General features: G+C 59.8%; 31 protein-coding genes (2 of these 31 running past the window's edge). 3 read left to right on the forward strand and 28 right to left on the reverse strand.

Going from position 1 to position 57,671, the window contains the following annotated elements:
- Positions 1–355, reverse strand: the 5' portion of a protein-coding gene (locus tag ACWUI2_RS21605) for a sodium:solute symporter family protein (RefSeq protein ID WP_486984921.1). 1,820 nt of this gene lie to the left of the window's left edge; only the first 355 of its 2,175 coding nucleotides appear in the window; it begins with the start codon at positions 353–355; its stop codon lies off the left edge, out of view.
- 271 nt (positions 356–626) lie between these two features.
- On the opposite strand from ACWUI2_RS21605, the gene ACWUI2_RS21610 reads away from it, so the two are divergent.
- Positions 627–1,412 (forward strand): prepilin-type N-terminal cleavage/methylation domain-containing protein, encoded by a 786-nt coding sequence (locus tag ACWUI2_RS21610; protein ID WP_486984922.1) that lies wholly within the window; start codon positions 627–629, stop codon positions 1,410–1,412.
- A gap of 1,796 nt (positions 1,413–3,208) precedes the next feature.
- Here the strand turns inward: ACWUI2_RS21610 and ACWUI2_RS21615 are convergent.
- The 14 genes from ACWUI2_RS21615 to ACWUI2_RS21680 form a co-directional block, all read right to left on the reverse strand.
- Positions 3,209–6,415, reverse strand: coding sequence for an exo-alpha-sialidase (locus ACWUI2_RS21615; RefSeq protein WP_486984923.1), 3,207 nt, complete (start codon positions 6,413–6,415; stop codon positions 3,209–3,211).
- Between the two features lie 121 nt (positions 6,416–6,536).
- Positions 6,537–7,886, reverse strand: a complete 1,350-nt coding sequence (locus ACWUI2_RS21620; RefSeq protein ID WP_486984924.1) for an InlB B-repeat-containing protein — start codon at positions 7,884–7,886, stop codon at positions 6,537–6,539.
- 854 nt (positions 7,887–8,740) lie between these two features.
- A complete protein-coding gene (locus ACWUI2_RS21625) occupies positions 8,741–9,784 on the reverse strand; it encodes a formylglycine-generating enzyme family protein (protein WP_486984925.1) in 1,044 nt (347 codons plus the stop codon).
- Positions 9,785–9,903: 119 nt separating this feature from the next.
- Positions 9,904–11,112 (reverse strand): efflux RND transporter periplasmic adaptor subunit, encoded by a 1,209-nt coding sequence (locus ACWUI2_RS21630; RefSeq protein WP_486984926.1) that lies wholly within the window; start codon positions 11,110–11,112, stop codon positions 9,904–9,906.
- Positions 11,113–11,114: 2 nt separating this feature from the next.
- Positions 11,115–13,478, reverse strand: a complete 2,364-nt coding sequence (locus ACWUI2_RS21635; RefSeq protein WP_486984927.1) for an ABC transporter permease — start codon at positions 13,476–13,478, stop codon at positions 11,115–11,117.
- A 3-nt stretch (positions 13,479–13,481) separates the two neighbouring features.
- Positions 13,482–14,228: an ABC transporter ATP-binding protein gene (locus ACWUI2_RS21640; RefSeq protein WP_486984928.1), complete on the reverse strand. Its 747-nt coding sequence runs from the start codon at positions 14,226–14,228 to the stop codon at positions 13,482–13,484.
- A gap of 210 nt (positions 14,229–14,438) precedes the next feature.
- Complete coding sequence (locus ACWUI2_RS21645) at positions 14,439–15,902, reverse strand: arylsulfatase (RefSeq protein ID WP_486984929.1); 1,464 nt, start codon at positions 15,900–15,902, stop codon at positions 14,439–14,441.
- Positions 15,903–15,935: 33 nt separating this feature from the next.
- The gene (locus ACWUI2_RS21650) at positions 15,936–17,858 is read right to left on the reverse strand and encodes a sulfatase-like hydrolase/transferase (protein WP_486984930.1); all 1,923 of its coding nucleotides are present in this window, start codon (positions 17,856–17,858) and stop codon (positions 15,936–15,938) included.
- Positions 17,848–19,347, reverse strand: coding sequence for an arylsulfatase (locus ACWUI2_RS21655; protein WP_486984931.1), 1,500 nt, complete (start codon positions 19,345–19,347; stop codon positions 17,848–17,850). Before ACWUI2_RS21655 ends, ACWUI2_RS21650 begins: the two co-directional genes overlap by 11 nt.
- 26 nt (positions 19,348–19,373) lie before the next feature.
- Positions 19,374–20,837 carry a sulfatase gene (locus ACWUI2_RS21660; RefSeq protein WP_486984932.1) on the reverse strand — a complete coding sequence of 488 codons (1,464 nt, stop codon included), beginning with the start codon at positions 20,835–20,837 and terminating at the stop codon, positions 19,374–19,376.
- Positions 20,838–20,863: 26 nt separating this feature from the next.
- Positions 20,864–23,548, reverse strand: a complete 2,685-nt coding sequence (locus ACWUI2_RS21665; protein WP_486984933.1) for a glycoside hydrolase family 2 protein — start codon at positions 23,546–23,548, stop codon at positions 20,864–20,866.
- Positions 23,549–23,690: 142 nt separating this feature from the next.
- Positions 23,691–26,840, reverse strand: coding sequence for a discoidin domain-containing protein (locus tag ACWUI2_RS21670; protein WP_486984934.1), 3,150 nt, complete (start codon positions 26,838–26,840; stop codon positions 23,691–23,693).
- Between the two features lie 238 nt (positions 26,841–27,078).
- Positions 27,079–30,423, reverse strand: coding sequence for a DUF5107 domain-containing protein (locus ACWUI2_RS21675; RefSeq protein WP_486984935.1), 3,345 nt, complete (start codon positions 30,421–30,423; stop codon positions 27,079–27,081).
- Positions 30,424–30,426: 3 nt separating this feature from the next.
- The gene (locus ACWUI2_RS21680; protein ID WP_486984936.1) at positions 30,427–32,001 is read right to left on the reverse strand and encodes a sodium:solute symporter family transporter; all 1,575 of its coding nucleotides are present in this window, start codon (positions 31,999–32,001) and stop codon (positions 30,427–30,429) included.
- Between the two features lie 215 nt (positions 32,002–32,216).
- On the opposite strand from ACWUI2_RS21680, the gene ACWUI2_RS21685 reads away from it, so the two are divergent.
- Positions 32,217–34,118 (forward strand): sulfatase-like hydrolase/transferase, encoded by a 1,902-nt coding sequence (locus ACWUI2_RS21685; protein WP_486984937.1) that lies wholly within the window; start codon positions 32,217–32,219, stop codon positions 34,116–34,118.
- A 346-nt stretch (positions 34,119–34,464) separates the two neighbouring features.
- On the opposite strand, the gene ACWUI2_RS21690 is transcribed toward ACWUI2_RS21685, so the two are convergent.
- Positions 34,465–35,541, reverse strand: coding sequence for a hypothetical protein (locus tag ACWUI2_RS21690; protein WP_486984938.1), 1,077 nt, complete (start codon positions 35,539–35,541; stop codon positions 34,465–34,467).
- A 3-nt stretch (positions 35,542–35,544) separates the two neighbouring features.
- Positions 35,545–35,889 (reverse strand): hypothetical protein, encoded by a 345-nt coding sequence (locus tag ACWUI2_RS21695; protein WP_486984939.1) that lies wholly within the window; start codon positions 35,887–35,889, stop codon positions 35,545–35,547.
- 622 nt (positions 35,890–36,511) lie between these two features.
- On the opposite strand from ACWUI2_RS21695, the gene ltrA (ACWUI2_RS21700) reads away from it, so the two are divergent.
- Positions 36,512–37,837 (forward strand): group II intron reverse transcriptase/maturase, encoded by a 1,326-nt coding sequence (gene ltrA / locus ACWUI2_RS21700; protein ID WP_486981817.1) that lies wholly within the window; start codon positions 36,512–36,514, stop codon positions 37,835–37,837.
- Between the two features lie 389 nt (positions 37,838–38,226).
- On the opposite strand, the gene ACWUI2_RS21705 is transcribed toward ltrA (ACWUI2_RS21700), so the two are convergent.
- The 11 genes from ACWUI2_RS21705 to ACWUI2_RS21755 form a co-directional block, all read right to left on the reverse strand.
- Positions 38,227–39,060 (reverse strand): hypothetical protein, encoded by an 834-nt coding sequence (locus tag ACWUI2_RS21705; RefSeq protein ID WP_486984940.1) that lies wholly within the window; start codon positions 39,058–39,060, stop codon positions 38,227–38,229.
- Positions 39,061–39,128: 68 nt separating this feature from the next.
- On the reverse strand, positions 39,129–39,347 hold the full coding sequence (locus ACWUI2_RS21710; protein WP_486984941.1) for a hypothetical protein: 219 nt from the start codon (positions 39,345–39,347) through the stop codon (positions 39,129–39,131).
- A gap of 159 nt (positions 39,348–39,506) precedes the next feature.
- Positions 39,507–40,832, reverse strand: a complete 1,326-nt coding sequence (gene ltrA / locus ACWUI2_RS21715) for a group II intron reverse transcriptase/maturase (protein ID WP_486984942.1) — start codon at positions 40,830–40,832, stop codon at positions 39,507–39,509.
- Positions 40,833–41,623: 791 nt separating this feature from the next.
- Entirely contained in the window at positions 41,624–42,529 is a 906-nt protein-coding gene (locus ACWUI2_RS21720) for a helix-turn-helix domain-containing protein (protein ID WP_486984943.1), read from the reverse strand.
- A gap of 481 nt (positions 42,530–43,010) precedes the next feature.
- A complete protein-coding gene (locus ACWUI2_RS21725; RefSeq protein WP_486984944.1) occupies positions 43,011–46,772 on the reverse strand; it encodes a sulfatase-like hydrolase/transferase in 3,762 nt (1,253 codons plus the stop codon).
- Complete coding sequence (locus ACWUI2_RS21730) at positions 46,750–48,123, reverse strand: arylsulfatase (protein WP_486984945.1); 1,374 nt, start codon at positions 48,121–48,123, stop codon at positions 46,750–46,752. Before ACWUI2_RS21730 ends, ACWUI2_RS21725 begins: the two co-directional genes overlap by 23 nt.
- A 223-nt stretch (positions 48,124–48,346) precedes the next feature.
- Positions 48,347–49,834 carry a sulfatase gene (locus ACWUI2_RS21735; protein ID WP_486984946.1) on the reverse strand — a complete coding sequence of 496 codons (1,488 nt, stop codon included), beginning with the start codon at positions 49,832–49,834 and terminating at the stop codon, positions 48,347–48,349.
- A 27-nt stretch (positions 49,835–49,861) separates the two neighbouring features.
- Entirely contained in the window at positions 49,862–51,457 is a 1,596-nt protein-coding gene (locus ACWUI2_RS21740) for a sulfatase family protein (protein ID WP_486984947.1), read from the reverse strand.
- Positions 51,458–51,484: 27 nt separating this feature from the next.
- Complete coding sequence (locus ACWUI2_RS21745; RefSeq protein ID WP_486984948.1) at positions 51,485–53,020, reverse strand: sulfatase; 1,536 nt, start codon at positions 53,018–53,020, stop codon at positions 51,485–51,487.
- Between the two features lie 141 nt (positions 53,021–53,161).
- The gene (locus tag ACWUI2_RS21750; protein ID WP_486984949.1) at positions 53,162–57,172 is read right to left on the reverse strand and encodes a hypothetical protein; all 4,011 of its coding nucleotides are present in this window, start codon (positions 57,170–57,172) and stop codon (positions 53,162–53,164) included.
- Between the two features lie 235 nt (positions 57,173–57,407).
- Positions 57,408–57,671, reverse strand: partial view of a DUF1559 family PulG-like putative transporter gene (locus ACWUI2_RS21755; RefSeq protein ID WP_486984950.1) — the end only. Its footprint extends 465 nt past the window's final position; 264 of the gene's 729 nt are visible here — the last part of the coding sequence; its start codon lies beyond the right edge, outside the window; its stop codon occupies positions 57,408–57,410.

Below are 57,671 nucleotides of genomic sequence, written 5' to 3' on the forward strand. Positions count from 1 at the left end.
CGAAGAAAAAGTCTTTCGTAGTTTTTTGACGCCGCCCAAACCAGGTGCCAATCGCCAGAATCGTCACAAAATATCCGACGACGATCGCATAATCGAGCGGCGTCCCCCGGATCTTACCAACATCCTCCAGAACCGCTTCCGCCCCACCCTCGTAATCCCGGGCGGGAGCCTCGTTCATCGGCGCGTATTGGAGATATCCTTGAAGCCCTGCGAAAAACAGCAGGACCCCGAGGCAAATCAGAAGGTTGCGACGCCCCCGGCCACTCCACCCGACATATCCCTGTTTGACGGCGAACCAAATGCCGATTCCGAAGATCAGACCACCGACTCCATACGAATAAATGAATGCGTCCATGATGGGTGAACAATCGACCGAAACAAAATTTCCGTTAACCTCCCGGCGACGCGGAAGCTCGGGTGATCATGTTCTTCCTTCCGTCAAACACAAGCCCAGAAATCCCGGCCGGACACAGGAACGAACCCGGGAAACCGGCGTGTCGCGCGGGGTCCAGAATTTTTCGAAAATCATCCTTGCATTCGCATGCATACAGAGCAATACTGAATTAGATTTCCGCAATTGAGAAGTCAAAGTCACTTATAAACCCGTTCCCGAATCGAAGGTGCCGATGAAAAGAAACAACTCAGCTTCCCACGAATCAACGACCAACCCGGAGACTGGAAACAGGCAGAAAGTCATCTGCCGGGCGGACCGGTCGACCGGTTTCACTTTGATCGAGCTTCTGACGGTCATCGCGATCATCGGAATTCTCGCGGCCATATTGATCCCGGTGGTCGGTTCCGTTCGCGATCAGGCCCGGCGCAGTTCCTGCCAATCGAACCTCCGCCAACTCGCCATGGGCGGCATCCTCTATGCCAACGACAACGACGGACACTTTCCGATCCGGGGGCAGATTTCAAACCCATGGACGACTGGCGGCAATCCTCGGACGGTGGATCCTCGGACCATGCCGTTCAATGACTATTTCGACCATGATTATTCGGTTTTCCGTTGTCCGTCGGATCGGGCTGAATACCGCCATCCGGGCGCCCCGGCCTGGGCGGAAATCCCCGTTTTCCAAAGTCTGGGCACCAGTTATTTTTACAACTCCTACGTCACTACCCGGGCGGCGGTAACGGCGGGGACCGACCGGTCCGGCCTCGCTCTTCTGACCATCGACCAGATCAGAAATCCAAGTCGGATGGTGTTCTTTGGTGACCAGGATTCCCGGGTCAAAGAGAGTGCCGGGGAGAATTGGGAGACCCTCGCCTTGTGGTGGCATTCCAGTCGCGGCGGCGAGCTCAGGGCCAATATGTCGTTCGTCGACGGCAGCGTAAGATTCGTTGCGATCATGCCGAAAGCCCAAGTTGGAAGCGATAACCCTGTCGGGGAGTATTCATTTTTCAACGACTGACCGCAAGAAACGTGAACAGGCATCTCTGCCTGTCCAACGCGGTTCCAGAGAGTCCATGGCGACCCTTCAGGCCGCGAAGAATGTTTTTCCGTTTACCCAGCCCTCGCGGACCGGGCTATAGAATCAGGCACCTACGGCGCCAAAGAACCTTCCAAACGACACGCCGAGGGCCAAAGATCCCCTGGCACGGATCCCCCAGCGCCGAAGGTGCGCCATCCAACAGCCAGTCCGCAGGGCTGGATCACGATACGGGTGCAACCGCGCCAGATTCCCAGCGCCGAAGGCGCGACATCCTACAGCCCAGTCCGCAGGGCTGGGTTGGCGATACGGGTGCAACCGCGCCAGATTCCCAGCGCCGAAGGCGTGGCATTCAACAACCCAGTCCGCAGGGCTGGGTTGGCGATACGGGTGCAATCGCGCCAGATTCCCAGCGCCGAAGGCGTGGCATTCAACAACCCAGTCCGCAGGGCTGGGTTGGGGATACGGATACAATCGCGGCCTGAAAGGCTGCCATCGAACGGCGACCTGTCCCCTCCGTACCGATGGCGACCCTTTCAGGCCGCGAAAATTGTTTTCCCGTTTACCCAGCCCTTCGGACTGGGCTGTAGAATCAGGCACCTACGGCGCCAAAGACCCCCGGAACAGTTCCCTCGCGCCGATTCCCAGCGCCGAAGGCGCGACATCATACAGCCCAGTCCGCAGGGCTGGGTTGGCGATACGGGTGCAACCGCGCCAGATTCCCAGCGCCGAAGGCGTGGCATTCAACAACCCAGTCCGCAGGGCTGGGTTGGCGATACGGATGCAACCGCGGCCTGAAAGGCTGCCATCGAACGGCGACCCGCCCCCGCCCATGCGGATGGCGACCCTTTCAGGCCGCGAAAATTGTTTTCCCGTTTACCCAGCCCTTCGGACTGGGCTGTAGAATCAGGCACCTACGGCGCCAAAGACCCCCGGAACAGTTCCCTCGCGCCGATTCCCAGCGCCGAAGGCGCGACATCATACAGCCCAGTCCGCAGGGCTGGGTTGGCGATACGGGTGCAACCGCGCCAGATTCCCAGCGCCGAAGGCGTGGCATTCAACAACCCAGTCCGCAGGGCTGGGTTGGCGATACGGATGCAACCGCGGCCTGAAAGGCTGCCATCGAACGGCGACCCGCCCCCGCCCATGCGGATGGCGACCCTTTCAGGCCGCGAAAATTGTTTTCCCGTTTACCCAGCCCTTCGGACTGGGCTGTAGAATCAGGCACCTACGGCGCCAAAGAACCCCGGAACAGTTCCCTCGCGCCGATTCCCAGCGCCGAACGCGAGACATCCAACAGCCAGTCCGCAGGGCTGGGTCGCGATACGGGGGCAACCGCGCCAGATTCCCAGCGCCGAAGGCGCGACAATCCTACAGCCCAGTCCGCAGGGCTGGGTTGGCGATACGGATGCAACCGCGGCCTGAAAGGCTGCCATCGAACGGCGACCCGCCCCCGCCCATGCGGATGGCGACCCTTTCAGGCCGCGAAAATTGTTTTCCCGTTTACCCAGCCCTTCGGACTGGGCTGTAGAATCAGGCACCTACGGCGCCAAAGAACCCCGGAACAGTTCCCTCGCGCCGATTACCAGCGCCGAACGCGCGGCATCCAACAGCCAGTCCGCAGGGCTGGGTCGCGATACGGGTGCAATCGCGCCAGATTCCCAACGCCGAAGGCGCGGCATCCAATAGCCCAGTCCGCAGGGCTGGGTTGGCGATACGGATACAATCGCGGCCTGAAGGGCTGCCATTCGAACGGCGCCCCCACCTACATCTTTCTCCTACGGGCGGCCCTTACCACCACTCCCGATCGGATGCACCCGGATGAATCGTTTTTCCGGTGGCGACGAAAACCAAAGATCGAAATATTCATGATCGCTCCACCCGATCAAATCCTCGGACTCCTCAATAAAAAAGCGAAGAATGGTTCCGCCCGGATTCGTTTTCTTAAACATAAATCCGTCCATCCAATGGTCCCCAAGATCGGTTTCAGAGGCTAACCCGAATCCTTCCGGTCGATTCCGCACGATACCTACGATCGATGAGTAGTCCCCCAATGGATTCAAACCGATTTCCACCGCCTCCCCATCCAGGATTCCATCGCCGGATGTATCCGGATTTTCAGGATCCGTTCCATAAATCCAAATTTCTTCATAATTGGTCAAACCGTCGCCGTCGTCATCGGCTTCGTCAGGACCGAATTGCGCGGCTAGGACGAGGCTCCCGTCCACCCAGAGAACCAAAGGATTCTCGGTCGAACTAACATCCCCGGTCCAACCTTCGAAAACATATCCCGGCCACGGTAACGCCACCACTTCCGCCGAGGTCGCTTCTGCGAAAACGACTGGCGCTGGCGGATGAACGGTCCCACCGTGTCCGGCCGATGCGGTCAGCACGAAACCGTCGGACGGAATCGCATGAACCACACCGTGAATCGATATCGGGCTCGCGCCTTCCGGTCCATAAACGATCGGGGAGCCTTCGGGGCCTTCCACCGAGGCGTTTGCCAGCGGATTGGACAGTGCCCAGATACCGTAGTCTCCGCTGGTCCCATTTCGTCCGTAACCGTAGAGGCGAAATGTTACCGGACCACCGAGGTTTCGAAAGCCCGTGCCAAGATCCAAACGGACCGATCGGGAGACCGTCGATCCTGGACCCGCCGCGGAGATACCGGCCACGATGTTATTCGCAAATCCATCCAAACTCGATCGCAATGCGAGGAAGTTCGGCCCCGTTGCTTGCGAAGCTCGGCGTGAGCCGAGCGTAATGCTCGTCAACGACAACAGGTTGCCTTCCTCGACATCGACGGTGAATTCATAATAGGCGTTTCCGTCCACCGCTGTTTCCACGGAATAAGGGGCGAGGAACCGCGAGTCGGCGGCAGGCGTTCCCGGGCGGCTTCCAAGGGAACCCGCGGTGAAGGTCGCTTGATACGGCCCCAGACCCGCTCCCCGAATGAGGGGCGAGGCGGAGACGGCGTCCGCGGTCGACCCGGGCCCCACCGAAGTCTGCCCGCCGGGAACACCGGATAGGTCGTAATCCACCACCACCACCGGATCACTCCCCGCGCGAAATGGAAACGTGTTCAAACCGCTTTGGAGGACGATATGGTTGATCGCCACCGCTTCGGCGAAACTCCCGGCGGCCGCTGGCACGACAAATAAGGTCGGCAATTGGGTGGCGGCGAAAGAATACGTCTGGTCAACCAGAATCGCCGTTCGGATGGATTCCCCGAGGGCCGAAGCGAAAGCGGAAAACGTCCCTTTCCCCGGGATCTCGCTCTGGGTGATTTCCACTTCGAAACGATACCAGGTGTTCAACTCCGGGGTGAACGAGCTCTGGATCGTTTGCAGTATCCCGCTTCCGTCGGTCACCTCCACCGATTTGGCAAATGCAACCGGAGAATGGTTGGAGTTAAACATGAGGCGGAAACCGGTTTGCGCCACGCTTCCGGAACTGGTGTCGCTCATGATGAAGGCGACTCTGCTGTTTGGCGACGCGGCGTATAAATCGACCGCCCAGTAAATCCTGTCCGCCTCTTCCAGCCGCAGGCTGTTATCATGCATCGCCGGCATTCCCGGGGAAATCGGGACATTGCCCCGCCCCGCCGGACCACTCATCGAGCTGTAAACCTTCAAGGCTTGGGTCCCTGCGACGGTGGCGACTTCTCCGTGCCACGCGTCCGCTCCGCTCCACGGTCCGGGAGCCCCACCGGATTGATCGATCACCTCACCCGGGTCATACGACGAAAAATCGATGTCGAGATGGGTTAACGGTTTATCCGGAGCCGGGGGAGGAGGATCGAGATGTTTGAACGTGATGACTGGCTCGTTCGAATCATGGATTTCCAGTTCCCAACGGGTCCCCAGGATACTCGGCCATTCGCCCTCCTGATCGACTTGATAATAGACGGTGAAGAGACTCCCATCGTCGAGGATAGCCGTGGCGGGATATCCGAGATCCCATTCGGGCGGATAACCAAGTTCTGCGGCGGTGCCGGCATGGGCGTCGGCGATCGACAAAGTGATTTCCCGGTCGGTCTCCCAACTCTCACCTCCGTCCCGGCTGATGGAGGCGAATTGGCCCATCGGATCGGTCCGCCTGCCATACACAGCCAACAACCAATGGTTGGGCAACTCGATCAGATGAGGCGGATAGCCTTGGATTGGCGTCGCGAAAGGAACGGACCAGGTCGCCCCGCCGTCACTGCTTCCGAACTGATTCAAGTAGTTCGCCCGGCTCAGGACGACGATCTCTCCGTCACTCCGCTCGACCGGCGAAACCTCGCTCAACCGCCCAAATCCGGAGCGGAATCGGGAAACCATTCTCCAACTTAATCCGTCGTCCAGGGATTCGGCCATGCCTCCGCCCGTGATCAGGACGATTCGGCCGTCCCTTAACTGAATCGGACCATGGGGGGTATTCAATGGGATCTTGATCGGCTCTCCCCAGGTGATTCCGCCATCCTCGCTGCGAATCGCCCACGGGCCAGCCCATTGTTGACGGACTTCCAGTGGAATTTGCGCCGCGTGATCGGCGTATTGGGCATATCGGCTTTCGTAAAACGCACTCCCGGTGTTCGCGAATTCGAGCGAAGTATCCCAAGTCACGATCACCGTCCCCGCATCAGTCACCAAAATCCCGGGGCCGCGGTCGTCCAACGGGGTGTTGGCGATGGTTACCGGTTCGCTCCAATTCTCACCCAGGTCATCGCTGTAGACCATTTGCACTTTCCCCCATGGACAAACATGCCAGTCTCTATCCCCGGAATAAACCACCAACAAACGGCCGCCCGGCAATTTCGCAATACTTGGCCATCCGAGATATCGTCCCGTTTCCTTCGATACAACCGTCTGCTCCGCCAAGACGGCTTCATAGGGCGGCGGATTCGCCAACAGTCGCTCGGAAATTCCGAAGAGCAGGCAAAGGAGGATCCACGAAACGAGACGAACACGGGCCGTTGCTGGATCAGTAGATAAGTTCGTCATGGACGTGAAAGGGCTTTGGTAACCGCGAAAATTAGAAAAAAAAAGGAGAGAGGATCTTGGAACCTCTCTCCTTGTAATCAAGCAATCGTCGAGATAAATCCGAATTCAGACATCGAGGCCGTCATTCCGAAGGTGACTCGGAAGCGGGGCCGGATGCTCGGACCCGCACGAATCGACGGTCCGTCGGCAGTTCGAAAAAGCTGCTGAAATTGTCATGCTCCACCCAGGACGAAAGGTCGAACGATTCCTCAACTGTAAAGTCAACCTTCAGTTGACCATTCCCCGTGGCTTCGAGAATGATCCCTCCGAACCGAACGTCATGGATCTCGGACTCCGCGAACAGGCCGAACCCAGCCGGCCGGTTTGTCACGACGCCCACGATATGCGAGTAGTCGTTCAATGGATTCAACCCGATTGCCACCGCTTCCCCGTCGAGGATGCCGTCACCCGATGTATCCGGATTGTTGGGATCGGTTCCATAAACCCAAATTTCATCGTAATTGCTCAACCCGTCGCCGTCGTCGTCGGCCAGATCCGGACCGAAATTGGCCACGACGTGGATATCGCCAATGATGGTGAAAACCAACGGATTCTCGGTCGATTCAATATCTCCACTCCAGGATTCGAATACGTAACCGGGCAGAGGAATGGCCAATACTTCCGTCTCCGTCACTTCCTCGAACGCCACCGGATCGACCGGATCCGTCGTGCCTCCCTGGGTGGCGCCAACCGTCAGCAGGAAACCATCCGGAATTTCGTAAACCGATCCTTTCACCAGCATCGGACTCGCCCCGGCCGGGCCGTAAGTCACCGGCTCTCCATCGACGGTGACGGTTGCGTTAGAATACGGATTGGAGACGGCCCAAATCCCCCAGGATGCGTTGGTCGCATTTCGGCCATATCCGTAAATCCGCAGGGTCAATGGCTGACCGAGATTCCGAAATGCGGTGCCAAAATCGAGGATTGCCGAATTCGACGCTGTTCCGCCGGGGCCGGCCGCCGAAATTCCGCTGACAACATCGCTGGCGAAATCATCCAAACTGGATCGGACGGCCATGAAGTTCGGTCCGGTGTTAGCGGAAGCCCGCCGTGAACCGATGTTGATCGAATCGACTGTCAGGAGATAACCCTCGGACGGCGTGAGTGTCAGTTCAAAATAGGCTCCGGCATCCACCGCGGTAGCGATCGGATAGGGTGCCCGAAACCGTCCGTCGTCCAAGTCGAATCCGGGCTGAGTGCCCAAGGCATCCAGCGTAAAGGGCGCCTGATGCCCCCCGAGCGCCGGTCCTCGGGTGAATGGGGAAGCGCTGACGCCGAGGGCTGTATTCGAAGGGGAAATACTGGCCTGGCCGCCGGCGGCCCATCTGAAATCATAAGCGGTCAAAACAGTCGGTTCAGCGGAGGCTTTGCCCAGGATGGCAAGCGAAAGGAGAAGAAGGGAAAGAAGGGTGCAGTGTTTGGAATAGGTCATAATGGAGATGTATACATGTGCGTTCGAGTGAGTCAATGCTTTTTTTTGCCAGGCACAAATTGGCGCCCTTCCCAGCCTATGCGGATGGCGACCCTTCAGGCCGCGAAAACCGTTTTCCCCGTTTACCCAGCCCTTCGGACTGGGCTGTAGAATCAGGCACCTACGGCGCCAAAGAACCCCGGCACAGTCGCCCCGACTCCAGCGCCGAAGGCGCGACATTCAACAGCCCAGTCCGCAGGGCTGAGTTGGGGTACGGGAATTACCGCCCCGATTCCAGCGCCGAAGGCGCGACATCCAATAGCCCAGTCCGCAGGGCTGGGGTCGGGACACGGGGAAAACCGCCCCGATTCCCAGCGCCGAAGGTGCGGTATCCAACAGCCCAGTCCGCAGGGCTGGACCGGGACACGGGGAAAATCGACCCGATTCCCAGCGCCGAAGGTGCGGTATCCAACAGCCCAGTCCGCAGGGCTGGGTTCACGACACGCATAGCAACCGCGGCCTGAAGGGCTGCCATTCGAACGGCAATCCCGTCGCCGCCCATCCAAATGGCGACCCTTCAGGCCGCGAAAACCGTTTACCCGTTTACCCAGCCCTTCGGACTGGGCTGTAGAATCAGGCACCTACGGCGCCAAAGAACCCCGGCACAGTCTCCCCGATTCCAGCGCCGAAGGCGCGACATCCAATAGCCCAGTCCGCAGGGCTGGGTTCGGGACACGGGGAAAACCGCCCCGATTTCAGCGCTGAAGGTGCGGTATCCAATAGCCCAGTCCGCAGGGCTGGGTTCACGACACGCATAGCAACCGCGGCCTGAAGGGCTGCCATTCCCGTCAACGATCCCCCCGGAGACCACTCCGTCAGGGGTCCTTCACCAGGCGGAAACCGATGTGAATCGCCGATGAATTCGGTTCCGATTTGCCGCGGGTCCCGACCATGTAACGGGTGCAATACTGGTCGGTGCACAGGAAGGAGCCGCCACGGGTCGACCGCTTCGCCACCCCGGGCTCCATCGGATCAAAACTGCTCGACGGACCGGTTGGGTTGCGGACGACCTTTTCCCCGGACCGAATTCGCGCGGCGTAAGTATCGTGTCGATACCAGTCAGCGCACCATTCCCAGACATTGCCGGCCATATCGTAAAGACCGTATTTATTTGACGGATACCGACCGACCGGCGCGAGAGCTTCGTAACCGTCGAGTTCGTCGTTCCTCACCGGAAAACGACCTTGCCAGATATTGGCCTTCCACTCATTCCCCGGCGTCAGGTCGTCGCCCCACGGATACGGGCTGCCCGCGACTCCGCCCCGGGCCGCGAACTCCCATTCCGCTTCGGTCGGAAGGCGTTTGTCCGCCCACTCCGCGAACGCTTTCGCATCTTCCCAGGCGACGTGGACCACCGGGTAATCTTCTTTCCCCTCGATCGATGATCCGGGACCGTAGGGTTTCCGCCATTGAGCGCCCGGGACCCACCGCCACCATTCCGTGAAATTGCGGATGTCGGGCACACGGGATGGAGTGACGAAAACCAGCGACCCCGACACCAGTTGCGTCTCGGGAACACCGGGAAATTCCGCCGGATCGAGTGGCCGCTCCGCCACCGTCACATATCCGGTCTCTTCCACGAACCGGGCAAACGCTCGATTCGTCACGGGCGTTTGATCCATCCAAAACCCATCGACCTTCACCCGGTGGATCGGGCGGGCGTCGACCATGGCTTCTCTCCCACCATGGGGCAATTCCCTGGGATCGGCCACCCCCATGCTGAATTCACCGCCCGGAATCCAAACCATCCCCTTCGGGCCCTCGCCTTCGGGCTCCCAGTCGTTTTCAACGGTTGGCTCAAACTGTCCTCGGAACGCCGCCAGCACGTCCGCCTTCTCAACCGCATGAAGACCAGTCATCAGCGAAACCAATCCTGTAGCGACAGCAATTCCTCCTAGCCAATCCTTCCGTATCATTTGTCCGCAATATAGATTCAACTCTCCCATTGTCCATTCAGTTGCGTGATCAGCGGTGGCAATCAACGATACCGTTGGACCTCCGCTTCCACCCGTTTTCCATCCACCACCCGGTCACCAGGATGGGTGATCACCATTGCCCCCGGTTCCAATCCCGCGAGAATCTGACTCCATAAACCACTGCGGCGGCCCGGTTGAACCCGGTTGAGTGTCGCCCTGCCCTGTTCCACTGTAAACACCGCCCACGCGTCATCCTCCCTGAACAAGGCGCTGGCGGGAATCTGCAACACATCTTCGTCCTCCCATAAAACGAATCGTGCCTCCACCCGGTAGCCTTCACCTAACGAAAGCCAATCCTCCCGGGGGGCATCGACCGTGATTCGAACCGGAACCCGCTGCTCCTCCACCCCCAGCGCCGAAACCCGCGTGAATCCTGCCGGTTCGACCAGTCTCACGCGGGCCGGAAGATCGCGGTCGCCTCCCCAGCGGGTCAGAAAGACCCTCATCGATTCTCGAATCCGAACCGCATCGATTGAAAGGAGGTCGACCTGGACTTCGAGATCCGAGAAGTCGCCGAGATCAAGGATCGGCTCGCCGGCCTGCACCGGGCCTTCGCTCCAGCGATGCCGTCGGAGAACAATTCCTCCCCGTGGGGCCCGGACTTCGAGGATCGACTCAGCCGTCCCGGACCGTTCCCCTTGCGTCACTTCCAGGATAGACCGGGCGTTCCTCAGCTCGAAACGGGCAACCTCGACGGCCTCTCTCGCGCTCTTCTCCAAAGCTCGCGCCCGGTCCCGTTCCGCCCGGGCAAAATCGAATTGCGCCTCCGCGACCGCGTCTTCCTCGGCAAGACGCTCGGCCCGGGCAAATTCCCGTTCCGTCCGATCCAATTCCGCTTCGCGCGCTTGCCGTTCCGCCTCCGCCGCCGCCAGCCGGGATTCGGCGGCTCCCACGGCTTCATTAGCCTGCCGTCGGGTCCGCGAATCGAGCGCGGGAACCGGATCCCCTTCCAGCCGGAAAAGAACCTCGCCCGCCGAGATCGTATCGCCCGACTCCACCTCCACTCGCTGCAAATATCCGCCGATCGGAGCGCTGACGTGGTACGGATTCCGCAAAACCGTCCTCCCTTCCTCTTCCACGATTTCCTGAAATGGACCCCGCTCGGCGACCACCGCGCTCACTGCCAGTGGAGCGGGCCATAATGCCCAAGTGAGCAGGACGAGGATAATGGCTACCGCCAACGCAAGGATGATTTTGCCGGTAAGTTTCATTGTTATTCAATGGATTTAAGTGCCGTGACCATATCCAATCCACGGATACGCCTTATCATCACCAGCATGGCGAGAACGGTAGCCACGATCACTCCGCAGGCAGAAAAGGCGTAAGTGGCCGGTGTGATCACCAACGGAATCCGGAACATGTCCATGGCCATGGCCTCCGTTAACAGAAACGCAAAAAAAGTTCCCGTGATCCAACCGACGGGAATAGCGAAAAGGGTCAGCAACGCCATTTCTCCAATCAGAATCCATGCCACTTCCATTCGCGTAAAACCAAGCACCCGGAGGGTCGCCAGTTCACGGGTGCGCTCCGCGAAGGTGATCCGCGCATTGTTGTAGACCACTGCGAAGGCGATCGACCCGGCGAGCAACAACAGAATTCCCATCATGACCAGGACGGTGTCGGCCATGTATTCCCGGATATTGCGTTCCGCCTCAGAGATCAAGCCAATCCCGGCCACCCGCGGCATTTCCCAGAGCCGGTCGAACAACTCCCGTTCCGTCGTCCGGTCGACCAGAAGCCAGGCCCCGCTGATCGCAGGTCCTTCCCGCATCAGGCGGTTCAAAGCATGACGGTCCATGTAGGCGCTCACTCCGATCGGCTCGGCCACGACTCCAGCCAAGGGAGTGGTGACCGTCCGCCGATGCCCTTCCAGAATTTCGACCGTCACCCGATCGCCGACCACCAACCCAAGATGCGCGGCCAAATAATCGGTCAACACCAATCCATCGGGCGGCAGCGCCACGTTCCCGGCCCGCTCATCGAGCAATCCGCGCAAACGCGGCTCCGATTCCGTCCCCAGAATTGCAGTACGGTATTCTTGACGGCCATTGGCCAACCGGACCGGGACCATGCGGTAACCTTCCACGAAATGGACTCCCGGCAATGCCCGCAATTCCCCCTCGGCCCTTTGTGACGTCGGTTCCGTGAACGTCAGATCGATATCCATCCGCATCACCTTCCGATATTGCACGTCGATCATGTGATCGACCGCATTGAACTGGTAACTGCCAAGGAGCAACAACGCGGCGGAAAGGCCGATGCCGATGATGGACAGAGAGGCCTTCAGCGGATGCCGGGAGAGATTCCGCAGGATAATCCGGGTCGGTTGCCCCAACCGGCGTCCGAGAGGCGTCCCTTCGATCCGTCCGCGGCGAAACCGCTCCGGCGGGGGGGGACGCATCGCCTCGGCGGGGGGCAGTGCGACCGCCCCGCGGACCGCGGCAAACGTCCCGGCGAACGCGGCCCCTCCCGAGACCAGGACGGCAATGGCGACCACTTGCGGACGGAGGCGAAAAACCAATTCGGGAAAATGATAATACTCGGTGTAGACCCCGACCAAGGCATCCGACGCCCACGCACCGAGAATCACCCCGAGGATGGAGCCGACCGCGACGATCAGCCCGGTCAGCAACGCATAATGCATGCCGATCCGGCCGTCGCCATAGCCGAAGGCTTTCAGAACCGCGATCTGCTCGCGTTGCGTCCGGATGATGCGCCCCATCAATACATGCAGCAAAAAGGCCGCCACTCCCAGGAAGACGCTGGGGAGCACGATCGCCGTCACCCGCAATTGGGCGATTTCCTCCGATAAGAAACGGTGCGACAACTGATCGTCGCGACCATAGGCGCCGAGGCCACCGTAAGGCGCCAAGATCTGATCGAGACCGTCGATCCCGGTTTCCGGCGCGGCCCCGGCTTGCAGGGTCAGGACGACGTTGTTAAATGCTCCGTCCATCGCGTAAGCACTGGCCAATGCCCGACGATTCATCCAGAGGATCGCGTATCGCTCGTAATCGGGGAGAATATCGGTCGGTGCCACCTGATAGGTGAACTCCGGCGATAGAGCCAATCCGGCAATGACCAATTCCTCGTAACCACCCCGAATGATCGCCCGCAACCGGTCGCCTGGGCGCAATCCGTGGGCTCGGGCGAAAGGTTCGCTGACCAGGATCTCATCCGGACGTTCCGCCGCCGGAAGCCGTCCTTCCCGCAAGTGAAGTCGATTGATCTCCGGTTGCCGTCCATCCGGGAGAGAAATAAGGTCGCCGCGCACCGGATCGTCGAAGCCCGAGACTTCCAATCTGACGGAGGCGCGAATCCGGGTTTCCACCTGGTTGACCCCTGGAATCTCCTGGAGACGCCCCGCCAAGTGGTCGGGCGCGCGCTTCAGGTCGGCGAAAAGATCCGCGAAATGATACTGTTCGTAGAACCGGGTCTGGCTGAACCGGATCGCGTCAAGGGTGGCGAGTGAAATGATCAGGGTCATTACTCCCGCGCCAATGACCACGGCGATCGCCGCAACCTGTCCCTTGAGGGTGAGCAAATCCCGGAACGATTTTCGATGGAGCGCGCGCATGACTCACCACCTCAATTCGCGCGGCGGCCGCCGGACGTCGTTTCGTTGCTCCTCGTGCACCCGACCGTCGCGCATTCGGATCACCCGGTCGGCCATTTCCCCGATCACTTCATTATGGGTGATCAACGCGGTGGTCGTACCCAGTTCGAGGTGGATGCTCTCGATCGCCTCCAGGACCCTTGCACTGGTTTTCGAATCGAGCGCCCCGGTCGGTTCGTCGCACAATAAAACCGACGGTCGCTTGGCGATGGCCCGCGCGATTGCCACCCGTTGCTGTTCGCCGCCGGATAACTGCGATGGGAAATGGTCCATCCGGTTTTCCAGTCCGACCAACTCCAGAGCCTCTTCGGGCGAAAGAGGGTCGCGGGCGATATCGGTGACGATCGCGACATTCTCCCGGGCGGTCAGGCTCGGAATCATGTTGTAAAATTGAAAAACAAAACCGACATGATGTCGCCGATAGGCGGTCAGTTCCTTCTCCGTCGCCCGCGTAAGATCCTTTTCCCGATAACGCACCTCCCCTTCGGTCGCCACATCGAGGCCGCCGAGGATATTGAGCAAAGTCGATTTCCCGCACCCGGAGGGTCCGAGCAGGACAGTCAACTCACCGGCATAAAGCCGGATGTCGATCCCCCGCAAAGCCTGGATCGTCACCTCCCCCATCCGATACACCTTGGTAAGCCCGCGAGCCTCGAACACGACCTCGCACCGGTCCCCCGCTTCCGGTCTGCCTGCGCTCCCCTTGCCCATAACAATCAAGCAATGTAAACCTCCCTCTCCAAAAGCCAAGAGGATCCCGACCCGCAGGGTGAACCTTCGAAACAACAGCTTGCAGGGTGAACAGGGTTTTTCGCGCGAAGCGCTTTGGAGTGCGGAGCGTCCCCGCACCACTTTTCGGAGTGGCCGGCGAATGCCGCGCGCCCGACAGTTATTCAGCAGCCGGAGCTCTTCCGCGCGAAATCACTCCTGAAACCGCCGGGGAGAATAATTCTGATCGGTCGCCAAAGGCCGGCTTTCCTGTTCGAAAATCCGGGCGAACCGTTTGACCAGATCCGGATGCTCGCCGGCGATGTTGTTTTGTTCGCCGATATCCCGGCTCAAGTCATACAGCTCGATCTCCGCTTCCGGGTTCTCCCGATAACCTTTCCAGTTGCCGATCCGGGCGGCCTGAGTGAGCGTCTGCGGCCACAGGTAACGTTGCCTCGGATAGGCGTTGCGGGCGTTCTCCCAGTACAGGAACTCGTGCCTCTCTTGCTCCCGGCCCGCCGCTTCCGCCCCGAGGAGGGCCGGCACAATTGAAATACCGTCGAGGTCCTCCGGCAAATACTCGGTCGCACCCCCCAGTTCGGCAAAGGTGGGCAACATGTCGGGAAAATAGGTCAACAATTCCGAAACCTGTCCGGCTTCGATCTTTCCTGGCCAATACGCGATGAAGGGCACCCGAATGCCCCCTTCGTAGAGGGCGATTTTTTCGGCGCGCAACGGACCGGAACTATCCAGGCTCCCCTCCCACCGGCGGGCGGCGCCGTTGTCGGAGGTAAAAATGACCAGGGTCCGATCGGCGATCCCCAGTTCCTCCAGCAGCGCGATGAGTTCCCCGGTCTGACGGTCGACCATGGAGTTCATCGCGGCGAACACCCGCGGCTGCATCGGCCAATCCTTGTCCTTGTAGATCGCCCAGGCCGGGTCGTGCTCCGGAATATGCCAGGCGCGGTGCGGCGGGGTCCAGGGGGCGTAACAGACGAACGGCCGATCGGCGTTTTCCCGGATGAATCCGAGCGTCCGCTCGAAGATTTCGTAATGGCTGTATTGCGGTTCCTTTCCGTTCCTCGGTTCATGCGAAATGGGACCGTCGGGGCCGGGCTCGAATCCGGCGTTGCCGGGTAACTTCACCGGCTCACTGTTCCGGTAAAGATAGGCCGGATAAAAGGTGTGAGCGTGGATCTGATGATAATACCCGAAAAATTCGTCGAACCCGTGCTTCTCCGGCACGCCGGTCGTTTCGATTTCCCCCAACCCCCACTTGCCGAAACCCCCGACGGTGTATCCAGCCTTTTGCATCACCTCGGCAAAAGTGACCGCGTCGGCCGGCAACGGAGTTCCGCCGAGGTTCCCCCGGACAGGGGTGCGCCCGGTGTGCAGGCCGGTGAGAAGCGTGCTGCGAGCCGGGGCGCAAAGCGAGGAACCGGAATAGGCTTCCGTGAACCGGATGCCATTGCGGGCCATCCGGTCGAGGTTCGGGGTTTGCGTCACTTCGGAGCCATAAACTCCGAGGTCGGCCCAACCCATGTCATCGACCATAATAAACACGATATTCGGCTTGTCGTCGGCCACCGCCGAAACCGCCATCATCGGAGCGATCGCCGCCGCCAACCAGTTCCGGAATAAACCGGTCGTCGTTCTTCCTGTTTTCCAAAGATGCATATTATGAAAGGGCTTGGATGTTTACAATTGGCGTCATTCGTTTGCCATCACCTGCAGGTATTCCAACCGCCGGTCGAGCTGGTTTCGCCGGATGCCGGGATTCGGCGTCAACTTGCCGCCGTCGATCTCATATCCCCGGTGATCGCGCAAATAAGTCATCGCGTTCAAAGCAAGCACCGCGTCGGCCTGGTTGTCGGCGGCTTGAAACACTTCGTAAAGGGACTCCATCACCTCCCCTTCTCCCAACACTCCTAGGAACTCCGCCGCCCGAATCCGGACCGGCGCCTCCCCCTCAGCGGCCAGCGCCCGAGCCCGGTCCCGGAATTCGGCCGCGTCTTCTCCGAAGGCACTGCAGACGATCAACGCCCAATGACGCTCCCACGGGTCGTCGCCCTGCAAAGCCGTCTTCAACCGCGGCCGCGCTTCCTCGAAAGGGAGCAAGGCCAGGTCCGCGACATTCAACAACCGGGTCACCTGGGTGACATGGGTCTGACCGAACGCCACCGGATTCTCCACGGCATGTTCAAGCAAATAGCTTTCGGGAAAGAGGCCGAGGTCGGGCATGGTCCGCATCCGCAACCGCAAGCGGGTCCGCAGTTCCTCCAGCACTTCGGCGTAGGCGGGATCACCGGCCAGGTTGCGGGTTTCATGGGGATCGGCTGCGAGGTCATACAAGGCCTCGGGTTCGCGTGGTTCAAAGAACTGGCGCTGCACCTCGTTCAGCTCGCCCGCTTTCCAGAGTTCGCGCCATTGCTGGTAGGCGAGTTGCCGATATCGGTATTCATTGACGCTGCCGTCCGGATAAAACGGCATGTAGTTCCGCATGTATTTGAAATCCCCTTTCCGCAGCGTCCGGACCATGTCGATCTTTTCGTCGAAGCGATCGGCGTAACTGAAGGTTTCATCCCGTTCGTTGACTTGCCCGGCGGTGACGTCCGGTCCCAGGAACGGCCTTCCGTCCAAATGCGACGGCAGACCGACCCCGGCCAGATTCAAGACGGTCGGGGCGATGTCGAGGAAATCAACAAACCCGCTCACCCGGCTCCCGGGTTCGAAGGGCGAGAGATGTTGGTATTTCTCCGGAATGTAAACCACCAGTGGAACATGCAATCCGCTTTCGTAAATATACCCTTTACTACGCGGCAACACCCCGCCGTGGTCGGCGTAGACCATGATGATGGTGTTTTCCCGCAGCCCGTCGGCCTCGAGTTGATCGAGGATTTCCCCCAACTCGCGGTCCATGTCGAGATGGCGGTCGAGGTAATAGGCGTGCGAGTAACGCGTCACTTCGGTGTCCGGCAGATACGGGAAAACCTCCACCGTATCCGGATCATGGATTGTCGGCTCGGTTCGTATCGCCTCCTCGCCGAAGTGGAGGTGGCCTTCATGGGTGATCTGAATGGCCTGCATGTAGAAGAACGGCGTGCTCTCGTCCGGACGACTTCGCCAAAGGACATTGCGTCCGTCACGGCTCCAAATCCGGCCCTCCTCGACGTTGAAATCCTTTTTCCCGTTTTTCACCGTATGGTAACCGTCCTCGCGAAGGTAATACGGAAACAGCTCCCAGCCGGCGGGAAGGATGCTGTTGGTCAACCGCCGGTGGTTATGGGTCGCGATCCGGGGGCCGTAGACCCCGGTGATCAGCGTGGTCCGGGCGACGGAACAAACGGGGGCGTTGGAAAACGCCCGGTCGAAGGTGATGCCGCCGGCGGCCAGTCTTTCCAGGTTCGGCAGTTTCGCGCCGCCGGAAACGAAGTGATCGAGGAAATGGACCGAGTTATCCTCGGTCGAAATCAAAACGAAATTCGGCCGCTCTTGCGGCGTCCCGAGCAAGCCGAGCGGGGCGGTGAGTAAACCGGCTGCCAGAGCCGTTCCCGCCAGCCCGAACCGACGGATGGCAGAGGGGCGCGGACCCGTCGCCTCCGCCGGAAGTCCAAAATCAGTTTCAGTCGTCATAGAGCGTGATCAGTTCGTGCGGATGATGAGCCTCCCGCATCAGGTGCAGGAGTCTTTCGACCAATTCCGGATGCTCGTCCGCGACATTTTTTTCTTCGCCTGGATCTTCGGCGAGATTGTAGAGTTCGAGCGGTCGGGGATTGCGGGAGACATTGAGCCGGACTCCTTTCCAATCACCGTAGCGAATCGCCTGCCGGCCGCCCCGTTCATAGAATTCCCAATACAGGTAATCGTGGGTCATCTGCTCATCCGGGCGTCCGAGGAGAGTCGGCAAATAGGAGATGCCATCCATTTCCTCCGGGACCGCGAGTCCGGCCAGTTCGAGGGCGGTTGGCGGGAAATCCCAGAAGGCCGAAGGATGGCTGGAGCGACTCCCTGGCTCGATGACGCCGGGCCACCAGGCGATCGTCGGGACCCGGATGCCTCCTTCATAGAGGTCGCGCTTGCCGCCGCGGAACGGCGCGTTGGAGTCGAACATTTCGTAATGGTAGCCGCCTTCGGAGTGGGAACCGTTGTCGGAACTGAAAATCACCAGGGTGTTCTCCGCCAGGCCGAGTTCGCGAAGCCTTTGAAGAATCTGTCCGACAGAGCCGTCCAGGTAGGTCATCATCCCGGCATAAGTCGCCTTCGGATGGGATTGCGCCGTGTATCCGGGATCCCGGCCCGGCCAGGGGGTTTCCTCGAACAGTCCGATAAATGGATCCCGGTATTCGTCCGGGACCGCGAGGTCGGAGTGCGGTTGCTGGAACGCGAGGTGAAGGAAAAACGGCTGACCGGTTCCCGCCCGCTGTTCGAGGTATTCGAGAGTGTCGGCGAGGAAAAGATCGCCGGAGTAGGTTTCACCATGACGGTCGTGATTCTCCGGATACGTGATGGTCTCCCCGTTCCGCACGAGTTCGCTGGGATAAAACCGGTGGGCATCGAGATGCGCGGTGAATCCGAAGAAGTGGTCGAATCCTTTTTCGTTCGGCAAGTGCGGATCGTAGCTGTTGCAGGCGATCCCGGATTTTCCGATCATCCCGGTGTGGTAGCCGGCCTCCTGCAAACGGCGGGCAATGGTGATGTCGAGCGGGTCGGCCCGGAACTCTATCTCCTGGCGAGGCGGGCCCGGGATATTGTTCACCCGCTGCCAGACCCGGCCGGTGTGATTGCCGGTCAACAACGCCGCTCGCGATGGCGCACATACGGTGGCGCCGGCATAATGATCGGTCAGAAACATCCCCTGCTCGACCATCCGGTCAAGGTTCGGAGTGGCGAAGTTTTTCTGACCCATGATACTTAGATCATTATACCCCATGTCGTCGGCCAGAATAAAAATGATATTCGGCCGGCTTCCCTTGACCTCCTCCACCGAAGCCGTAGCGGGTTTGACGTCTCCGGTCATGCATCCGGAGACGGCGCCGAGGAGCGCGACTCCGGCAACCGCCACCTTCAGATTGCGAACGGCGCGTTTCGCTGAGTCAGTCGTGACAGGCTTGTTTTTCGTCATGATTTGATTGGTCCGAAAAGTTCCGATTAGCGGGAATAAAACGCCCGGATCGCTTCCGCTTCCCGCTCGGCGTCGAAACGCGGATTGGTTCCGGTCGGCATCTGGGCGCCGATCTCTTCCCGCCATTCGGTCAAAATTCCATGCAACTCCGCCGTCTTTTCCGGCAAGTGCCCGGCAAGATTGAACCGTTCCCCCAGATCGGCTTCCAGATTGTAGAGTTCGAGGGCGCCGTCTTCGAAATACTCGTGCAATTTCCATTTGCCGAGCCGTACCACCGAACCCGGACGGGTGCGGAACAACGGATCGCGACTCTCGACGTTGCCCGGGGGATAGGCCTGCAGATAAAACGGGAAATGCCAGAAAAGCGGCCGTTCTTCGAGGTCCGCCTCCCCTTTGAAAAGCGAAATAAGACTGACTCCGTCCAGAATCTGATCCTCGGGGACTTCGATTCCGGCGGCTTCCATGAGGGTCGGGAAAAAATCGACGCCGCTCACCGGCGTCGAGGACCGGCTGCCCGGCTCCACGTGGCCCGGCCACCGGACCACCATAGGGACGCGGATTCCTCCTTCATAATAGGTTCCCTTCTCCCCGCGCAACGGCCAGTTCCGGCTGAAACGGTAAATGCCGCCGTTGTCGGAGGTGAACAGAATCAGGGTGTTGTCCGCAACCTCCAGTTCCTCGAGGGCGTCCAGCAGACGGCCGATGTTGACGTCCATATGATCGACCATCGCCGCATAGACGGGATGAAAATGCCCGGCGGTCGGCGCGCGGTTCCGGTATTTCTCGATCGTCTCCTCCTTGGCCTGGATCGGCGTATGTGGAACGTAAAATTGCATCGAAAGAAAAAACGGAATTTCCCGGTCATGATTCTTCAACCAATCGATCGCTTCGTCGGTCAGGCGGAAGGTCAAATGTTCGCCCTCCGGGCCGTCCTCCAGGTTGGGATTTTCGTAGGGACTGAAGTATCCACCGACTGGATGTCCGCTTTGAAAGCCGCCGATATTGGTTTGAAAACCATAATCGAGCGGATCGTGGCTGACGTGCCACTTGCCCACATGGCAGGTTGCGTAACCGTGATCCCGGAGATAGGAAACGAACATGACTTCGTCCTCCCCCAGGTAGACGTTGTTGTCCGGCGGAATCAGACGGCGAAAAACGGGGCGTCCCCGTTCCGGATCGCCGACCGTCAACACCCCATGTCGCGGTGAGTAGTGCCCGGTATAAACCGTGGCCCGGCTCGGCGCGCAATTGGTGGCCGGAGCGTAGGCGTCGGTGAAAACCATCCCCTCCGCCGCCAGCCGATCGAGATTCGGCGTCTCATAGAAGGTGCTTCCCATGAAACCGGCGTCGGTCCAGCCGAGGTCGTCGGCGTTGATGAACAGGATGTTCGGCCGCTGCCGGCCTTCGCCGTTGGCCGTCGCGGAATGCGGCAAAAGCCCCATCGCTCCGATGATGGCTCCGGCGACGCAGGTTGCTGTAATTGTCTTCATGATACTGTTTCGCTTTCTTCCCCGGATCAATGCGGTTCCCCGAACTCCTCCTGCAATCCTTCGATTTCGCGCAGCCGAAGCAGGTTCAATTCCTGGCGAAGCCGCTCGACTTCCTGGCGCAGCGTCGGATCGCCCGCGGCTTCCCCCCCCAAACGGCGCGGCTCCTGCCTCACCCCGAGCTGAGCCGCATCCGATTCGTCGAAATGGAGGCGGTTTGCGGAGGGTTGACTGACGAAGGTCAGCTCCGCGCTGACCGGCATATTGATCCCTTCGAACAAGACCCGGGCCCGGACGGTGATCTCCCCCGGCGTCAAGGTCGACCGCACCAGGACCGGCGCGGTCCCCCAATGGATCGGCCGGGGATTGGCGAAAATCCCGGGACCGCCGATGATGTGTCCTTCTCCCTCGATCTCGAACTCGATCCAGTAATGATTCAGCCGTTTGATCTCGCCGTCGCGGTCGGCGACCGCCGCGACGACCGTCACAAAGTCGGATCCATCGGCCCGCAGATCGACTCCCCGGTCGTCCAGCCATAAAAGGATTTGTTCCGGCCGCCGGGCCGGGACCCGCTTGTGGGTGGCGACCACCTCCCCGTCGATCAATCCCTCGGCGAGCATGTAAACCTCCGACTGCCGGCGCGCCCGGGCGCGGGCTTTGTTTTCCATGAAGTCATACGCGCCTTCGAAGGTGATGATCGGCGATGGCATCCCCTCCCGGTTAGAATCCTTTTGGTAAACGTATTGTTCCCCTCCTTCGTAAACGGTCAGACGGACCTCATCGCAATTGGAGAACACCTCCACGTCGGGCGAAGAAAAGGGCGTCATCTGGTGCGGGATATAGACCATCGGCCCGCTCTTCGCCAACGGATGGTTTTCCCTCGGATCCCGCTGCGCCATGAACATGTAATAGGAAAGTTTCGGCTGACGAAACGTATCCATGATTCCACCATAAAACGGATCCGGATGATATCCACGTTGATGGTCGAACGGATGCCAAAGAGCGCCGCCGAAGAACTGGGGCCAGGCACGGTAGAGGGCATCGTAGCTGGTCATCCGATACGGCGGGTTGGCGTAGTGCCGGGCCTGGATGAGCATCGGCTCCTCTCCCCAGTCACGACGGACGCGGCTGGTCGAGTTGTGGGCGTTCCAATCGTCGACATTGTCCCCCCACTCCCGTGTGAAATAAGTGACCTCCGGCCGGAGTTCCCGCAGCGCCCAGCGCCCTTCGTCCCCCATCGCCGGATGGGCGTAGTGAACGGGATATAGTTCGTTTGCCGGATGATGGTTGTCGCTGGCGGCGTAGGCTCCCGGATACGGGAATTCCTCCCGGACGATTTCCAACGCCCGCACCGCGAAACGGCGTGGATAACGGGTTTCGTTCAGCAGCGGTTCCCAGAGCAAGACCGAGGGGTGATTCCGGTCGCGCCGCATCATTTGCCGGATATCGCTGTAGACGCGTTGGGAGAAGATCGGATCGTCGTTCCAGAACTGCCATCCCGGAGTCGCCACGATCATGAAGAGCCCGAGTTCGTCGCAGGCATCCATGAAGGCCGGATCCTGCGGATAATGCGCGGCCCGGATCACCGTCATCCCCGCATCCCGCAACTTCGCGGCGTCACGCCAGTGAATCGAGTTCGGCACCGCGTTGCCGACCACCGCGAAATCCTGGTGCCGGTTCGCCCCGATCAATGGCCGGTGATACGGTTTCCCGTTGAGCCAGAAACCTTCCTCGCCCCGGAACTCGATGCTCCGAATCCCGATTCGCCGACGATAACCGTCGACGATTTCCCCGTCCTCGTCTTTGACCAGGACATGCAGTTGATACAAGGTCGGCGATTCCGGCGACCACAAGGAGGGATCCCCGACTTCGAAACTTCCTTCAACATGGGTGGCCTCCCCTCCGTCGATGCGCACCGGATTGGACCAATCGGTCACCCGGTTTCCTTCGGAGTCGAACAACTCGAAAGCGACCGTTCCGGCGAAGCGCCCGGTCGTATCATTGACCACGTGCAACTTCAACAACACTTCGGCGCTTGCTTCCGACACGTTGTCAAACGCGACGAACAAGCCGCCCCCCGCCGGTTTGTCGACGAAGTTCGGATCGCTGATGTGGACCGGTCCATGCGATACCAGCCAGCAATCCCGGTAAATCCCCCCGAAATAGGTGAAGTCCATGATCCGCTGTTCGCGGCCGGGCGGAGTCAGCGGGTCGTCGCTGTTGTCGGCCAACACCGCCACCACGTTTTCGCCGTTCGGATCGAACCGGCCGGTCACGTCGACCACCACCGGGAGAAATCCGCCGAAGTGTTCCGTCAACAACTCGCCGTTCACCCAGACCTTGGAGTTCCCCATGATCGCCTCGAAATGGAGAAAAAGTTTCTTCCCCTCCCAGGCGGGGTCGCCGGAAAACCGCTTCCGGTACCAGACTTCACCCTGATAATTGATGCTGCCGCTCGCCGCGGTCGGAATGTATTCGACTCCATGCGGCAAGGAAACCACCTCCCAATCGGAATCGTCGAAACCGGGCTGGTGCGCGCCCTCCACCGACCCTTTGAAAAACCGCCAGGCCGGATTCATCGAAAGCACTTCGCGCCCGGTCTCTTCCAGCGCGAAAAAGCCGGCGGTGCTGAACTCCGGTTGATGCGACTTCTCTGCCATGATCGTGAGAGAAAGCAATGGAACGAGGATAACGGAGACAATAAAACTTCGCATCGGTGAGAGGTTCAGGAGGATGTGCATGCTTCCGGTCACGTGACAATGGAACCCGCGGCCGGCCTTCGTTGGTTATATAGCGAAAGTCGGCCAGTGGTGAGGGGAAAACCGGGCCAGAACGGCAAAATCGTCCCCGGCTGACCTATTGATTGAACCCGGGAATCAGACCGAGATCGCGAACGTCTTCTTCCGGGGCCGAGGTGATTGGCTCCAGTTCGGCGATGGCGGCGTGCCCCCGATGGCCAGCGAGAACGACCAACCGGAAAAAACGGGCGACCGCCGGTTCTTCAAACATGACCGTCTGCTGATCGGCGTTGGTTTGGAACGACCCGGGGCGGTGCCACCGCTCCCAGCTTTCGCCGTCAATGCTGACCTCAATCCGGTATCGGCTGATTCGGCCCCGCGGCCCATCCTGACGGGGCAGATAATGGAACCCGTGAATTCGCCGGTTTTCGAGCAAATCCAGGTCGAAGCTGGCCGGCACGCTCTCCCCCGCGGTCCAGTCGGTATGCCAGTGCGTATCCGGATCGCCGTCGACGCCGAAATGCGCCGGATGCGCGCTGTGGGAATTTGAAGCGCGGGCCATCAACGACGTTTCACCGATCAATTCCTTCAATTGCTCGACCGAAAGCCTGCCGGATGGGTCGAAATCGCCCGATCGTAGATACTGTTCGATGCTCCGTCGAAGTTGCCGGGCGGCGATGCGCGCTTCGAGATCGGTTTCCACATCCAAGGTGCAAACAAGCAACTTTCCCGGACCGACCCGGGCTTCGAAGATCGCGGCGGGAAGCGCGTTGCGGTTGTATTTGTCGACGAACCGGACCGGCATTGCCAATTCCGCCTCCAGGTCGCCGAGGTCCACGGCGGTCGAAACGGAAAGGAGTTCCCACCATTGCCAGTCGGTATGGGTGGAGGTCGGAAAATCGCGAAAGATCGCATGTCCGGCGTCGATCATCGCTCCGAGAGTTCCCGGCTGATTCGGGAAATGCAGCGGACTCCAGAAAACGGGAATAAACCGGCCGGAGATCGGACGATGAATCGCGCCGTGCGGAGGAAGCAAAAGGACGGTTTCCCCATTTTCCAAGGCTTCCAACACCTCGGCGTTCACCCCGCGTGCCGCGTGAATTCCCTTTTCGTTCGCCGCCTCCGGAGCCTCGTTCGGATAAACCCAGATCGACCAGGAGTTCTCGGCATTGGCGGCGGGCAGAGAGACCGTCAGCGTCAGTCGCGCGGCATCATTCACCGCCGAAAGCGGCTGACGGATTTCCCCGAGTTCGATGCCGTTGCCCAAGGGTAATGAACGGGAGCCGAAACTCCCCTTCCCGATCGTCCGGCCATCGACGTCGGCGAGTCTCCATTTTGTCATGACATTGTCCAGCGGAGCCTCGCCGAAATGAGCAACTTCGACGCGGGCCTCGAAGGCTTCGTTGTTTTCCCAGGTCTTTTTCACCATCCGGGCCAATGGAACCGTCGGAGCATTGAAGCGGCGGAACTCCTCCGGAGTTACCAGCCCTTTCGATTCCCAGAATGAATCGAGCACCCCGACCGTCGCCGTCGACTGGCCGGGGAAATCCTGCAATTGGAGGAGCTGGATTCCCGATTGGTCACGGGTCCGCAGGGCGCGTTCGATATCTTCCTTGTAGAGAAGAACCGCCAGCTTGCCGGAGTTATACGTGTAGTCTGGAGCTTCGTGCAGCCGGTCTTTGGCGATCAAGTCGTTCCGGATCGCCTCCCAGGCGGTGGGACGGAACGGGCTGTCGTATTGCTCGTATTTCGGGATCTCCTCCAGGTTCGGATAAACATTGTATTGTCCGACTTCGTGGGTAACGAGCGGGATCGACAGGGAAGACAAACCTTCGCTGTAATCGCTCATGGTGTTCGGCGCGGTCTGATTCAGAAACCCTTGCCCTCTGACCCATCCGGCGACCGTTTGCTGGGTCACGAAAAAGTCGTCCTGGGGCCCCGGGGTCCGCCCGCGGGGAGAGAAGGCGAACGAGGTGGAGGTGAAGAGAAGATCCGGCTCGAGAGAGCGGAAATTAGCCACCATCTCATCCATCGCATCGAGATCGCCCTTAAGCTCGTTGCCGAGCGCGAACATCACGAACGACGGATGGTTGCCGTATTCCCGAAATATCCGCTCCCCTTCAGCGATGAAGAAAGCGTCGACTTCAGGACGTTCGCCCATGTGGAACGACCAGTTGGGAAGTTCCACTTGCAGGTAGAAACCGAGGCGGTCGGCCGCCTCGAAAGCGGCCTTCGGCGGTGAAAACGAGTGGAAACGGAAATGATTTAATCCAAAGTTCCGGGCGGTTTCGAAGATCCGGGTCCACTCTTCCCCGGTCATATCCGGGTGGCCGGTCTTCGGAAAAATCAGGCACTCGAGATTTCCACGCAGAAAGGTGCGGTTGTTGTTGACCAAAAGGTGAAGGCCATCGGCGGTGAAGGATCGCAATCCGAAGGAATCGGTTACCGCGGATTCCCCGAGCGGCGAGGTCAAGGTGGCGGTGACCGAGTGAAGGACTGGATTGAACTCCGACCAACGCCCGGCCTCCTTCGGCAACGGAAGGAAAACGGTCCGGGTCGAGACTCCGGGCGCCGCCCGGAAGCGCTCCGAAACGGGTTCGCTTTCGCCCTCCGGATGGGCCAGGTCGAGCCGGACCCGCCGGGCCGCGCCGCTGTTGTTCCGGATCTCGACGGTCGCCTCGACCCCGTTGCGATCGAGGTCCGGTCGGAGACGGAGGTGAGAAATACGGAGGCGGGGCCGGGCTTCCAGTTGAAGCGTTCCCACCAGGCCGTTCCAGATCGACTGGGTTTCCTGCGTGTAGGCGTGCCCCTGGCCGATCGGAAGGAGTTCGCGATTGTCGACCCGAATGGTCAATGTATTCACTTCTCCGTGACGGAGCAATTTCCCGATCTCGTAGCGATGGGGTGCGGAGAGACTATTCTGCGCGCCGGCCGGCTCGCCGTTGACCCAAACCCGGGTCTCCCAGATCACCCGTTCCAGGAGGAGCTCGACGTCAAGATCCTGCCAATCGGCGGGAATATCGACGGTCCGCTGGTACCAGGCCGGTCCAATGTAGGAAAACCTCTGATGCAACCGCTGCATCGCGGGCCGTTCCAGGTTGATCTCGATATCGAGCGGTTCGCCCTTGCCCGCCCGGGCGGTGGTGGTTGGCAACGGGATCGAATCCTCGAAATCCCAGACGCCGGGACCGTCCTCCAGCCATCGATCCTCGGAATCGAACGCGAACTGCCATGGCCCGGAAAGATCGATGATCTTCGCCGATGACACCGATGGAATGCCCAGGAGCGCAAGGAAACAGGCGATCCATCCCGTGAGGTTCCTTAGGGTCCCCCCCGGAATCTCCGTAGTCGGGTTGGCTTTGCCGCCCGACAGCACCATTTGGGGTGACCGGTCGCGGGAGGACGGACAGGTGTCCCGGCACTGCGAACGCTTCGAAAGACGGGGCGGCGGAGCCAACCCCGCTACATCGGACGATGCCGTGGGAGTCGTTTGCCCCGGCCATTTATTACTCACTATGTGCATGGATGGATCGGTTGGCGGTTTTTGTCCGGTCGTTCAAAGCCGTCATCAAGTCGGAGGCGTGCTGGGATTCATTACTGAAAGCGAGCGATCGGTCAAGATGCTCACGCGCTTTCGCTTCATTATCGAGTCCATACCAGGCCAGGGCGAGCAAGAGATGGTTCTCCGCCTCTTTTCTTTCCTGAAGAGACTCATTAAAAACCAGGATGTTCGGCAGCGATGTGGCGAAATATGGAATGACGGCCTTCTCCCCGAGGCGCGCCGTCGCGAAGTCGCGCAGTTCTTCGAACAGAGCAAGCGCCTCGCCTTCGCGCCCAAGCGCACGGAGCGCCAGACCGCGATAGTAGGAGAGCGGGCTGTGGGTGGTGACATCCATTTCGGCGAAGTCGCCGGTCTCCGAAGCGGCCGCCTCAAAGTATGAAACCGCTTCCTCGTCACGATCCAACGCCTGGAGGCTCCTTCCGATCCAGTAATTCACGTCCGCCTTTGCCTGAAACAGGTGGTACGCTTCGCCGAGCGTTTCCGGAGTATTCATGGCTTGCGCGAAGTGCCGATGGGCCGTCTCCGGATCACCCTGGGCGAGAAAATGTTGTCCTAGCAGGAGGCGGGCCGTGGTGTATTGGGCCAGGACCGCCCCCTCCCCTCCTTCCCACGGATGGAACCGGCGGGAGGTCAGGAGGGTCAAGGCTTCCGCTGGATGACGGACAAGATTATAAAGCTTGGCGAGGGCGACCGTGGCGTCATCTCGTTTGAACGTCTTCGAGCGATTCTTTTCCAGGAAATCGAGCCGATCGTCGACCGGTTTGTTCAGCTTGGCGCACAGCTGATCAAATTCCGCGACCAGGCGGGGATCATCCGGGTCGAGACGCATCGCTTTTTCGTAGGCCTCGACCGCCGCGCCCCCATCCCGGCGAACGTTCCAGTAAGCGATGCCGAGGTTACGGTGGACGGCTCCGAAGCCGGCCCCTTCGCGAACGGCCCGTTCCCACGCCTCGATCGCTTCCTCACGCCGTCTCAGATTGAACAGGTAGTTACCGTATCCATACGCAGCCACAGGTGCCTCTACTCCGGATTCCAGTACCCATTCGAGGACAATTTGTTCGTACAGACGGGACGGAAAAAAATGGTCGGGGCTCGAATTTTCCGGCAACGTCGCCGGATCTCTCCGAAGCCAGGCGAGAACGTATTGAGTCATCGGTGACCGACCCGCCGGGTTCGGTGTTGCGGTAAGGACCTCTGCCGATGCGTGATGGTGTTCCAGGACCGCGACGGCAGTCGAAATCAACCCGGCATCGGCGTAGTCGAAAACAATATCCAAGATCGTTTGAGCATCGTTCCGTGAACGGGCCAGAAAATCCGAAAAATCCCCATCGAGCAGGGCGAGTTCGCATCGCGCCCAATGGTCGAGCGGATCCCGCGCGAGAAGATCCTCGAGGATCTCACGGGCTCCGGTTTCGTCTCCGGTTTCGCGCCGGATCGCCGCGATGAGAATCTTGGCCTTGTTGTGATCCCGGTTGGTGGCGAGCGACAGATCAAGATGTCGCACCGCCGGACGGTAGTCGCGCCGGATGCAATCGATGCAGGCCAACTGGTAATAGGCCGCGCTTCGCCACTCGTAATTCCAGGTAGCTTTGTAGAAACGTTCGTAGGCCAAGTCGAGCTTCCCCTCGGCGACCGACGCGAGACCGGCATGGTAATGCGCCTCTCCGGTGACCGGGTTGGGATGCCGGACGGTCAGGCGCCGGATGGCCTGGTCGAAATGCCCCGCGGCGACCGCGAATTCACCGCGGCGCAAAGCCCGGCGACCGAGCGCGGTATGACACCGGGAGTCGCCCGGATCCCGCTGGAGGCACTCTTCCCAATACGGTTCGGGCGCCCGGGTGGCGTGACGGTATTGTTCGAGATGTTCGCCGGTGAGGTAAAGTTCGTCCGCACTCTGGATCGCGGCGGGAGCGGGTGGTTCGGTCGCCACGGCCCGGTCCCGCGTCAGTTTTGAGCGATCGACCGGACGGTAGGACAGCAACCGGTGTCCATCCCCGTCAAGAAGGATCAACTCAAGCTCGCTGGCGGATCCGCCGGCAAAACGGATCGAACGATCGCGCCAGGATCGCCCGGGCGCGAGATCGATCGTTTCTTTCAAGAGCTCCCGTCCGTCGTGGAAAAGAAGAATATTGGCTCGCTCGATACGGCGGGAAGCGCACGCGCCGAGATCGATCATCCGGTCGTCGCGGACGACCAGGCGAATCGCGGCTTCTTCGTTCGCCTGCTGCACCGGACCGATCTCCTGGATCGGCCACCAGAATTGCGAGAAAGGTTTAGTCTCGCCCGGCAGCAGATAAGTGAAATCGGGTTGGTTGTCGGTGTAGACCCCCGCCATCAGTTCGATATAGGGACCATTGGCGTCGGTCAGTTCCCGGTCCCAGGCCCATCCGAAACCGTGGTTTCCCCAGGTCCACTGCTTCTTGCCGGGAGCGATGTGGCGATTCGCGACATGGACGAATCCTCCTTCCTTTTCAAAATCGTAGCCGCCGAAGAAATCGAAGCGGGTTTGACAAACCATATAGGAAGTCGGCACCGGGATGTTTTTGTACCAGGAAAGATCGTTTTCTTCCGGCCGCTTAGCGTATTCGACTCCGTAATACGAAGCGTCGGCTTCGGGAAACGCGGTCATCGCCCGGACGGCATGGTCCGCCACGTAGGTCACATCGGCCGGAAAAAACGCCTGGTAGCGGTCATGAACCCGCGCCGCGATATTTGCCCACCAGTGAAAGGTTTGGGTCAACGCGGTCCGGTTGTAGAGCCGGACCCGGACTTCGATGAGAGATGAGTCGGGCCGCAACCGGATTCCGTGCATCCCTTTCAAGCGATTCAATGGATCATGCTCCGACATCCAGACGGTCCGTGCCCCGTCCGGCTCCTCTTCGATATGAACATCGGTCGGCATGAAGGTGCCGGGACGATGATGTTGCGGCCAATTGAATTCGACTCCGCCCGAAAGCCACGGTCCGGCGAGGCCGACCAGGGCCGGTTTAATGACGTCATTGCGATAGAAAAAATCGTAATCGCGGTTGGTCTTGTCCTGGGCCAAATAGATCCGTCCCCCGATCTCGGGCAACAGGACCAGCCGGACGAAATCGTTTTCCAGCAATACCGATCGGTATGTGACATCGACCGGATCGTCGTAGACCTTGTCGATGAACGGCACCGGATACACCCGTCCCGACGACCCCTGGTAAACCCGGTGCTCGAAGAAGACCGGATGTTTCTCCGGTTTGCCGACCGGATATGTCGGGATCACGCGGGACTCGAAGCGGGCGATTACCTGGGACATGCTCTACCAGAAAATGATGAAAAAGAGCGCCACGCCGGCGATCACGGCGCCTCCCGCGACTTTGACCACCGGTTCGGTTCGAACGTCCATCGCTTCGCGAACCGGCAGGGTTTTCGGTTCATTCAACGGCCGCCAAACGGTGATCGCACCCATCACCGCGAAGATGATGATAAGACACCAGAGAACCTGCATCAGGAAATGCATCTGGAAAAGCGGTTTGGCCAACACTCCGCTGAACAGTCCTTGTTTGGTCAGCGTCTGGAAAATGCTGTAGAGCACCGGTCCGAGCAAGAGCGCGACGACCCCCGCCGATCCAGGGGCGCGGGGAAGCAGAAAGGCCGCGAGGAAGGCAGCCACGACCCCCGGCCAGATGAATCCCTGGAATTGCTGGATGAACATGAAGACCCCGTCGGTCAGCAGCGGCGCGGTGAAGCAGGCGATCACGACGAAGGTCACCGTTAAAATCCGCCCGAGACGGACCAATTGAACCTGGCTCGCTCCCGGGGAGATCAACCGCTGATAAACATCGATGGTGGCAATAGTGGAAGCCGAGTTCAGCATCGACGCCAAGGTGCTGACGATCGCCCCGGCGATCGCGGCGAATATGAATCCGCGGATCCCGGGTCCGACGAGTTCCCGGATCAACATCGGATAAGCCCGGTCGGACTGACCAGCCAGCGCCTCGGGATAAAGACCGCCCGCCATGATCCCCGGCATGACGATGGCAAACGGCACCAGCAGCCAGAGCGCCCCGGCGAATATCATTCCGAGTTGACCATCCTTCAAGGTTTTCGCCGCAAGATTCCGTTGAACGATGAACTGGTTCAGGCCGCAGTAATAGATCATGACGATCCACATTCCGAATACGATCGTGTGCCAGGGAAGATCCGGGTGATCCATCGGCAAAACCATGTGGAGTTTGTCGGCGTGCTCGGTGGTGAACGCCGTCCAACCGCCGACCGCGTTCAGGCCGACGAAGAAGATCAGCAAACCTCCCGCCAGCAGGGCCAGCCCCTGGATCAGGTCCGCGTAAGCGATCGCCTTGAGTCCGCCCGAAGCGGCGTAAATCGTTCCGATCACCCCGATGATCCAAACCGCCCGGGTGGTCGGGATGTCGAAGATCACGTTTAACGCCGTCGCCCCGGTATAGAGAACGGCGGTCAGCAATACGCCAACATAGATGACCACCGTCAAGACGGCCATGATCGCCCGCGCTGTGGAGTTGTAACGGAACTCCAGAAACTGGGGCATGGTGTAAATGCCGGCCCGCAGGAAGCGCGGCAACAGCGTGAATGAAACCAGGACGATGAAGACGGCCCCCATCAATTGCCAGGCGCTGACGGCGAGCCCGACCTCCCCCGCCCCCGCCCCCGACATGCCGACCATCTGCTCGGATGATATATTGGCCGCGACAATGGAGATTCCGATCAAAGGCCAGGTGAGGCGTCGCCCGGCCAGGAAGAAGTCGGAGGTGTCGGCGCGATGACCGGCGATTCCCCGGCTTTTCCACAGGCTGAAGGAAACGACCAGGACGAAGAACCCGACGAACAAGGCGATATCGAATGGAGTGATCTGCATATTTTGATGGTTCCCGAGGACGATTATACCTTGAGCAACGCGGCTTTTGGAATGGAGCATTTGCTCGAAAATCTGGAGAATATTATCGGGCGCACTTGGGCAGGTGCGTCCGCGTCCGGCGACCGGATCCCCCGCCGGGACGGCATAAGATTCTCCAGTTTTACCAACGAAATTTCCATTCCCACCCGAAGCCCGGCGGTGTTACAATCGGCTCCATGCATTACGGCGAACGGCGTTGGAGGCGGTATATCCTGGGCGGCTCGGCCATGGCCGCGGCCTGGCTGGGCGGACCGTTGACCGGAGACGCGGCTCCGGTTTCCGAGCGGCCGAATATCGTCATCGTCGTTTCCGAGGACAACTCGGTTCATTTCATGGAGCACTTCCATCCGGGCGGCGCCCGTCTCCCCCACATCGAAGGACTCGCCGCGAACGGAGTCACCTTCGACCGCGCTTTCTCGAACGCTCCCGTTTGCTCCGTGGCGCGCACGACTTTGATCACCGCGATGCATGCCCCCCGTATCGCCACCGCTTATCACCGGCGGTTCCAAAATGTCACCCTTCCCTCGGGCTGGGAGATGTATCCGTATTACCTCCGCCAGGACGGTTACCATACGGTCAAGCGGGGAAAGAAAGATTTCAACGCCCACGAGGGCGATATCTGGGACCAGGATGGCAACGAAGCCCACTGGAGCAGCCGCCCCGACGACCAAACCCCTTTCTTCTACGTCGTCCAGACCGGTCCGGAAACCCATGAAGGAAACCTGCACTTCGACGAAGAAACGTTTCGCGCCGAACCGACCACCCACGACCCGGACGCCATCGAAGTCTTTCCCTACCTGCCGGACACCGAGTTGATGCGTTACACCCATGCCCGCTTCCTCGACCGTCATCTCCTGGTCGATGCCAACGTCGGGGAGGTGTTGGCCGAACTGGACGAACACGGTCTCCGGGACAACACGATCGTGATGTATTACGGCGACCACGGAGGCGTCCTTCCCCGGAGCAAGGGGCACCTGTATGAAGGAGGATTGCATGTCCCCCTGGTGGTCTACATCCCCGAAAAGTTTCAACATCTTTCCCCGTTCGAACCCGGAAGCCGCGTCGGCGGTTTCGTGGAATTCGTCGACATCGGGCCGACTGTTTTAAACCTTGCCGGAGTCGGACTGCCGGGACACCTGGACGGGAAACCGTTTCTCGGACCGGATATAACCGCCCGGCAGGTGGAGGACCGCGATGAAACCTTCAGCTACGCCGACCGATTCGACGAAAAATACGATAAGGTCCGCGCCTTAAGGAAAGGGAATTTCAAATACATCCGCCATTTTCTGCCCCATTATCCCGACGCGCTCACCTACGTCTACCGCGACCGGCAACTCGCCTTCGGGGAATGGAAGGAACTTTACGAAGCGGGCGAACTGAACGACGTGCAGAGTCAATTTTATCAACCGCGTCAGGCCGAAGCCCTCTACGATCTCGCGGCCGATCCGCACGAGACGGTCAATCTCGCCGGGGACCCGGAATACGCCGAGATCCTGCTCGACCTCCGCGGACGGCTTCGTCAGCGGATGCGAAGCCTGCCGGATCTCGGTCTGTTTTTCGAAAGCTATCTCCTCGAACACGCGGTTCAGGATCCCCGGGCGTTCGCGCAAACGAACACCACCCGGATCACCCGCCTCCTCGGGGTGGCGGACCTGATGTTGATCGGGTTCGCGGAAGCCCGCGCCCGGCTCGAGTCGGCCCTTCATTCGGACGATCCATGGATGCGTTATTGGGGATTGACGGTGTGCGCGGTATTCGGCGCCGAGGCGGCGGAGTTCCAGGAACGGGCGCAAGAGCTGACCACGGATGATCTCCCGGCGGTCCGGGTGCGCGCGGCGGAATTTCTCGGAGTCCTCGGAACAGCCGATCCCCTGCCGATCCTTTACGATGTGGTCCGGAAAGCGACCAACACCCCCGACGCGTTGCTGGCATTGAACACGATCGTTTACCTCCGCGACTTCCGCGGTTACCAGATCGATCCGGACCAGATCGAACCAAGACGCCAGATCCGCAGGATCCAATTGAACAATCGCCTGGATTATCTCCGGACCGCCCCCGGTCCATCCTCGGAGAATTGAATCAAGATCCCCCGTAGCGAAGAAGCCTCGACTTCATTGAGCCGCCCTGGAGAACGCCTCCCCCGGCGCCATTAAACGGCAACCTCCACCTGTAGGGTTTCCACCGTCAGCGGCAATCCGCGCTCAGAACGCTCCGCCGACCCCTTTTTTATCCCCCTACCCCTCATTCCGTTGTTCCTACCGACCGCTTCAGTCATTCCTACCCCTCGTTCAAGCATTCCTACCCCTCGTTCCATCATTCCTACCGGTCATTCCATCGTTCCTACCGGTCATTCGATCGTTCCTGCCAACCGTTCTGCCGTTCCTACCCGTCATTCCATCGTTCCTACCCCTCGTTCAGTTATTCCTACCGGTCGTTGCGCCATTCCTTTCCGTCAACCACCGTAGCCATGCGAAGGATCTCCCTCCAAGGTGCCAGGTTCTCTTTCCCCGCTTCCCTTGTCTTCGCGGTATAGGATAACGCCAACACGCCTGCGGAGGTTTGCATGAGACGATGCATGGAATACTGGGGAGCCATCCCCTGGCAACCGTCATGGCTCCATTCGATGAAGATACCCTCGTCAACCGGATCGCCTATCGACGCCTTGAATCCGGAACATTCTCGCTCTGAATACTCACGCAACAGGTCGAAGTAGCGGAGGTGTTGCTCCAAGGTTCCTTCCATTCGCGAACTGGTGACCATTTCCCGCCAGATCTCGCTCGTCTGTCCGTAAGGAACATAGATCCGTTCTGCATGGTTGTCTGGTCGCACGTGCTGAGCGGCCACGATCCATTGGCGTCCGTCGAACTGAAACTGCCACCTTTCCGGGACTTCATGGGTGAATGCCTGTGGATTCATCCATTCTTGCGGGACCATCCTCCTCGCCTCCATATTCCAGCGCCTTTCATCGAATTCCCTGGCTTCGACGCCGATGAAGCGAACGGAGCATCCCTCAACCGCCTTCTCGTATTCGAAATACGGATTCGGACGAACCGCCTCCCCCCTTCGCAGGTCCGGATAATAGCCAGCCCGGTAGAAGATGCCCAAAGTGGTCTCGTCAATCCAGTCCAGGGCCATGTCCGCGCCGACCGGCGAAAGATGGACGTTGCCGGGATAGACCGGCTTTCCACCCTTGCGAATCAAGGCGACATGGAGATCCCAGCCGGTGGTGTTCTCGTAACTTTCCCCGAAGGTCACCAAAAGCCACTCGGGATTCGGACAAGAATACAAGCGGGGGTCGACGATTTTGCCCCGGACACCATCCACGCGATAGGGCCGTGTCGGTTTCCTGGCGTCGGCGAAATATTCCTCCCGTGCCTCTATCCAAAGCTCGATGTTCTCAAGCTTGCCCCTGTTTGCATGGAGGTTCGTGAGAACACCGCTCGTTAAGCAGAAGACGAAGAGGAGGAAAACACCCCCCCGAAGGAATCCGATATTCGTCATGGTTCAGGCTTCCTTTTGGGTTTTTCGCAGTGGAGCGAGGGCCATGAAAGCCCCGGTGGAGATGGTGGTGGAGACGACAATGTAGAACAGCAGATACTTCGAATCCACTCTCAGATACCACGCCGGTTCGGTGATTCCCCGGTCGTAAACGAGCCAGCTCCATGGGTATCCGTAGTTCGTCCTCTTCCATCTGATCAACTCGACCTTAGAGGATGGATTGGCCCATTGCCCGGACGCGGTCCATAAATTCTCCGGAAAGGCCATGGTTTGGCTGGTCCGATGCGGAATCATGAATCCCCCCAACAGGAGGATCCAAAGAAGCAAGGCAATGCAGGCCGGTTTGATCATGGGCTCGTTGGAATTGCAGGATTGTCACCTTTGTCGAGGCCGGATGGCAAACCGATCTTTTTTGTTGGAGTTCCGCATTTATGCGGTCCGGGCATCCGAAAAAACCGGCTGAAGCCGGAACTCGTGCGTCATCAAGTCGCAAACGTCTGACAGGTGCGAGACCTGTTCCGGGCAAACCGTGCGCTGCCCGCGAATCGAACCGAAACTGCGTCGCCGCGAGGCGGGGTGGAGAGCAACGGAAAGAGAGAATGCAGACCATAACGAAAGTGAACCTGATACGGCCGTCATGCGGGCCGAGCCTGCGGGTTGTTGAGCGAAGGCACGCGCGACGAATGAGTCGCGACTCATGGAGGGCGGATCCCACGGCAAAGCCCTGCCATGGCTGCATGGAGGTGGTTGGGGATAGTATGCATTCAAGGACGTCTGCGATGAAGATGAGAGATCTGATGGGAAAGGCCGACCTGTGTCCGACACCGTCCCGGAACGAGCGCGACCGGGTTACCAACGCTCAGCCAAATCGGACGTCCCGTCGCCCATCAGAAGTCAGAGTCCTCGTAGGAGCGATGAATCCGGGTAACTCCGGAGGAGCAAAGGAGGGCAGGAAGATGAAAGGAAGTCGCTCATGACCGAAGGACCAACCCCGTCGCAAGTGCCGGAAACGGCTATCCAGGACGGACAGGCCCGCGAGTTGCGCAAACGACTCGGAGCCGACCCTTTGGTCTGGACCGATCCCATGCTGGCAGCCCTCAAATCGGGGGTGAAGGGAGGCAAGTGGTTCAGCCTCAAAGACAAACTCTACAGCCGTCGCACGCTGCAACATGCCTGGCATATTGTGGCAAGCCGCAAGGGCGGTGGAGGAGTCGACAAGATCAGCCTGCATCAGTATGGCGAGCAACTCGACCTTCGGTTGGGCAAGCTGGAAGCCAAACTCAGAAGCGGGCGATATGAACCGAACCCGGTGAAACGAGTGTATATCTCGAAACCGGGAAGCAAAGAGAAACGCCCCTTGGGCATCCCGACCGTGGAAGACCGCATCGTCCAAACGGCGATGCTGCTGGTGATCGGACCGATCTTCGAGATCGGGTTCTCGACCCACAGTTACGGTTTCCGTCCCGGACGCGGCTGCAAAGACGCGCTTCGGGAAGTGGACGGTCTGCTCAAGGAAGGATACGAATGGATAGTCGACGCCGACCTCAAAAGCTACTTCGACACGATCGACCATGACATGCTCATGGCGCTCGTGCGCGAAAAGGTGGCCGACGGGATGGTGCTCGACTTGCTGGAATCCTACCTGAAACAAGGAGTGGTCAACGAACTCAAGGACTGGGAACCGACGGAGAAAGGCACGCCCCAGGGAGCGGTGATCTCACCGCTGCTGGCGAACCTGTATCTGAACGGACTCGACCACCTGCTCGCTGCCCGGGGCCACAAGATGATCCGCTACGCGGACGACTTCGTGGTTCTCGCGCGAAGCAGGGAGGAAGCCGAAATGGCCCTCGCCGCGACCTCGGAATGGACTCGCGGGCGCAAGCTTACGTTGCATCCCGAAAAGACGCGGTTGGTGACCCATCGGGAAGGCTTTGAGTTCCTCGGTTACCGTTTTGAAAACGGAAACCGCTATGTCCGGCAGAAAAGCCTGACGAAGTTGCGCGCAACCCTGCGACCGAAAACCAAACGAACCAATGGCGTTTCGCTGAAGGCGATCATCAAGGAGATAAATCCGGTGCTGGTCGGGTGGTTCGGGTACTTCAAAGACGCCCACAAGAACACCTTCGTCTGGATGGACGGTTGGGTGCGGATGCGTTTGCGCAGCATCCTGCGCAAGCGTGCCGGGCGCAAAGGCCGCGGCCGCGGACTCGACCACCAGCGCTATCCGAACAAGTACTTCGCCGAGATGGGATTGTTCAGCCTTGAACGGGCCCATCGGGAAGCGTGCCAGTCTCGATAAAGAGCAATCATCAACCGGAGAGCCGGATGCGGGAGATCTGCACGTCCGGTTCGGAGGGAGGGGCGGGGCCTCGGCCCCGTTCCTACCCCTATCAACAGGGCAGACGCATCTCACGTTTTCCGGTTTTGAACCTTCCGCGCCCTTCTGCGGCCAATTTCACGAAACAACCGAACCGTTGCTTCTGCTTCCTTCGCTCCCTTCTGTTAAACCCGTTTCCAGGGGAACTGATTCTATCGAACATCGGTTCTTCGCGGCCCGAAAGGTCGCAATCCAGGCGGAGAACTCCAAAATATTGAAATTTTGCGTCCGCCCTCTTTTTGCCCTCCATCACGCCTATCCCGCAAACGACGTCAGCGATCTGCCACCCGCCGTATCGGAATCCCCGCAATTCAACGGCGACCGATTCCACCAGGCACCGTTTGTTCCCGTATCCTTTCACGCAAAACCGCCAGCGACATATCTTCCAAACCCTGGATCCGCTCGGCTTTGTAATTCAAGGAAAGCATCATGATAGGCTCCTCTCCTTCAAATACATCAACGAAAAAAGCGACCTCGCCATCCCCGTAGGAGGCCTCGGGATCAGGCAGAAACGAGGAAATCTCCTCGCCCACAGTATATTGAAAACCAGGATCGTCAGATTGTTTTAATACCTCTTTGACGATCCTCGCAACTCGCCCATCCGGCCGTGTTTGATATTCGATATCAAGAATGACGCTCGCCTCATTGATTTGCTCTGCTATAGGCATGCTTGGAAAATCCTGACGCCTATTCCATCGGTTTACATTTTCCCTCGGTTTATCCATATTGACAGAAGGCATCTCAGGATCTCGCATATTTAAGATCAACGTAAATTGAAAGCCATCACCAGTTTCGTCGGATTCAAATAGAAAAGCATGAATTTCCCTCATTGTCTTCCGACCATCAACGTATCTCACCAGCCCAATCAAATGATCCGTCATGCCGACGTCGAAAGCTTTTACCTCACGGTCGAATTCATCCGGAAAAGATTTCACTACCCACCGATCTCCCAACGTGCTATCGAGGGTATTCCTAACTTCGACGAAATCAATGTTTGTTCTATACCAATAAGAATGAACTCCATGACCCTTCGATGTATCAATAAGAACCGAACTTGGAAATAATGTTTCTGGATCATCCAAAACTCCCTCCTGCATTGTGCAGGAGAGAGAACCAAGCATAAATATAAGAATAATCACCCGCATATTTATTAAACTCAAAAAATGCCGTAAGCGATGTTAGAAAGCTGAAACCACTTCGAAATAGTATATTTTCATTGAATGATATTTTTATATACTCTATTTTGTTGTAATTCCAGGGCAATGTCCGCGCCCACCGGCGAAAGATGGACGTTGCCGGGATAGACCGGCTTTCCACCCTTGCGAATCAAGGCGACATGGAGATCCCAGGTTTGGCTGGTCCGATGCGGAATCATGAATCCCCCCAACAGGAGGATCCAAAGAAGCAAGGCGATGCAGGCCGGTTTGATCATGGGCTCGTTGGAATTGCAGGATTGTCACCTTTGTCGAGGCCGGATGGCAAACCTATCTTTCTTGTTGATAGGGGTAGGAACGGGGCCGAGGCCCCGCCCCTCCCTCCGAACCGGACGTGCAGATCTCCCGCATCCGGCTCTCCGGTTGATGATTGCTCTTTATCGAGACTGGCACGCTTCCCGATGGGCTCGTTCAAGGCTGAACAATCCCATCTCGGCGAAGTACTTGTTCGGATAGCGCTGGTGGTCGAGTCCGCGACCGCGGCCTTTGCGCCCGGCACGCTTGCGCAGGATGCTGCGCAGACGCATCCGCACCCAACCGTCCATCCAGACGAAGGTGTTCTTGTGGGCGTCTTTGAAGTACCCGAACCACCCGACCAGCACCGGATTTATCTCCTTGATGATCGCCTTCAGCGATACGCCTTTGGTTCGTTTGGTTTTCGGTCGCAGGGTTGCGCGCAACTTCGTCAGGCTTTTCTGCCGGACATAGCGGTTTCCGTTTTCAAAACGGTAACCGAGGAACTCAAAGCCTTCCCGATGGGTCACCAACCGCGTCTTTTCGGGATGCAACGTAAGCTTGCGCCCGCGAGTCCATTCCGAGGTCGCGGCGAGGGCCATTTCGGCTTCCTCCCTGCTTCGCGCGAGAACCACGAAGTCGTCCGCGTAGCGGATCATCTTGTGGCCCCGGGCAGCGAGCAGGTGGTCGAGTCCGTTCAGATACAGGTTCGCCAGCAGCGGTGAGATCACCGCTCCCTGGGGCGTGCCTTTCTCCGTCGGTTCCCAGTCCTTGAGTTCGTTGACCACTCCTTGTTTCAGGTAGGATTCCAGCAAATCGAGCACCATCCCGTCGGCCACCTTTTCGCGCACAAGCGCCATGAGCATGTCGTGGTCGATCGTGTCGAAGTAGCTTTTGAGGTCGGCGTCGACTATCCATTCGTAGCCCTCTTTGAGCAGTCCGTCCACTTCCCGAAGCGCGTCTTTGCAGCCGCGTCCGGGACGAAAACCGTAGCTGTGGGTCGAGAACCCGATCTCGAAGATCGGTCCGATCACCAGCAACATCGCCGTTTGGACGATGCGGTCCTCCACGGTCGGGATGCCCAAGGGGCGTTTCTCTTTGCTTCCCGGTTTCGAGATATACACTCGTTTCACCGGGTTCGGTTCGTATCGCCCGCTTCTGAGTTTGGCTTCCAGCTTGCCCAACCGAAGGTCGAGTTGCTCGCCATACTGATGCAGGCTGATCTTGTCGACTCCTCCACCGCCCTTGCGGCTTTGCACAATATGCCAGGCATGTTGCAGCGTGCGACGGCTGTAGAGTTTGTCTTTGAGGCTGAACCACTTGCCTCCCTTCACCCCCGATTTGAGGGCTGCCAGCATGGGATCGGTCCAGACCAAAGGGTCGGCTCCGAGCCGCTTGCGCAACTCGCGGGCCTGTCCGTCCTGAATAGCCGTTTCCGGCACTTGCGACGGGGTTGGTCCTTCGGTCATGGGCGACTTCCTTTCATCTTCCTGCCCTCCTTTGCTACTCCGGCGTTACCCGGGATCATCGCTCCTATGAGGACTCTGACTTCTGATGGGCGACGGGACGTCCGATTTGGCTGAGCGTTGGTAACCCGGTCGCGCTCGTTCCGGGACGGTGTCGGACACAGGTCGGCCTTTCCCATCAGATCTCTCATCTTCATCGCAGACGTCCTTGAATGCATACTATCCCCAACCACCTCCATGCAGCCATGGCAGGGCTTTGCCGTGGGATCCGCCCTCCATGAGTCGCGACTCATTCGTCGCGCGTGCCTTCGCTCAACAACCCGCAGGCTCGGCCCGCATGACGGCCGTATCAGGTTCACTTTCGTTATGGTCTGCATTCTCTCTTTCCGTTGCTCTCCACCCCGCCTCGCGGCGACGCAGTTTCGGTTCGATTCGCGGGCAGCGCACGGTTTGCCCGGAACAGGTCTCGCACCTGTCAGACGTTTGCGACTTGATGACGCACGAGTTCCGCATTTATGCGGTCCGGGCATCCGGAAAATCGGCTGAAGCCGGAACTTGAGTCGAGGTGGGGACCGCCTAAAGGCGGGCCTCCAGCAAATCGACCAGATGAAATAGCCCTGGCTTCGCCTTGATTTGTCACTGCTTCACATTGATCGAGCACTGCTTCGTGTTGATCCCTCATTGCTTCGCGTTGATTTACGATTGCTTCGCGTTTTAATTGAGCTGTGACGCTCTATCCGGTAACGGTGGCGCATCGAACGTTCAATGTGACGCGTTGGATGCAGCCAAATCCTTCAGCTTACGTGTTGCCTATATTGGCGGGGGGAGAGGCCGACGTGTTGGCGGAAGACGCGGCAAAAATAGAAGGAGTCTTCGTAGCCCATCGATTCGGCGATGGCGCGGATCGAGGCGTCGGTCCGGATCAACCGCTGGGCGGCGCGTTGCATGCGCCAACGGGTGAAGAACCGCAAAGGGGACGATCCGGCGTGGGACCGGAACAGACTCGAAAACTGGGGCGCCGAAAGGCCGGCCGCCCGGGCGATTTCCTCCAGGGTGCAAGGGCGCTCCAGGTTGGCTCGCATGAAACTCAAGGCCGCCTCGACCCGGGCGTCGATCCGCGGGACGGGACGATCTTTCTCCCGGATACTTCCCCGCAAAGCGTTCGCGATGCGGAGCAGATGTTCGGTGAGCAGTGAGGCGTTCTCGGGAGCAGGGCTTTGCGCCGCGGCTTCCAAGGTGGCTTCGAACAACGGCAGTAACCCTTCAATCCGGCGAACGGAGAGGAGCGGACGTTCCCGGGAGATTTGCAGCAACTCAAGGATTTGATCCGACTGATTTCCGGCGAAATGAAACCAATAAATCGACCAGGGAGCGGATCCGTCGGCGCCATAACTATGGGCCACCCCTCTCGGAATGATCAGGATGTGCTCCGGAGGCACCGTCCAGGAACTGTTTCCAATGAACGCCCGGCCGGACCCGGTCCGGTTGTAGATCAGAATGTGCTCGGGAATGCCCTCCTTCCGGTCAACCCAATGAAAACGTGTTTCGGGAAAGTGGCCGATGTCGGTGATGCAGAATTCACGCGATACCGGACCACTCATGGCCGCCCGCCTCCACTCCGTCGACCGCCGGATCAACCGCTGAGAAGCGAATCCTTCCCGGATTTGCGGACCGCCTGGGTCTGGAAGGAGTGTATTCATTTTTTAGAACTGCGATATCCAGCCGCGAAAAAGTACAAAACACGCAAAAACATGAGTTTCATTAGGAGAGCTCAATCCATTCAATGGATGAAAGTAATCTCGCCCCTTCCGAGTCTTTTGTGCTTTTTCGTGGCTGGATCAACTGCGGGGATCAGGTTCATTTTTCCAGGTTTGGAGAGAATCACGGTAGCCAACATCCGGGCTGCGCCGGGGAACAACATGGAATGAAACTTGGTTTCCGAGGCGGAGCCTCTTTGGAGTGCTCCGCGTCCCCGCGGAGCTTTTCGAGCGTACAGAAGAGCTTCGACCGTCGGATGGCTGCCGGGCGTGCGACTGTCGCCGACCATTCCGAAAGCGGTGCGGGGACGCACCGCACTCCAAAGCGCTTCGCGCGAAAACTTGATCGCCCTGCAACCCGCATGAACAGTAACGTTTCATAAGAGAGAACAGGGATTGAAGAGCACAGGCAGGAATGCCTGTGTCACGGATAATCTGGTTCGATGGTCAATCGGAGGAAGCGTCTGGTGTGTGCATCAATGGGCCAGGGGTCGCGGTAAGTGAGGGTTGTGAAATCATTTTCTCCGGAGACTTCCGCGGCCAGGATGGCCGGTTCGGTCCAGTCGACGAGGTCGTCCGAGGCATCGACCCGGTAGACGATTCCGGTCACGTCGTCGGGCCGGGCAAAGGTCAGCGTCAGATAATCGAAGCCGTCGATGCGTTCGAGGCGCGGCTCCGGCAACGCACCGCGCGATGGTTCCTTCGCCGGGAGTCCGAGAGCGAACTTCAACAGGTTTTCGATTCCATCGCCCGCCGGCGTCGCCCGCGGCCCGCTGATCGTTTCATCCTCCCGTTCCCATGGTTCGAATTGCTGCTTCAACCAATCGTCGTAAGTTCGTCCGGCGATTTCCGGTACAACCGTCAAGACCGCCCACTGCTTTCCCCCTCCGGTTTCGATCCGGACCTTGGGAGCCAGCCCTTCGCCGATCACCGAAACATGCCCTTCGGCGATCCATTGATTGAACTGCGTGACTCCGGCCCACCCGGTGCCTTGCCGAAGCATCGTTCCTTCTCCCAGGAAAAACTCGAAGTCGTCGGTCGGCCCCCACGGGGTGAACCCTTCGCGGGTCACCATCACGCCTCCGTTCAACAAGGTGATCTCCGCCCGGGAGGTTTGGGTCGACAAACGGATATGCCGGTCGCTGAGAAACGTGCCTCCATCAACGACCACGATCGCGATGTCGCCCGCCGCCGCATCTCCCCGGCCAAGCTGGGCGGTCTCGGCATGCGCGGTGCCATAGACCGTCAACCGGGCAACGCCCCCTTCGCGCAGGTTGAGATTATTGGGGGTTCCGTCCTCGCCGGTCGTCGTCAATCGCGCCCCGGACTCGACGATCAGGTGACTGCCGTTTCGAACATCGACGGTGCCGACGGTCTCGTCGCCGGAAACGCGCGCCGTAGCGCCATTCCAAATACGGGCTTGATCGAACCGGCGGGGACGGAACGGCGCGTTCCAATTCCCGGACGATTCCCATCCTCCTTCGCCGGAACGGGTCCAGTTGATCGTCCGGGGCGGCTCGGTCTGACCTTCCGGCATAACTCGCAGGACCGCCCAGTCGCTTCCGCCGCTGGTCTCCTGGTGGATCGCCGCTCCAAGGTTCTCCCCGAGAAAGACGATTTTTCCGGAAGCAATCCATTCATTGAAGAGGGTCAGGCCGTTCGACACGTTTCCCTGACGCAGCATGGTCCCTTCTTCCATGTGAAATACGAAATCTTCGGTCGCACCGAGAGGTTCGAACCTTCGGCCGGCCTGGATGATTCCGCCGTTGCGGACCCAGATGTTGGCTTCGGATCGTTGGGCGGCCAACCGGATGTCCCGGTCCGCCAACAGGATTCCTCCATCGACCGTCAACGTCGCGCTGTCGCCGTTCGCAATGTCGCCTCGGCCGATTTGAGCCATCTCCGCATGGGCTCGTCTGTACACAGTGAGAAACGGCGTTCCTTCCCGCATCGCCAGATTGTTTTGGGTTCCATCCTCCCCGGTGGTGGTCAGGCTCGCGCCGGCTTCGACGATGACGTGACTTCCGTAGCGAATATCGACGGTCCCGGTTACCGAGTCGGCGGTCACGCGGGAAACTCCGCCGTTCCAGACCCGGGCCTGGTCGATCCGCGTCGGCACATCAGCCGGGTTCCAATTAGCTTCGACTCCCCAGGAACCGACCGACGGGTTCACCCAGTCGATCTCCCGCGGGACGACCGGGTTCGGAGTTTGCGTCCGCCAGTCGCGACGCTCCCGGTTGACTTCGAGTCCCTCCCCGTAGTTGCCACCGTAGAGTTCGTCGACCGTCATCTCGCCCATGTTGATCAACACCGTCTGCCAGCGGAAACGATCGCTGTATGGCCGAAGAAGATCGGCGAGCGGAAGCGCGAGCGGTCCGAGCGTCTCGAGCGAGGAAGTGGCGGCTCCGGCGATCATCGAGCGATTGTCGGTCATGAACCCCTGAAGGATCGGAAGACCGCGTTCGGTGTCGCCGAGATAACAGAGAGCTTCGGCGGCGGTTATCGCGATGTGGGCATGGTCGTTCTCCGCGGCCCAGATCAACTCGGGCGGGATCGCGGTCATCTCGCCCCGTTGCGCGAGCGTCGCCAGGCCGGAAGCTCCCCAGAATCGGATCTCGGCATGCTCGCTCGAAAGAAACCCGATCAATTGATCCAAATATTCCCCCTTCCCCCGGCTGGCGATCGCCGCCGCTGCGTGCAGTTGCGCCAAAGGATAATCGTTTTCCCGGACCCACTCGTACAACGACTTTCCGTCGCCGGCTGGCGTCCGCATCTCAAAAGGAAAGAAACTCAGGGCCCCGGTTTCGGCGAGATGTCCGTCCAACGCACCGCGCATCCGGTCCAGAGTTTCCTGATACGCGGGATTCCCGGAGAGATTGTTAAGTTCCCACGGGTCGGCCTCGAGGTCGAAGAGGTATTCCGAGGGGGTCGGCTGGAACCAGCGGCGATGGACCGGCGAAAGCGAACCCGGATTCTCCCGGTAGGCCCGGTCCCAGGCGATGAACCCCGGGACCCCCCATTGGTACGATTGCCGCAGGCTGAGCGGCTTGTGCGGACGGTAAAAACGCATGTAGTGAAAACGTCCGTCATTGGCTGAATGGACCGGGTCGTAATGCCACCCGTGATTGGTCCGGAAGAGAAACTGATATTCCTTGGGAATCGCTTCCGGGGAGAGAACGTCGCGGCCGTGCATGTGCCCGGGTGGATCGATGCCGGCGAGGCGAAGGACGGTCGGGCCGAGGTCTTCAAACCCGACCAGTCTGTCGGTCCGCTCGCCCGGTTCGAAGTCGACCAGATGGCGCCAGCGCTCGGGGGTCCACACGACCAGGGGAACGCGGTGCCCGGTGTCGAAGGGGTATCCCTTGGAGTGTGGCATGCTGCCGCCGTGATCGGAATAGACGAAGATGATCGTATCCTCCAACAATCCCCGCGTCTCCAGATCGTCCAGGAACAAGCCGATCCACCGGTCGAGATCGATCATGCCTTCGAGAAGAAACGAGTAATCCGACCGGATTTCCGGCAGATCGGGAACATATCCGGGAAGCTGAACCGTTTCCGGCTCGAATCCCTCGAACGGCCGGCGTTCGTCCGTATGGAAGGAGCGGATACGACCCATGTGGGACAAGTTCTGATTGAACACCGCGAAGAATGGTTGTCCCGGTTGTCGTCCGGGATCGTTGTAACCGGCATCGTCGTTGCTGGCGTCCCAGACGTTGGGTCGATACCCTCCCCACCCGATGACATTGTAATCGGTCTTGCTGTTGTTGGTGGTGAAATAGCCGGCGTCGCGGAGCAGTTCCGGAAAATAGAAACGGTCGTGCGGCACCGCCCGGTTTTCCCGGTGATGGTCGGTTCCCCAGGTCGTGGCGAAGGTGCCGGAAATCAAGGTCGAACGGGCCGGACTGCAATGCGGGGCGGTGGCACGGGCCTGTTCGAAGACCACTCCTTCCGCCGCGAGACGCTCCAGGTTCGGCATCGCGACTTCCGGATTGCCGTAGACGCTCAGGAAATGGGGGCTGGTGTCCTCGAAGGTCAACCAAAGGATATTCGGCCTCTCGGGCGGTTCGGCTTCGGCGAACGCCGGAAGTCCCGCCAACGAGACGCCAAGAAAAAGGGCCGGAGAAGCGAACCGTGTCCAGCTGGTCAACAAACTGACCGGCGGCTTATTCACCAGAATCTCCTCCATCAGCTTTCAGCGGCACATACGCCTCTTTCATGAAACGGGCGAGTCGTTCGACGATTTCCGGATGTTCCCCCGCGAGATCATTTTCTTCCGCGGGGTCGCTCGGAAGGTGGAAAAGTCTCATCTTCGCCAAGCCTCCGCCAACCGGCCGCATCCCTTTCCAAGAGCCCGACCGAGCAGCTTCGGTTTGCTGCCACCGCCAATACAGGTAGGGATGGGCCTCCTGCCGGTCGCTTGCCCCGATCAGTGTCGGAAGAAAGCTGATACTTTGGATGTCGTCCGGCAAATGCTTCTCGCTGCCTGTCAGTTCCGCGAAGGTCGCCATCATGTCGCCGAAATAGCTCGGATGATCGCTCGTCGTTCCGGCTGGAATGCGGTCCGGCCAGCGGGCGATGAACGGAACCCGGATGCCCCCTTCGTAGAGGTCGCGTTTGACCCCCTGGAACGGACCGTTGGAATTGAAAAAGTCCGGATCGTTTCCACCTTCCCGGTGGGGACCGTTGTCGCTGGTGAACATCACCACGGTCCGCCGATCAATCCCGAGTTCGTCCAACAACTCGAACAACCGCCCGACGTCCCGGTCCATCCGGTGAATCATCCCGGCCAACCCCTTCGGTCCGGGAGGCCAGTCTTTTTCGGCATACGGTCCGTAGTCCGGCACCGGCATGTCTCCGACTCCGGCGTGCGGCAGTTGAAGCGAAAGGTAGAGGAAGAAGCGCTCGTCGCGATTTTCCCGGATAAAATCGAACGCGTCGCCGATGGTCAGGTCGTGGGAATATTCTGCCCGGTTGGTGATGCTCGCCCGGCCGTGGTCGAGTGCTCGGGCGGGGAGGCCGGTCTTGCCGATCACTTCGTTGGCGGTCGGCACTTTCTCCCCGTTTCTCCAGAGAAAAGTCGGGTAATAATTGTGGGCGTGCCGGTGACAAAGGAAGCCGTAGAAGTGGTCGAATCCCTGCTTGTCCGGGGTCCCGCTGGAACCGTCCGCTCCCATACCCCATTTGCCCGAGATACCGGTGACATAGCCCGCTTTTTGCAACAGGTGGCCGATGGTGAAGGTCCCTTCGGGCAACGGTTTCTGCCCTTGCTCGGGTCCGACCCAGATGTTGTCCCGCACGGGGGTCCGTCCGGTGTGTTGCCCGGTGAGCAGGACGCTGCGCGACGGCGCGCAAACCGTGGAACCGGCGTAATGATCGGTGAGGATGATGCCTTCGGCGGCCATCCGGTCAAGGTGCGGCGTCCGGATCGTTTCCTGCCCGAACGCCCCGATATCCCCGTAGCCGAGGTCGTCGGCGAGAATGTAGATGATGTTCGGCCGGTCTGCCGCCGGAAAGTCCGCCGTCGCCGCCGGAAGCAACGGCCCGGCGAGAAAAGAGGCCGCGAGGGCCAGTCCCGCCGTGAGTGAGCCGACAGATAAACTCCTTCCCTGTTGGAGCCCCCGCTTTGGATGGGGCGAAAAAAGTTCCCCTCTTGAGAGGGGGGGACCGCTCGCAAGAGCGGTGGGGTGTGTCGCGCCAGCCGATCCGGCACCACAAGTTCCCATCCCTCCGAGAGAATTTTCTCGATGCTTCACCGCGCGCTTATTGATGGTAGAATTCCCGCAAGGCTCTCGCTTCCGCTTCCGGGTCGAATTCGGGGTTCAACCGGGTCGGAATCGGCGCGTTGGTTTCCTCCCGCCAGGCTTTCATCATGGAATGGAGTTCATGGGTTTTCTCCGGAAAGATTCCCGTCAAGTTGACCCGTTCGCCGATGTCCTTTTCCAAGTCATACAGCTCCAGACCGCCATCTTCGAAGTATTCGTGGAGTTTCCACCGGCCCATCCGCATCACCGTACCCGGACGGGTGCGGAAAATCGGATCGCGGGAGTCGAAATTCCAATTGCGGGGAGCTTGCTGGAGGTAGATCGGAAAGTGCCAGAAAAGCGGGCGTTCTTCCAGTTCCCGCTCTCCGCGCACATAGGAAACGAGACTCACTCCGTCGAGAATTTTGTCTTCGGGGGCGTCGACCCCGGCCGCTTCCAGAAAGGTCGGGTAAAAGTCGATTCCGCTCACGGGCGTGTCGGACCGGCTTCCCGGTTCGATGTGCCCCGGCCACCGCATGACCAGCGGGACGCGGATCCCCCCTTCGTAATAGGCGCCCTTCTCGCTGCAAAGCGGCCACTGCCGCGAGGTTCGGTAAATGCCACCGTTGTCGGACGTGAACACCACCAACGTGTTCTCCGCGAGCCCCAGCTCCTCCAGCGCGTCCAGCAAACGGCCGACGTTGGTGTCGAGATGATCGACCATCGCGGCATAGACCGGGTTGTCGTGCGCCGCGGTCGGAATTCGCTTCTCGTAAATTTCAATCACCTCCTGGATCGCCTCGAGTGGAGTGTGCGGAATGTAGTATTGCATCGAGAGAAGGAATGGACGGTCCCTGTCATGATTCTCCAAATACCGGATCGCCTCGTCGGTCAAACGAAAGGTCAGGTGCTCGCCGTCCGGACCGGGTTCCAGGTGAGGATTGTTGTAGGGACTGAAATACCCGCCTCGCCCGCCGGGTCCGCCGGCCCGCCATCCCCCGACGTTGACGTCGTAACCATGGGGGAGCGGATCATCGCTCACGTGCCATTTGCCGACGTGCCACGTCGCGTAGCCGTTTTCCTGGAGCAAATGCATGTAGGTGATGTTCTCCTCGGCGATAAACTGGGTGTTCCGGATCGGGATGAGCCGCCGGAATTCTGATTCGCCGCGCTGGGGGGTGCCGACGGTGTAGACGCCGGTCCGGGGAGCGTATTGTCCGGTGTAGACGGCGGCCCGGCTCGGCGAGCAGTTGGCGGCGGGAGCGTATCCATTGGTGAACACCTTTCCCTGCGCGGCCAGGCGGTCGAGATTCGGGGTTTGATAGTAGGAGCTTCCCATGAAACCCGCGTCGGTCCACCCGAGATCGTCGGCGTTCATGAAGAGGATGTTCGGACGGTTTTGCGGATCGCGCGCATCGGCGGCGGATGGCGCGAAGGCCAGGCCGGTGCCCGCCGCCAGGCCGGCGATCAGAGGAAGAATGGTTTTCGTGGAGAGTCGTTTCATCATGTTGTTCCGGTTGGGTTGAGGGTGGTATCAGGATGGTTTGTCGCTTTCGAGGATCCGGCGCAGGAGAGTCTGCAATTCCTCGACTTTTTCGGGATGTTTTTCGGCGAGGTTGTTCGATTCGCCCGGGTCGTCCGCGAGGTTGAACAACATCGGCTGGTTCCGCCGCGGCATGGGGGAGCTGAGTGGATTCGGATAGGTATTGTGCTTACGCTCGACCCAGACCGGCACCCGGCCGCCCGGAATCAATTTCCAATCCCCTTTGCGAAACCCCATCATTCCCCCCATTCCCTGTTGGACGACGTGCTCCCGCCCTTCCATCGTTTCTCCGAGCCATGCCGCCAGGTGATTCTCGCTGTCGACGGCGGCTTCGGGAATTTCCGCGCCGACCAGTGTCGCCAGCGTGGCCAATAGATCGACCTGGTTGACGATGGCGCCGGAGACGATCCCACCCTTCACTCGCGCCGGCCAGTTCAGAATGGTCGGCACCCGGGTTCCTCCTTCGAAGGCGGAATATTTGCCGCTGCGGAATGGTCCGCTCGCCAGGTGTCCGTTGGCATCCTCGACCGCTCCCTGGTAGTAGCCGTCCCAGAAGATCGGCCCGTTATCGCTGGTGAAAATAATCAGGGTGTTTTCGCGGATGCCGTGTTCCTCCAGCTTGGCGACGATGTCGCCGACGATCCAGTCGAGTTCGACCACGTCGTCTCCCCGGACACCGGTGCCGCTTTTGCCTTGGAAATCCGGATGCGGGAGTCGCGGGTCGTGGTTTTGAGTCATCGACATGAAAAGGAAAAACGGGTGCTCGTGATTCTCGTCCACAAAGGCGCGCGATCGGCGGGCGATTTCGTAGCCCATGTCCTCGTCATCCCACCAGGCGGACTGGCCGCCGTCCATGAAGCCGATCCGGCTCACGCCGTTGATGATCGTCCCTGAATGCTGCTCGTCGGCGGGAAAAAGCAATTTTCCCGGATGACTGAGACCGGTCGGCAAATCGCCGATTGGTTCGTCGTAGTTGACCCGTAACGGATCATCGTCGGCGCTCCAGTTGTGCACCCGATGACCATCCATCCAGACCGTCGGCACCCGGTCGTTGGTGGCGGGAAGGATGAAGGAGACATCAAAGCCGACCTCCAGGGGGCCCGGTTTGATTTCGTCATTCCAGTCGATCGTGCCGTCGCCGACGCCGAGATGCCATTTCCCGATCATGGCGGTCCGGTAGCCGACGTCGCGCAGGATTTCCGCCAAGGTGCCGGTGCCCGGTTTCAGGAGCATCGGAGCGTCTCCGCGGAGGATGAGAGCGTTCGGATTGCGGAACGGATATTTGCCGGTGAGAAGCGAATAGCGACTCGGCGTACAAGTGGCGGCGGTGGCGTAGCCATCGGTAAAACGGACTCCTTCCGCGGCGAGACGATCGATATGCGGCGTAGGAATCAGGGTGGCGCCATAACAACCGAGATCGCCCCAGCCGACGTCGTCCGCGTAGATGATGACGATGTTCGGGCGTTCTCCCTCCGGAACGTCCGCAGCCATTTCGGATGGAGAGAGCAATGCGGCGGCGACGAAAGCCCCAATGACCAAAAGGGAGCCGATGGGACGGGTGGAAACGGATGTTTTTAAATCAACCATGAGTCACTCGAATCGTTTGGCCTCGCATCAGTTGCGCGACCACGGTTGTTCGCGAAGGGTTTCCAGCTCCCAAAAGGTGCGGATCGCCTCGGCTTCGGCTTCCGCGTCGAATGCCGGGTTCGGTTCGGACGGAACCGGGGCGCCGGTTTCTTCGCGCCAGGCTTTCATGGTCGCGTGAAGTTCGGAGGTCTTCTCCGGGAGCAATTCGGACAGGTCGAGACGCTCGCTCAAGTCTCGCTCGAGGTCGTAGAGTTCCAGTCCGCCGTCCTCGAAATACTCGTGCAACTTCCAGCGACCGAGACGCATCACCGTCCCGGGACGGGTACGGAAAAGGGGATCGCGGGTCTCGACATTCCCATCGCCATAGGCCTGCAAGTAGTTCGGGAAGTGCCAGAAAATCGGTCGCTCCGGCAACTTGCCCTGCCCTTTGAGCAACGGAACAAGGCTAAGGCCGTCGAGGAGTTTGCCCGTCGGGGGCTCGATCCCGGCGGCTTCCAGAAAGGTCGGAAAGAAATCGACGCCGCTCACCGGAGTTCCGGTGCGGCCGCCCGGCGCGACTTTCCCCGGCCAATGGACGATCAACGGAACACGGATGCCGCCTTCGTAATACGATCCTTTCTCGGCGCGCAACGGCCATTGCCGCGAAACCCGGTGGAGGCCTCCGTTGTCGGACGTGAAAAGAATCAGGGTGTTATCGGCGTATCCGAGTTCCTCCAACGCATCCAGGAGGCGTCCGATGTTCTCGTCCAAGTGGTCGATCATCGCGGCGTAGACCGGATTGAAGTGCGCGGGAGTCGCAGTGCGCGCCAGGTATTTGTCGATGGTTTCCGTCTTCGCCTGCAACGGCAGATGGGGGACGTAAAACTGGAAGGACAACAGGAAGGGACGCTCCGGATCGTGATCCCGCATGAGACCAATCGCCTCGTCGGTGAGGCGGAACGTCAGGTGCTCTCCTTCTGGTCCGTCGGAAAGGTTCGGGACATTGTAGGGGCTGAAGTAACCCCCGGGCCCCGGTCCTCCACCACGGCCGCCGCCGATGTTGACATCGTAACCGTGGCGGCGCGGATCGTTGCTGACATGCCACTTTCCGACATGCCAGGTGGCGTATCCATGATCTCGCAACACCTCGGCGAATGTCGTATTGTCGCGGGCAATATGGGGCGTGTTGGGAGTTGGAATCAGACGCCGGAAGCTCTCGTTCCCCCGCTCCGGGGTTCCCACCGTGAAGACGCCGGTGCGCGGAGGGTATTGTCCGGTGTAAACGACGGCCCGGCTCGGCGCGCAGTTGGCGGCGGGGGCGTAGCCGTCGGTGAATACCATTCCTTCGGCGGCCAAACGATCCAGATTCGGAGTCTGGTAAAAAGTGCTTCCCATGAAACCCGGTTCGCCCCATCCGAGGTCGTCGGCGTTCAGGAAAATAATGTTGGGGCGCTCGGCGCGGACGCCGTCGTCAGCCGCGAGAGGCGCCGGATTGAAAAAGAGACCGGCGGTGATCAACGCCCCGGCGGCGAAGCCGGTCAGGCGCTCGGGAAGGTTCGGTGTTTTCGGGTCGGTATCCTTCATATGATGGTGTCGTTGGTTCGGTATTTTCGTTTCGGGAATATGCGGTGATTGATTTGTCTTGGAGCGCCTTAGGTAAAACTCCGCGACGCTGTCCGAGGTTGCAGATGGGTGGCAAACCCCGGACAGCGCGGGCCATTGCCGTTAGAACTCGCCCTCCACCCGGAGACGGAGGAAACGGCGTTGGAATTGATCGACTGGATACAAGTCCTGGTAAGTCATCGTGACCCAGTCGTCCCCGTTCGCTTCTTGATCGATTTCGAGGGCCGCCTCGGGCCAGCTCACGAGATCGTTCGAAGCGTCGACGTGATAGGTGATACCGGTCACGTTGAGGGGACGGTCGAAAACGAGCGTCAGGTAGCGGACGTTATCCACGGTTTGAATACTGACTTCCGGCAAGGCGTCACGGCCGTATTTCTTCGGCTCCAGACCAAGGGCGAATTTCAGTTTGTTGGACATGCCATCGCCGGCGGGAGTCGCATCCGGACCGCTGATGGATGGATCGAGGCGTTCGATCTCGTCGAAATGGAAATCGCGCCAGACCGCGTAGTTCCAGGCGGGAGGCTCGGAAACTATGGTCAGCACCGCCCATTGTTTGCCGTCGACGGTTTCGAGGAAGACGTGCGCATATAGTCCCTCATCGAACACGATTTTTCCGTCGAGTATCCACGAATTGAACTGGGTGATTCCGGTCGCGACCGGGGAATTGCCCGGGCGGGCGTTGCTCTGGCGCAGAGTCGTCCCCTCTTCCATGAAGAAAACGAACTCCTGCGTGTCGCCCCACTCCTGGAACTCGTTGGCCGCTTCCATCATTGCGCCGTTTTCCATGGTGACTTCAAGGCGAGAGGTAGCGGCCGCGAGGATAATCTGATTGTCGGAAACGAACGTGCCCCCGTCGAGATGGACGTAAGCGATGTCACCGTTGCCGACGTCCCCTCGACCGAGCTGGGCGGACCTGGTCCGGACATCTCCGCGGACGATCAACGATCCACCGCCTTCGCGGATGTTGAAGTTGTTGACGAAACCGTCGGTGCCGAGCGCATGAACCTTGGCTCCGGCCTCGATTACCACGCTGCTGCCACCCCGGATGTCGACGGTGCCCGTGGTCCAGTCGTCGTCGACAGTCACCGTGCCGCCGTTCAGGATCTGGGCACGATCGAGCCAACCCGGAACAATCTGCGGATTCCAGTTGGCGGCGACATTCCAATCGCCCGCATTCGGGTTGTCCCACAGAATCACTCGCGGCGAACCGGCTTCAGCCTCATCGACGATCGACAGCACCGCCCAGTCCCGTCCATCGATCCGCTCGATGGAGATCCGGGCGCCGAGGCCTTCGGCGAAAGCAATCTTGCCGGTGTTGAGCCAGTTCACGAACTGGTCGATTCCGGTGGCACCGTTTCCTTGCCGCAAGCTGGTTCCCTCTTCCATGGTGAACAGGAAGTCATGGGTGGCGCCCTGCGGCTGGAACGATCCGCCGGCCTGGATAAACGCGCCGTTGGTGAGGGTAGCATCGAGACGGGACGTCGCGGTTACCAGCAGGATGTTTCCGGTGGAAATAAGTTTACCGCCATCGAGAATCACGTTGGCGATGTCGCCGTTGTTGACATCGCCTCGGCCGAGTTGAGGCGCCGGGGCGATCACCGTCCCCCGGATGGTCAGGGTGTTGTTCCCTTCCCGGAGCTTGAGTTGGTTGTTGGCGCCGTCGAGGCCGGTCAAGGTCAGGGTGACGCCGGTATCCACCACCGCGCTGCTTCCGTGGCGGATGTCGATCGCCCCGAGCGTCCAGTCGGTGGCGATGTTGACGGTTCCGCCGTTGAAGACCAAAGCTTCGTCGAGCGAACCGGGCACCGTTTCCGGATTCCAGTGGCCCGCGACATTCCAATCGCCGGTTCCCGGAAGATTCCAGGAAATGATTTGCGGCACGCCGGCCTCGGCTTCGGGAACCACGGTCAGGATCGCCCAATCGCGTCCGTCGACGATTTGCCGGAACACCCGGATGCCGAGCCCTTCTCCGATGGTCTCGACTTTTTCGTCATTGACCCACGAACGGTATTGCGCGATCGCGCCTGGAGAGCCGGGCTGACGCAAGGTGGTCCCCTCCTCCATATAAAACACGAACTCCTGTGTCGGTCCCCATTCGGCGAAGGCGGCGTTGGTCTGCATCAGACCGCCGTCATGGAGGAAAATCTCGGCACGGGAGGTTCCGGCGGCGAGGCGAATTTCGTCGGCGGCGAAGAACGATCCTCCGTCGACCACCACGGTGGCCAGGTCGCCGAGGGCGATGTCGCCGTTTCCGATCCGGGCGATATTGGCGTGGACCTCGCCTCGGACGGTGAGTTTCGGTTGTCCGGCGCTCAAGGCGAAATTGTTTTGGGCGCCGAAAATGCCGGTGGTGGAGAGGCGGGCTCCTTCGGGCACGATCACATGGCTCGGGCCCTGGATATCGATCGTGCTGACCACAAAATCGCCGTCGACGGTCACTTCCGCGCCATTCCAAACGCGAGTTTGGTCGACGTAGCGGGGCAGCATCTCCGGATCCCAGTTGGCCGTCTCGCTCCAGTTCCCTTCAACCGGGGTGGTCCACGTGATGATCTCCGCCGGGGCGAGAACGCTGGCGTCGGCTTCGTCCACGATGGAGAGAACCGCCATGTTTTGTCCGCCGACCGACTCCACCCGCAGATAGGCGCCGCTCCCTTCATCGAGGAATTCGATCTTGTCGCTGTTCAGCCAGTCGTAGAAGCGGCCGAGTCCGTTCCCGGCTCCCTGCCGAATCGTGGTCCCCTTCCCCATCCGGAAGACGAAATCATCGGTGCTGCCGAGATTGTGGACGAAGTTACTGGAGGCGTGGACGAGCGCCCCGTTGCGCAGTTCGAAAATCGCCCGCGAGGTGTTGTTGGCCAGCCGGATGTTGCCATCCGAGGTGAGGGTTCCGCCGTCGATCAGCACGGTCGCGATGTCGCCGTTGTTGACGTTGCCGCTGCCGATTTGCGCGGTCACGGCCCGGACATGTCCCCGTATTTCCATTACGCCGCCGCCCTGTTGGATTTTGAAATCATTGCCGGAACCATCCTGTCCGGTGGTGCGGACGTTGGCCCCCTGCTCCACGATCAGTTTGCTGTTGTTCCGGACGTCGATGGTCCCAACGGTAATGGAACCGTCGACGACGGCGGTGCCTCCGTTGAAGATTTGGGCCTCGTCGATGGTGCGGGGAAGAACCTGCGGGTTCCAGTTCGGAAGAACGTTCCAAAGTCCTTCGCCTGGATTCGCCCACTGGGTGATGACCTTGGTTTCATGGACCACGACATTGGCGTGGTTGTTGCGCGCGGAGGTATCGGTCACTTGCACCAGCTGGTTGTTTTGGATAACGGCATTGGTGGCGTTGAGATGGAGGACCAAGCCATTCGTCACCGGAACGGCGTTGGGATCGCCGCCGCCGGGGGTAAAATAAGTATTATACAGGAAGGTCGCCACCTGCCCGAATTCGCCGCCGGGGCCCAAGGGCAACTCACGATTGTAGACCAGAACCGCGGCGATCTCCCCTCCGAAGTAATCGGCTGGATTCGGATTGGTCCCCGAGGTCACCGCCGCTCCGATGCGGGTGAAAAGATGGTCCTGCGGATTGGCGTTGGCCCCGGTGCCGGTGTTACCCCGGTAGGCGAACTGATCGTAGATGTCGTATTCGCCAAGGATCAGTTCGTAGTCGCCGTTGTTCTGCCGCCAGAAACTGGCACCGATGACGTATCGGTTCGCTTGCATCACGGGGGTCACATTCAAGCCCGGATTCCCGTTGGTCGCCGTCCGATGGGTCGCCCGGAAGTTACCCGCGCCGGAAACCATGGTCGAATTGACCTGGTAATTCGCCTGAGGATGGCCGACCGGATCGAGGATACCGTAGGCCGACGTGACCAAACGTTGCGCGCCGGAAAACGCATACGGTTTGAACACCACAATGGTGGTCTTGCCCCGGCCATCGAAATCGTCCGGCCGGGCCGGAACCTCGAGGTAGCCGGTCGTCCCGACCGCCGGGCCGAAAGCGATCGCCGGCAGCCCGGATGGAGTTGCCTCGGGGACCACGACCGGTCTGCCGACCGCCCCGGCCGGGGTCACGGCGCCCATGACGCCGAGCATGGTCGCCAGGATTGTCGCAAAAATCATCAGCCGAAAAAAAGGCCAGGATCTTAAATTCACGAGCCCGGCGAATAGCAAACGAACAGAATGCGAGTTTTTCATTTTGGTTGGGTGGAAGGATCCCGACGACGGCCAGCGCGCCATGCGCTGGCCGTTTCAGGAAAAACGGAGAAAGGAGGATGAATCCCCGAGGGGCGGGAGATGCGGTGTAAGAAAGCGGAAGAAGAAGGCGGCATGGAGAGAGGCCTACGGCGCCACTATATTAGAAATATGGGTTTGAGGCCGGCGGGGGCGATCCCCATAGGGCGTTCGCCCGCTCGGGGTCTGCCGCGACTGAGGGAAGTTCTCCCCGCCGGAAGCTCTGGACGCTGCCATTGACAAAAAGAACATTGTCCCGGCCACCATGCCGCCCCTGAAGCCCCGTTCCAATATTCGCCGGATAGAGGCTGGCGTCAGTGGCAGGATTCAAGCGGCGGTCATAAACATCGGCCACCAAAACGGCGCTCGTTTCAATATGGCTCAAGCT

The organism is Verruconatronum alginivorum, assembly GCF_056590205.1.

Coding starts and splice junctions, on each gene's coding strand:
- ACWUI2_RS21610 (WP_486984922.1), top strand. CDS start 627: ATGAAAAGAAACAACTCAGCTTCCCACGAATCAACGACCAACCCGGAG.
- ACWUI2_RS21615 (WP_486984923.1), bottom strand. CDS start 6,415: ATGACGAACTTATCTACTGATCCAGCAACGGCCCGTGTTCGTCTCGTT.
- ACWUI2_RS21620 (WP_486984924.1), bottom strand. CDS start 7,886: ATGACCTATTCCAAACACTGCACCCTTCTTTCCCTTCTTCTCCTTTCG.
- ACWUI2_RS21625 (WP_486984925.1), bottom strand. CDS start 9,784: ATGACTGGTCTTCATGCGGTTGAGAAGGCGGACGTGCTGGCGGCGTTC.
- ACWUI2_RS21630 (WP_486984926.1), bottom strand. CDS start 11,112: ATGAAACTTACCGGCAAAATCATCCTTGCGTTGGCGGTAGCCATTATC.
- ACWUI2_RS21635 (WP_486984927.1), bottom strand. CDS start 13,478: ATGCGCGCGCTCCATCGAAAATCGTTCCGGGATTTGCTCACCCTCAAG.
- ACWUI2_RS21640 (WP_486984928.1), bottom strand. CDS start 14,228: ATGGGCAAGGGGAGCGCAGGCAGACCGGAAGCGGGGGACCGGTGCGAG.
- ACWUI2_RS21645 (WP_486984929.1), bottom strand. CDS start 15,902: ATGCATCTTTGGAAAACAGGAAGAACGACGACCGGTTTATTCCGGAAC.
- ACWUI2_RS21650 (WP_486984930.1), bottom strand. CDS start 17,858: ATGACGACTGAAACTGATTTTGGACTTCCGGCGGAGGCGACGGGTCCG.
- ACWUI2_RS21655 (WP_486984931.1), bottom strand. CDS start 19,347: ATGACGAAAAACAAGCCTGTCACGACTGACTCAGCGAAACGCGCCGTT.
- ACWUI2_RS21660 (WP_486984932.1), bottom strand. CDS start 20,837: ATGAAGACAATTACAGCAACCTGCGTCGCCGGAGCCATCATCGGAGCG.
- ACWUI2_RS21665 (WP_486984933.1), bottom strand. CDS start 23,548: ATGCGAAGTTTTATTGTCTCCGTTATCCTCGTTCCATTGCTTTCTCTC.
- ACWUI2_RS21675 (WP_486984935.1), bottom strand. CDS start 30,423: ATGTCCCAGGTAATCGCCCGCTTCGAGTCCCGCGTGATCCCGACATAT.
- ACWUI2_RS21680 (WP_486984936.1), bottom strand. CDS start 32,001: ATGCAGATCACTCCATTCGATATCGCCTTGTTCGTCGGGTTCTTCGTC.
- ACWUI2_RS21685 (WP_486984937.1), top strand. CDS start 32,217: ATGCATTACGGCGAACGGCGTTGGAGGCGGTATATCCTGGGCGGCTCG.
- ACWUI2_RS21690 (WP_486984938.1), bottom strand. CDS start 35,541: ATGACGAATATCGGATTCCTTCGGGGGGGTGTTTTCCTCCTCTTCGTC.
- ACWUI2_RS21695 (WP_486984939.1), bottom strand. CDS start 35,889: ATGATCAAACCGGCCTGCATTGCCTTGCTTCTTTGGATCCTCCTGTTG.
- ltrA (WP_486981817.1), top strand. CDS start 36,512: ATGACCGAAGGACCAACCCCGTCGCAAGTGCCGGAAACGGCTATCCAG.
- ACWUI2_RS21705 (WP_486984940.1), bottom strand. CDS start 39,060: ATGCGGGTGATTATTCTTATATTTATGCTTGGTTCTCTCTCCTGCACA.
- ACWUI2_RS21710 (WP_486984941.1), bottom strand. CDS start 39,347: ATGATCAAACCGGCCTGCATCGCCTTGCTTCTTTGGATCCTCCTGTTG.
- ltrA (WP_486984942.1), bottom strand. CDS start 40,832: ATGACCGAAGGACCAACCCCGTCGCAAGTGCCGGAAACGGCTATTCAG.
- ACWUI2_RS21720 (WP_486984943.1), bottom strand. CDS start 42,529: ATGAATACACTCCTTCCAGACCCAGGCGGTCCGCAAATCCGGGAAGGA.
- ACWUI2_RS21725 (WP_486984944.1), bottom strand. CDS start 46,772: ATGGAGGAGATTCTGGTGAATAAGCCGCCGGTCAGTTTGTTGACCAGC.
- ACWUI2_RS21735 (WP_486984946.1), bottom strand. CDS start 49,834: ATGATGAAACGACTCTCCACGAAAACCATTCTTCCTCTGATCGCCGGC.
- ACWUI2_RS21740 (WP_486984947.1), bottom strand. CDS start 51,457: ATGGTTGATTTAAAAACATCCGTTTCCACCCGTCCCATCGGCTCCCTT.
- ACWUI2_RS21745 (WP_486984948.1), bottom strand. CDS start 53,020: ATGAAGGATACCGACCCGAAAACACCGAACCTTCCCGAGCGCCTGACC.
- ACWUI2_RS21750 (WP_486984949.1), bottom strand. CDS start 57,172: ATGATTTTTGCGACAATCCTGGCGACCATGCTCGGCGTCATGGGCGCC.